52 protein-coding genes (2 of these 52 only partly in view) are annotated in these 55905 nt (G+C 67.2%); 23 read left to right on the top strand and 29 right to left on the bottom strand.

Annotated features, from left to right (window positions below):
- The 5 genes from ACIGJC_RS24105 to ACIGJC_RS24085 form a co-directional block, all read right to left on the bottom strand.
- Window positions 1-367: the 5' end (the start) of a branched-chain amino acid ABC transporter permease gene (locus tag ACIGJC_RS24105; RefSeq protein ID WP_483711919.1), read on the bottom strand. 518 nt of this gene lie to the left of the window's left edge; 367 of the gene's 885 nt are visible here — the first part of the coding sequence; it begins with the start codon at window positions 365-367; the stop codon falls past the left edge of the window.
- Between the two features lie 12 nt (window positions 368-379).
- On the bottom strand, window positions 380-1117 hold the full coding sequence (locus ACIGJC_RS24100; RefSeq protein ID WP_483711918.1) for an ABC transporter ATP-binding protein: 738 nt from the start codon (window positions 1115-1117) through the stop codon (window positions 380-382).
- A complete protein-coding gene (locus tag ACIGJC_RS24095; RefSeq protein WP_483711917.1) occupies window positions 1114-1905 on the bottom strand; it encodes an ABC transporter ATP-binding protein in 792 nt (263 codons plus the stop codon). Before ACIGJC_RS24095 ends, ACIGJC_RS24100 begins: the two co-directional genes overlap by 4 nt.
- A gap of 8 nt (window positions 1906-1913) precedes the next feature.
- Window positions 1914-3131: an ABC transporter substrate-binding protein gene (locus ACIGJC_RS24090; RefSeq protein ID WP_483711916.1), complete on the bottom strand. Its 1218-nt coding sequence runs from the start codon at window positions 3129-3131 to the stop codon at window positions 1914-1916.
- A gap of 166 nt (window positions 3132-3297) precedes the next feature.
- Window positions 3298-4902, bottom strand: a complete 1605-nt coding sequence (locus tag ACIGJC_RS24085; protein ID WP_483711915.1) for an MFS transporter — start codon at window positions 4900-4902, stop codon at window positions 3298-3300.
- A gap of 392 nt (window positions 4903-5294) precedes the next feature.
- Between ACIGJC_RS24085 and ACIGJC_RS24080 the strand changes: the two genes are divergently transcribed.
- The 8 genes from ACIGJC_RS24080 to ACIGJC_RS24045 all read left to right on the top strand — a co-directional run bounded on the left by ACIGJC_RS24080 (window position 5295) and on the right by ACIGJC_RS24045 (window position 14147).
- Window positions 5295-6257, top strand: coding sequence for an amidohydrolase family protein (locus ACIGJC_RS24080; RefSeq protein WP_483711914.1), 963 nt, complete (start codon window positions 5295-5297; stop codon window positions 6255-6257).
- A 48-nt stretch (window positions 6258-6305) separates the two neighbouring features.
- A complete protein-coding gene (locus tag ACIGJC_RS24075; protein ID WP_483710783.1) occupies window positions 6306-7058 on the top strand; it encodes a maleate cis-trans isomerase family protein in 753 nt (250 codons plus the stop codon).
- Window positions 7059-7068: 10 nt separating this feature from the next.
- Window positions 7069-7893: an alpha/beta fold hydrolase gene (locus ACIGJC_RS24070; protein WP_483711913.1), complete on the top strand. Its 825-nt coding sequence runs from the start codon at window positions 7069-7071 to the stop codon at window positions 7891-7893.
- A 39-nt stretch (window positions 7894-7932) separates the two neighbouring features.
- On the top strand, window positions 7933-8985 hold the full coding sequence (locus tag ACIGJC_RS24065) for a 2,5-dihydroxypyridine 5,6-dioxygenase NicX family protein (RefSeq protein WP_483711912.1): 1053 nt from the start codon (window positions 7933-7935) through the stop codon (window positions 8983-8985).
- 6 nt (window positions 8986-8991) lie between these two features.
- Window positions 8992-9618, top strand: a complete 627-nt coding sequence (locus ACIGJC_RS24060; protein ID WP_483711911.1) for an N-carbamoylsarcosine amidohydrolase — start codon at window positions 8992-8994, stop codon at window positions 9616-9618.
- A gap of 138 nt (window positions 9619-9756) precedes the next feature.
- A complete protein-coding gene (locus ACIGJC_RS24055; RefSeq protein WP_483711910.1) occupies window positions 9757-12138 on the top strand; it encodes a xanthine dehydrogenase family protein molybdopterin-binding subunit in 2382 nt (793 codons plus the stop codon).
- 3 nt (window positions 12139-12141) lie between these two features.
- Complete coding sequence (locus tag ACIGJC_RS24050) at window positions 12142-12969, top strand: FAD binding domain-containing protein (protein ID WP_483711909.1); 828 nt, start codon at window positions 12142-12144, stop codon at window positions 12967-12969.
- An 8-nt stretch (window positions 12970-12977) separates the two neighbouring features.
- Window positions 12978-14147 (top strand): xanthine dehydrogenase family Fe-S subunit, encoded by a 1170-nt coding sequence (locus ACIGJC_RS24045; protein WP_483711908.1) that lies wholly within the window; start codon window positions 12978-12980, stop codon window positions 14145-14147.
- Between the two features lie 16 nt (window positions 14148-14163).
- Here the strand turns inward: ACIGJC_RS24045 and ACIGJC_RS24040 are convergent, their stop codons facing one another.
- The 7 genes from ACIGJC_RS24040 to ACIGJC_RS24010 form a co-directional block, all read right to left on the bottom strand.
- Window positions 14164-14961, bottom strand: a complete 798-nt coding sequence (locus ACIGJC_RS24040; protein ID WP_483711907.1) for an anti-sigma factor family protein — start codon at window positions 14959-14961, stop codon at window positions 14164-14166.
- Entirely contained in the window at window positions 14958-15464 is a 507-nt protein-coding gene (locus tag ACIGJC_RS24035; protein ID WP_483714373.1) for an RNA polymerase sigma factor, read from the bottom strand. Before ACIGJC_RS24035 ends, ACIGJC_RS24040 begins: the two co-directional genes overlap by 4 nt.
- Window positions 15465-15534: 70 nt before the next feature.
- Entirely contained in the window at window positions 15535-17016 is a 1482-nt protein-coding gene (locus ACIGJC_RS24030) for a YncE family protein (RefSeq protein WP_483711906.1), read from the bottom strand.
- 15 nt (window positions 17017-17031) lie between these two features.
- On the bottom strand, window positions 17032-17484 hold the full coding sequence (locus tag ACIGJC_RS24025) for a DUF305 domain-containing protein (protein WP_483711905.1): 453 nt from the start codon (window positions 17482-17484) through the stop codon (window positions 17032-17034).
- A 142-nt stretch (window positions 17485-17626) separates the two neighbouring features.
- Complete coding sequence (locus tag ACIGJC_RS24020) at window positions 17627-18616, bottom strand: Bug family tripartite tricarboxylate transporter substrate binding protein (protein ID WP_483711904.1); 990 nt, start codon at window positions 18614-18616, stop codon at window positions 17627-17629.
- Window positions 18617-18672: 56 nt separating this feature from the next.
- Window positions 18673-19659: a tripartite tricarboxylate transporter substrate binding protein gene (locus ACIGJC_RS24015; protein ID WP_483711903.1), complete on the bottom strand. Its 987-nt coding sequence runs from the start codon at window positions 19657-19659 to the stop codon at window positions 18673-18675.
- A 38-nt stretch (window positions 19660-19697) separates the two neighbouring features.
- Complete coding sequence (locus ACIGJC_RS24010; protein WP_483711902.1) at window positions 19698-20453, bottom strand: GntR family transcriptional regulator; 756 nt, start codon at window positions 20451-20453, stop codon at window positions 19698-19700.
- Between the two features lie 100 nt (window positions 20454-20553).
- Here ACIGJC_RS24010 and ACIGJC_RS24005 point away from each other — a divergent pair, with 100 nt between their 5' ends.
- The 5 genes from ACIGJC_RS24005 (at window position 20554) to ACIGJC_RS23985 (ending at window position 27842) form a co-directional block, all read left to right on the top strand.
- Window positions 20554-21402 (top strand): amidohydrolase family protein, encoded by an 849-nt coding sequence (locus ACIGJC_RS24005; protein WP_483711901.1) that lies wholly within the window; start codon window positions 20554-20556, stop codon window positions 21400-21402.
- 173 nt (window positions 21403-21575) lie between these two features.
- Window positions 21576-22010, top strand: coding sequence for a cobalt-zinc-cadmium resistance protein (locus ACIGJC_RS24000; RefSeq protein WP_483711900.1), 435 nt, complete (start codon window positions 21576-21578; stop codon window positions 22008-22010).
- A 188-nt stretch (window positions 22011-22198) separates the two neighbouring features.
- Window positions 22199-23557, top strand: coding sequence for a TolC family protein (locus ACIGJC_RS23995; protein ID WP_483711899.1), 1359 nt, complete (start codon window positions 22199-22201; stop codon window positions 23555-23557).
- A gap of 2 nt (window positions 23558-23559) precedes the next feature.
- Window positions 23560-24720 carry an efflux RND transporter periplasmic adaptor subunit gene (locus ACIGJC_RS23990; RefSeq protein WP_483711898.1) on the top strand — a complete coding sequence of 387 codons (1161 nt, stop codon included), beginning with the start codon at window positions 23560-23562 and terminating at the stop codon, window positions 24718-24720.
- Window positions 24721-24725: 5 nt separating this feature from the next.
- On the top strand, window positions 24726-27842 hold the full coding sequence (locus ACIGJC_RS23985) for an efflux RND transporter permease subunit (RefSeq protein ID WP_483711897.1): 3117 nt from the start codon (window positions 24726-24728) through the stop codon (window positions 27840-27842).
- Window positions 27843-27935: 93 nt separating this feature from the next.
- On the opposite strand, the gene ACIGJC_RS23980 is transcribed toward ACIGJC_RS23985, so the two are convergent.
- The 3 genes from ACIGJC_RS23980 to ACIGJC_RS23970 form a co-directional block, all read right to left on the bottom strand.
- Complete coding sequence (locus tag ACIGJC_RS23980) at window positions 27936-28118, bottom strand: hypothetical protein (RefSeq protein ID WP_483711896.1); 183 nt, start codon at window positions 28116-28118, stop codon at window positions 27936-27938.
- 130 nt (window positions 28119-28248) lie between these two features.
- Entirely contained in the window at window positions 28249-29475 is a 1227-nt protein-coding gene (locus tag ACIGJC_RS23975; protein WP_483711895.1) for an MFS transporter, read from the bottom strand.
- 263 nt (window positions 29476-29738) lie between these two features.
- Entirely contained in the window at window positions 29739-30092 is a 354-nt protein-coding gene (locus ACIGJC_RS23970; protein WP_483711894.1) for a hypothetical protein, read from the bottom strand.
- Window positions 30093-30391: 299 nt separating this feature from the next.
- Here ACIGJC_RS23970 and ACIGJC_RS23965 point away from each other — a divergent pair, with 299 nt between their 5' ends.
- The 3 genes from ACIGJC_RS23965 (at window position 30392) to ACIGJC_RS23955 (ending at window position 33459) form a co-directional block, all read left to right on the top strand.
- Window positions 30392-32116 (top strand): methyl-accepting chemotaxis protein, encoded by a 1725-nt coding sequence (locus ACIGJC_RS23965; RefSeq protein WP_483711893.1) that lies wholly within the window; start codon window positions 30392-30394, stop codon window positions 32114-32116.
- Between the two features lie 319 nt (window positions 32117-32435).
- The gene (locus tag ACIGJC_RS23960) at window positions 32436-33017 is read left to right on the top strand and encodes an acyloxyacyl hydrolase (protein ID WP_483711892.1); all 582 of its coding nucleotides are present in this window, start codon (window positions 32436-32438) and stop codon (window positions 33015-33017) included.
- A gap of 85 nt (window positions 33018-33102) precedes the next feature.
- A complete protein-coding gene (locus ACIGJC_RS23955) occupies window positions 33103-33459 on the top strand; it encodes a DUF2880 domain-containing protein (RefSeq protein ID WP_483711891.1) in 357 nt (118 codons plus the stop codon).
- Between the two features lie 63 nt (window positions 33460-33522).
- Here ACIGJC_RS23955 and ACIGJC_RS23950 read toward each other — a convergent pair whose 3' ends face one another.
- Window positions 33523-36165: a bifunctional diguanylate cyclase/phosphodiesterase gene (locus tag ACIGJC_RS23950; RefSeq protein ID WP_483711890.1), complete on the bottom strand. Its 2643-nt coding sequence runs from the start codon at window positions 36163-36165 to the stop codon at window positions 33523-33525.
- Window positions 36166-36298: 133 nt separating this feature from the next.
- On the opposite strand from ACIGJC_RS23950, the gene ACIGJC_RS23945 reads away from it, so the two are divergent.
- Window positions 36299-36913 carry a nitrogen fixation protein NifQ gene (locus tag ACIGJC_RS23945; RefSeq protein WP_483711889.1) on the top strand — a complete coding sequence of 205 codons (615 nt, stop codon included), beginning with the start codon at window positions 36299-36301 and terminating at the stop codon, window positions 36911-36913.
- Between the two features lie 93 nt (window positions 36914-37006).
- Here ACIGJC_RS23945 and ACIGJC_RS23940 read toward each other — a convergent pair whose 3' ends face one another.
- Together ACIGJC_RS23940 and ACIGJC_RS23935 are read right to left on the bottom strand one after the other, a co-directional pair.
- On the bottom strand, window positions 37007-37345 hold the full coding sequence (locus ACIGJC_RS23940; RefSeq protein WP_483711888.1) for a hypothetical protein: 339 nt from the start codon (window positions 37343-37345) through the stop codon (window positions 37007-37009).
- A gap of 316 nt (window positions 37346-37661) precedes the next feature.
- Window positions 37662-37844, bottom strand: a complete 183-nt coding sequence (locus ACIGJC_RS23935) for a hypothetical protein (RefSeq protein ID WP_483711887.1) — start codon at window positions 37842-37844, stop codon at window positions 37662-37664.
- A gap of 363 nt (window positions 37845-38207) precedes the next feature.
- Here ACIGJC_RS23935 and ACIGJC_RS23930 point away from each other — a divergent pair, with 363 nt between their 5' ends.
- Window positions 38208-38351 carry an entericidin A/B family lipoprotein gene (locus tag ACIGJC_RS23930; RefSeq protein ID WP_483711886.1) on the top strand — a complete coding sequence of 48 codons (144 nt, stop codon included), beginning with the start codon at window positions 38208-38210 and terminating at the stop codon, window positions 38349-38351.
- 86 nt (window positions 38352-38437) lie between these two features.
- Here the strand turns inward: ACIGJC_RS23930 and ACIGJC_RS23925 are convergent, their stop codons facing one another.
- Window positions 38438-39448, bottom strand: coding sequence for an AraC family transcriptional regulator (locus ACIGJC_RS23925; protein WP_483711885.1), 1011 nt, complete (start codon window positions 39446-39448; stop codon window positions 38438-38440).
- A gap of 158 nt (window positions 39449-39606) precedes the next feature.
- Between ACIGJC_RS23925 and ACIGJC_RS23920 the strand changes: the two genes are divergently transcribed.
- Both ACIGJC_RS23920 and ACIGJC_RS23915 read left to right on the top strand, forming a co-directional pair.
- On the top strand, window positions 39607-40785 hold the full coding sequence (locus ACIGJC_RS23920; RefSeq protein WP_483711884.1) for an acyl-CoA dehydrogenase family protein: 1179 nt from the start codon (window positions 39607-39609) through the stop codon (window positions 40783-40785).
- Window positions 40782-41375 carry a flavin reductase family protein gene (locus tag ACIGJC_RS23915; RefSeq protein ID WP_483711883.1) on the top strand — a complete coding sequence of 198 codons (594 nt, stop codon included), beginning with the start codon at window positions 40782-40784 and terminating at the stop codon, window positions 41373-41375. The genes ACIGJC_RS23920 and ACIGJC_RS23915 overlap by 4 nt, the downstream gene beginning before the upstream one ends.
- Here the strand turns inward: ACIGJC_RS23915 and ACIGJC_RS23910 are convergent.
- From ACIGJC_RS23910 to ACIGJC_RS23865, 10 genes are all read right to left on the bottom strand, one after another.
- A complete protein-coding gene (locus ACIGJC_RS23910; RefSeq protein WP_483714372.1) occupies window positions 41353-42198 on the bottom strand; it encodes an EamA family transporter in 846 nt (281 codons plus the stop codon). The two genes, ACIGJC_RS23915 and ACIGJC_RS23910, sit on opposite strands and share 23 nt — an antisense overlap.
- 22 nt (window positions 42199-42220) lie before the next feature.
- Window positions 42221-43117 carry a 2-hydroxy-3-oxopropionate reductase gene (locus ACIGJC_RS23905; protein ID WP_483711882.1) on the bottom strand — a complete coding sequence of 299 codons (897 nt, stop codon included), beginning with the start codon at window positions 43115-43117 and terminating at the stop codon, window positions 42221-42223.
- Window positions 43118-43218: 101 nt separating this feature from the next.
- Window positions 43219-43494, bottom strand: a complete 276-nt coding sequence (locus ACIGJC_RS23900; RefSeq protein WP_483711881.1) for a CppA family protein — start codon at window positions 43492-43494, stop codon at window positions 43219-43221.
- Window positions 43495-43605: 111 nt separating this feature from the next.
- A complete protein-coding gene (locus ACIGJC_RS23895) occupies window positions 43606-45705 on the bottom strand; it encodes an acetate--CoA ligase family protein (RefSeq protein ID WP_483711880.1) in 2100 nt (699 codons plus the stop codon).
- A 26-nt stretch (window positions 45706-45731) separates the two neighbouring features.
- Window positions 45732-46670: a tripartite tricarboxylate transporter substrate binding protein gene (locus ACIGJC_RS23890; RefSeq protein ID WP_483711879.1), complete on the bottom strand. Its 939-nt coding sequence runs from the start codon at window positions 46668-46670 to the stop codon at window positions 45732-45734.
- Window positions 46671-46793: 123 nt separating this feature from the next.
- Window positions 46794-47147 (bottom strand): Zn-ribbon domain-containing OB-fold protein, encoded by a 354-nt coding sequence (locus ACIGJC_RS23885; RefSeq protein WP_483711878.1) that lies wholly within the window; start codon window positions 47145-47147, stop codon window positions 46794-46796.
- Entirely contained in the window at window positions 47144-48289 is a 1146-nt protein-coding gene (locus tag ACIGJC_RS23880) for a thiolase family protein (RefSeq protein WP_483711877.1), read from the bottom strand. The genes ACIGJC_RS23885 and ACIGJC_RS23880 overlap by 4 nt, the downstream gene beginning before the upstream one ends.
- A 1-nt stretch (window position 48290) precedes the next feature.
- Window positions 48291-49532, bottom strand: coding sequence for an ABC transporter substrate-binding protein (locus tag ACIGJC_RS23875; RefSeq protein WP_483711876.1), 1242 nt, complete (start codon window positions 49530-49532; stop codon window positions 48291-48293).
- A gap of 49 nt (window positions 49533-49581) precedes the next feature.
- Complete coding sequence (locus ACIGJC_RS23870; protein WP_483711875.1) at window positions 49582-50643, bottom strand: cyclase family protein; 1062 nt, start codon at window positions 50641-50643, stop codon at window positions 49582-49584.
- Window position 50644: 1 nt separating this feature from the next.
- A complete protein-coding gene (locus tag ACIGJC_RS23865; protein ID WP_483711874.1) occupies window positions 50645-51463 on the bottom strand; it encodes an IclR family transcriptional regulator in 819 nt (272 codons plus the stop codon).
- Window positions 51464-51726: 263 nt separating this feature from the next.
- Between ACIGJC_RS23865 and ACIGJC_RS23860 the strand changes: the two genes are divergently transcribed.
- The 3 genes from ACIGJC_RS23860 to ACIGJC_RS23850 all read left to right on the top strand — a co-directional run.
- Window positions 51727-53838: a 3-hydroxyacyl-CoA dehydrogenase NAD-binding domain-containing protein gene (locus ACIGJC_RS23860; RefSeq protein ID WP_483711873.1), complete on the top strand. Its 2112-nt coding sequence runs from the start codon at window positions 51727-51729 to the stop codon at window positions 53836-53838.
- Between the two features lie 72 nt (window positions 53839-53910).
- Complete coding sequence (locus ACIGJC_RS23855) at window positions 53911-55161, top strand: CaiB/BaiF CoA transferase family protein (protein WP_483711872.1); 1251 nt, start codon at window positions 53911-53913, stop codon at window positions 55159-55161.
- A gap of 122 nt (window positions 55162-55283) precedes the next feature.
- Window positions 55284-55905, top strand: partial view of a Bug family tripartite tricarboxylate transporter substrate binding protein gene (locus ACIGJC_RS23850; RefSeq protein WP_483711871.1) — the 5' portion only. It continues 356 nt past the right edge of the window; only the first 622 of its 978 coding nucleotides appear in the window; its start codon is at window positions 55284-55286; the stop codon falls past the right edge of the window.

The following is a 55905-nucleotide window of genomic DNA, read 5'->3' as shown; positions in this document are numbered from 1 at the left end:
CCCCATAGGCGGAGCGCAGCAAGCCTTCCAGCAGCAGGCAGATGCCGAGCGTCAGCAGCAGCCCGTAGAGATGGTCGAAACGGTACAGGTGGCGCAGCATGGTGCGTTCGAGCACCACGCCGATGGCGCCGGTCGCCAGCGGCGCCAGCAGCAGCATCAGCCAGTAGCCGATGCCCAGGTAGTTCAGGCCCATCCAGGCCAGCACCGCGCCGAGCATGAAGAGGGCACCGTGGGCAAAGTTGATCACGTTGAGCAGGCCGAAGATCACGGCCAGCCCGAGACTCAGGATCGCGTAGAACGATCCGTTCACCAGCCCCAGCAGCAGCTGGCTGAGCAGCGCCGGCAGGGGTACTCCGAACAATTCCATTGGAAACTCTCCTTACACGCCGAGCAGCGCGTTAAGCGTCGGCATCTTGCGTTCCAGGTCCGAAGACTCGAATGCCTCGACGATGGCGCCGTGCTCCATCACGTAGAAGCGGTCGGCCAGCGGTGCGGCGAAGCGGAAGTTCTGCTCCACCATCACCACGGTGTAGCCGCGCCGGCGCAGCATCGTGATCATCTTCGCCAGCCTCTGCACGATCACCGGCGCCAGCCCTTCCGAGATCTCGTCGAGCAGCAGCACGCTGGCGCCGGTGCGCAGGATGCGCGCGACCGCCAGCATCTGCTGTTCCCCGCCCGACATGCGTGTGCCCGGGCTCTTGCGCCGTTCGAGCAGGTTGGGGAACATCTCGTAGATCTCGGCGACCGTCATCGGCTCGCGCAGGCCCACCGCGCCGGGTGCGCGCGCGAACTCGGGCGGCAGCAGCAGGTTCTCCTCGCACGACAGGCTCGAGAAGATCGCGCGCTCCTCCGGGCAATAGCCAAGTCCGAGCGGCGCGATGCGGTGCGTCTTCATGGCGATGGTCTCCTGGCCATGCACGCGCACCGAGCCCTTGCGCTGGCCCACCAGGCCCATGATCGCGCGCAGCGTGGTGGTGCGCCCCGCGCCGTTGCGGCCGAGCAGCGTGACGACCTCGCCGGGGTTCACCGTCAGGTCCACGCCGTGCAGGATGTGCGATTCGCCATACCACGCGTGCAGGTCGCGGATCTCCAGTGCGGGGGTGGTCGCCCGTGTCATGCGGCCTCCGCGCGGACGTGGAGGTCCGCGGCCTCGTCTGTGGTTCCCATATAGGCTTCCTTCACTTGCGGATCGTTCGAGACTTCGTCGTAGCTGCCTTCGGCCAGGATCGCGCCGCGCTGGAGCACGGTGATGCGGTCGACGATCGAGGACACCACGCTCATGTTGTGCTCGACCATCAGCACGGTGCGCCCGGCGGACACACGCTTGATCAGCGCGGTCACCGTCTCCACGTCTTCATGGCCCATGCCCTGCGTGGGCTCGTCCAGCAGCATCAGCTCCGGGTCCATGGCAAGCGTGGTCGCGATCTCCAGCGCGCGCTTGCGGCCATAGGCCAGCTCGGCGGTCGGCAGGTGCGAGAAGCTCGCCAGGCCGACCGCATCGAGAAGTTCCATGGCGCGGCCATCCAGCTGCGACAGGGATTGCTTGCCCCGCCAGAAGTGGTAGGCCGTGCCAAGCTTGCGCTGCAGCGCCACGCGCACGTTCTCCAGCACGCTGAGTTGCGGAAACACCGCCGAGATCTGGAATGACCGGATCACGCCCATGCGCGCGATGTGCGCGGGCCGCAGCGCGGTGATGTCGGTGCCGTTGAAGTGGATGGAGCCGGACGACGGCGCATGAAACTTCGTCAGCAGGTTGAAGCACGTGGTCTTGCCCGCGCCGTTCGGGCCGATCAGCGCATGGATCGACCCGCGGCGCACGCGCAGGCTGACATCGTTCACGGCCGTGAAGCCCTTGAAGCTCTTGCTCAGGCCGCGGGTCTGCAGGATGACTTCAGCATCGGTCATGGGCGCGCTCACTTCTTCACCAGCGCGCAGTCGCTGGCGGACAGCGGGCGGAACGCCTCATCGCCAGGAATGGTGCCGAGGTACTTCACCAGGTCCCAAGGGCCTTTGGATTCCGCCGGCGTCTTGGCCTGGGCGAGGTACATGTCATGCACCATGCGGCCATCGGCGCGTACCTTGCCGTTGTGGACGAAGGCATCATTGACGGGCAGGGCGCGCATCTTGTCGGCCACGGCGGGGCCGTCGACGGTCTTCGCGGCCTCGACGGCCTTCAGGTAGTGCAGCACGCCGGAATAGACGCCGATCTGCCCGTGCGTCGGGTAGGCCTTGTGGCGCTTGTAGTAGCGCGCGACAAAGTCTTTCGATTTGTCGTCCAGGTCCAGTCGGAACGGATCGACGTAGGTCAGGCCCTGCGCGGTGTTCAGGCCCAGGCTCTTGATGTCGGTGATGAAGGTGGACGGCGTGATCACGGTCTGTCCGGCCTTCACCAGGCCGAACTCGCCGGCGGCTTTCACGCCGTTGATCATGTCGTTGCCCGCATTCGCCAGCACCACGACCTTGGCCTTCGATGCCGATGCGGCAACCACCGGGCTGCTGAAGTCGCTGGCGTTGAGCGGATGCTTGGTGCTGCCCACGTTCTTGCCGCCGCTGACCTCCACGGCCTTGCGGAAATCCGCTTCCAGCGACTGGCCGAAGGCGTAGTCCACGGTGATGTAGTACCAGCTGTTGCGGCCCTGTTCGATCATGCGCTTGACCAGCGGATACGACACCGAGTATGTATCCCACGCCCAATGGAAGCCCGTGGGCGAGCAGTTCTGGTTGGTCAGCGCCATCGCGCCGCCGGTCGAGACAATGTCGATCTTCTGCTTCTGCCGGGCGACCTCCTGCACCGCCAGCGCCGTCGACGAGTTGGGGAAATCGATCACCATGTCGACCCCGTCCGTGTCGAACCAGCGGCGCGCCAGCGAGGATGCGATATCCGCCTTGTTCTGGTGGTCCGCCGACAACACCGTGACCGGCTTGCCGAGCGCCTTGCCGCCGAACTCTTCCACGGCCATCTGCGCGGCAAGCACCGAGCCCTTGCCGGAGAGATCGGCATACGAGCCGGACATATCGGTGATGACGCCGATCTTCACGCCATTGGCATCCGCCCAGGCGGGGGCGGCAGCAGCAAGGCCCAGCAGGGCCGACGACAGGGCAAGCGTGCGGAGGGTGCGAGGTTTGGACATGGGGGCTCCCGGTTGTCTTCGTGGATAGTGAACAGGGTTGCGATGGTTGTAGCCTGCGGTGCCCCGGCTTCATCGCCGTGCCCGGGCACTCGGTCATGAACTCAGTATGCTGAGGATGGGGCGGTAAAGAGGCGGATCGCTCCGCCCATTGCCATGTTTGTGCGGCTCAGACCGACAGGTCACGCCCGCGAGTCTCGGGCACGAACAGCATGCCGATCACAAAGGCCGCACCGGCAATGACCACCGGATACCAGAGCCCGTAGTAGACGTCGCCGCTCGACACGTTCATCGCGGTGACGACGAACGACAGCATGCCGCCGACCCAGCCGGCGCCCAGGTGGAAGGGCAGCGACAGCGAGGTGTAGCGCACGCGCGCCGGGAACAGTTCCACCATGAAAGCCGCCATCGGCCCGTACACCATCGCCAGGAACAGGATGGGCACGAGCAGCAGCAGGAAAAGCATCGGCATATTGATGCGCGCGGGATCGGCGCGCTCGGGCCAGCCGGCGGTGATCAGCGCGCGCTTGATGGCATCGCGGTCGAAGCCCTGCAGCGTCCGCGTGCCGATGTGGACCTGGGCCTGCGCCGAATCCGCGGCCGGCACGAAGGTGTAGCCCACGCCAAGGTCGGTCAGGTAGCCCCGGATCTTGTCGCAGTCGGACACCGGATCGCCAAACAACCGGGCCTTGCAGTTGCCAGCGGTCACCTGGATGGTGCCTTGCTGCTGGAAATGCTCTAGTGCCGGGTTGGCGTAGTGCGTCAGGCCCTTGAAGATTGGCTGGATCGTGACGGCGGCCAGCAGGCATGCCGCCATCATGATGTACTTGCGGCCGATGCGGTCCGACAGCCAGCCGAAGAACAGGTAGCACGGCGTGGCGACGACGAGCGCGATGGCGATCAGCATGTGCACGGTTTCGATCGGCACGTGCAGCGTCTTGTTGACGAAGAACATCGTGTAGAAATGACCCGTGCCGAAGATAGCGCCGAGGCCTGCTGCCACGGCAAACAACAGCAGTACGGACTTCAGGTTATGCCATTGCGTGAAGCTCTCGCGGATCGGCGCTTTCGACGTTGCGTTGCTGGCCTTCATGCGCGCGAATACCGGCGACTCATGCAGCTTGCCGCGGATGTACACGGAGATCACCAGCATCACGAACGACACGATGAACGGAATGCGCCAGCCCCACGCGCGGAATTCCGCCTCGGTCAGGAAGGTCTTGAGCAGGTACACGACCAGCAGCGACGACAGCAGCCCGAGCGTCGCCGTGGTCTGCAGCGAGCTGGTGTACAGGCCGCGCTTGTGCACCGGTGAATGCTCGGCCACGTATGTCACCGCGCCGCCGACTTCGCCGCCCAGTGCCAGCCCTTGCAGCAGGCGCAGCAGCACCAGCAGCACGGTGGCGGCAATGCCGATCTGCTCGTACGTGGGCAGCACGCCGACGCCGACAGTGGCGATGCCCATCAGCAAAATGGTGACCAGGAAGGTGTACTTGCGCCCGATGATGTCGCCGAGCCGCCCGAACAGCAGCGCGCCGACGGGGCGGATCAGGAAGCCCGCGCCGAACGTCGCCAGGCTCGCAAGAAAGGCGGCGGTTTCATTGCCCTTGGGGAAGAACAGCGCGCCGAAGTACACGGCCAGCGCAGCGTAGATATAAAAGTCATACCACTCCATCAACGCGCCGAAGGAGGAGGCAAGGATGACCTTGCGCTCCTCCGCGGTCATGCCGGAAGCGGAGGCGCGCGCTTCATCGCGGGTCAGGCTCATAGTCATGGCGGGGGTCCTATGGTGAAGCCAGTTGTCTCATTTGTCTTTATTCTTCCCGGTCGTGCAGGCGCATGCCTGCTTCCGGTGCATCAGTCAGTATGCTGATGAGATGCGCAGTGTGCTGAGCAATATGCGGGCCAGGCAACAGAAGCCGGAATCCCTGCAATGCCCTGTTTTTAAGTAGCTGGCTAATATTGTCAGCATACTGAGCATGTGGGGCAGTGTACTGAGCGTGTTGGGTCATCGTTATAGGTGTTAACCCTCCGGAATCGCTGTCTGGACTTTTGCAATTCCGCTGACTAGAATCCGCAATTAGTCAGTGTACTGAACAATCGGCGCGAAACCCCCGCTGCGCCGTTGATGGTGCGCTGCAACCCGTCATCAGGAGCCCCCACAGCATGACAAGAGTGAAGAAGATCGCCCTGGAAGAGCATTTCATGACGCCAGGGTTCCAGGCCTACTCCAAGGCATTCACGCAATATATCGACCCCGCGGTGTTCGCCGACCTGGGCCGCCGCCTTGCCGATTTTGACGATCTCCGTCTCGCGGAGATGGACCGCGCGGGCATCGATATCACCGTGTTGTCGCAGACCGGTCCTGGTGTGCAGGGCGAAGCCAACCCGGAACTTGCCGTGGCGCGCGCAAGGCAGAGCAACGATTTCCTGGCCGAACAGATCGCGCGTCATCCGACGCGCTTTGCCGGCTTTGCCGCGCTTCCCATGCACGATCCCGAACAGGCGGGCAGGGAGCTGGAGCGCGCGGTGCGCGAACTGGGCTTCAAGGGCTCGCTGGTCAATGGCCACACGCACGGCCGCTATTACGACGATCCCGCGTATGACGCGTTCTGGGAGCGGATGCAAGCGCTCGACGTGCCGTTGTACCTGCACCCGACCGATGCCTATGTGAAGCCACAGGTGCTGGCCGGCCATCCGGAACTCGATGGCGCCGCCTGGGGCTGGGGCGTGGAAACGGCATCGCACGCGCTGCGCCTGCTGTTCGGCGGCGTGTTCGACCGCTTCCCGCGGCTCAAGATCATTCTCGGCCATATGGGCGAAGGCCTGCCGTTCCAGCGCTGGCGCTTCGACAGCCGCTTCGCGGTGTACTCGCACGGGGTACGGCTCGCGCGCGCACCGTCGGAGTACATCGGCACCAATATCGTGATCACCACGTCGGGCGTGTGCTCGCACGGCGCGCTGTCCGGTGCCATCGCCGAAATGGGGGCGGAAACCGTGATGTTCTCCGTCGACTACCCATACGAATCGACCGAGGTCGCGGCGAAGTTCATCGAGGAAGCGCCGCTCGACGACGCGACGCGCGCGCTGGTCTGCCACGGCAACGCCCAACGCCTTCTCAAGCTGTAACCGCTGTCACCGCTGACAGCGCTGACACCGCACTACGCAAGGACACCCATGCAAAAAGTCTTTCGCATCGGCCAGATCGTGCCGAGCTCCAACACCACGATGGAAACCGAGATCCCCGCCATGCTGAGCGCACGGCAGCAGATCCGCCCCGAACGTTTCACCTTCCATTCGAGCCGCATGCGCATGAAGAAGGTGGTCAAGGAAGAACTGGCGGCGATGGATGCCGAGTCTGACCGCTGCGCCGTCGAGCTATCCGACGCGCGCGTGGATGTGCTCGGCTACGCCTGCCTGGTCGCGATCATGGCGATGGGCCATGGTTATCACCGCAAGTCGGAACAGCGCCTGAAAGCCCACACCGTTGAGAACGGTGGCGATGCGCCGGTAATCACGAGTGCCGGCGCGCTGGTCGATGCACTCAAGGTGATCGGCGCGAAGCGCATCGCCGTGGTTGCCCCGTACATGAAGCCGCTGACGGAATTGGTGGTGGATTACATCCGCAACGAAGGCTACGAAGTCGTCGACTACCGCGCGCTGGAGATTCCCGACAACCTCGAAGTGGGCCGCCACGATCCGGCGAAGCTTCCGGCCATCGTCGCGCAGATGAACATTGCCGACGTCGATGCCATCGTGCTGTCCGCCTGCGTGCAGATGCCGTCGCTGCCGGCGGTAGCGAAGGTCGAGGCGATGACCGGCAAGCCGGTGATCACGGCGGCTATCGCCACCACCTATGCGATGCTGCGCGCGCTGGACCTGGAGCCGGTCGTGCCGGGCGCGGGCGCGCTGCTGTCCGGCGCCTACTGAGGGCCGCGCCATGAGCACCTTCCTCTACGGCGGCAATGTCCAGGCCAATGGCATCCGCCAGCACTACCTGCGCTACGGCGGCAACGATGGCGAACGCGCGTCGCGCGACGCCGTGATCATCGTGCCGGGCATCACGAGCCCGGCCATCACGTGGGGCTTCGTCGGCGAGCAGTTCGGCCAGCGCTTCGATACCTATGTGCTGGATGTGCGCGGCCGTGGCTTGTCGGAAGCGAGCGACACGCTGGACTACAGCCTCGATGCGCAAGCTGCCGACGTGATCGCGTTCGCGCAGGCGCTCGGCCTGCAGCGCTATGCCATCGTCGGCCATTCGATGGGCGGGCGCATTGGCGTTCGTGCCGCGCGGCAGCACCCCGCAGGCCTGACGCGGCTGGTGATGGTCGATCCGCCGGTCTCCGGCCCCGGCCGCCGCGCTTATCCCGCGCAGCTGCCGTGGTACATCGATTCAATCCGCCTCGCGCGCGCTGGTGTCGACGCGGAAGGCATGCGCCGCTTCTGTCCGACATGGACGGACGAGCAACTGCGCTTGCGCGCCGAGTGGCTGCACACCTGCGACGAGCGCGCAGTCCTGGCGAGCTTCAACGGCTTCCATGAAGACGACATCCACGCCGACCTGCCGCACGTGTCCGTGCCGACGCTGCTGATGCGCGCCGGCCGTGGCGACGTGGTGCGCGACGAAGACGAGCAGGAAATCCGCACGCTGCTGGCGGGCGTGCTGGTGAGCCACGTCGCCGATGCCGGCCACATGATCCCGTGGGACGACGAGGCCGGCTTCTATCGTGCCTTCGGCGATTTCCTAGGTGCCGCGCTGCCGTAATGAAAGCCTGTCACCCACCACGTCTCGCAAGGAGCCGACATGCCCGTCAGTGACCACCAGATGATCGATGCCTGGACCCAGGTGCTCAAGCTGTCCAAGCTCGAACGAGGGCAGAGCGTGACCATCCTCACCAGTGCCGCCACGCATCCGCAGACCCTCTCGACTGCGCTGATCGCCACGCAGGCGATGGGTGCGATCGTCAACCGGATCGACCTGCCGCCAGTCAATGGTGAGAAGGCGTTGAGCCGCGATGCGCTGGCCTATCTCGGCACAACACCGCTGACCGGCAACCGCGCCGCCATCGCCGCGCTGAAGGCGAGCGATCTCGTGCTCGACCTGATGACGCTGCTGTTCTCGCCCGAGCAGCATGACATCCTGAGCGGTGGCACGAAGATCCTGCTGGCCGTGGAGCCGCCCGAAGTGCTGGCGCGCATGGTCCCGACTGAAGCCGACCGCGAACGCGTGAAGGCGGCTACCGAGCGGCTGGGCCGCGCAAAGGAAATGCACGTGGTTTCGGCTGCCGGCACCAACCTGCGTTGCCCGCTGGGCGAGTTTCCCGCCATCAGCGAGTATGGCTTCGTCGACGAGCCCGGGCGCTGGGACCACTGGCCCAGCGGCTTCGTGCTGACGTGGCCTGACGAGGGCGGGGCGAGCGGCACCATCGTGCTCGATCGCGGCGATATCCTGCTGCCGCAGAAGACCTACGTCACCGAGCCGGTCACCCTGACCGTGGAGAACGGCTTTGCCACGCGCATCGAAGGCGGCCTGCACGCGGAGCTGCTGAGCGAATACATGGCCTCGTTTCGCGACCCGGAAGCCTATGCGATTTCGCACATCGGCTGGGGCCTGCAACCGCGCGCGCACTGGTCGACGCTGGGCCTGTACGACCGAGAAGCGACCATCGGCATGGATGCGCGCGCGTTCGAGGGCAACTTCCTGTTCTCGCTCGGCCCGAACAATGAGGCCGGCGGGCAGCGCACCACGACCTGCCATATCGACATCCCGCTGCGCCGCTGCACCGTGCGCCTCGACGGCACAGATGTGGTGACCGAGGGCAAGGTCATGGACGGCTTCCAGTACCCCAAGGAGTAGCACCCCATGCACAAGGAAATCGGCGCCTACCAGCGCCAGGGCTTCGGCAACCAGCTTGAACTGGCACCGCCGTTCGGCCTGCTGATTGTCGACTTCGTCAACGGTTTTGCCGATCCGGCGGTGTTCGGCGGCGGCAATATCCGCGATGCCATTGCCGCCACGGTGCCACTGCTCGCGGCGGCGCGACGCGAAGGCTGGGCCATTGCGCATAGCCGCATTGTCTATGCCGACGACGGCGGGGACCACAATGTCTTCTCGATGAAGGTGCCGAGCATGCTGACGCTGAAGGAGCATGAGCGGAACAGCGCCATCGTTGACGAGTTGATGCCAGCGCCGGGCGAACTGGTGGTGCGCAAGACCGTGCCGTCGGCCTTCTTCGGCACCTCGCTGGCCGCATGGCTCACGCAGCGCGCGGTGAAAACACTGGTCGTGGCAGGCGCCGTGACCAGCGGTTGCGTGCGCGCCAGCGTCGTGGATGCCATGCAGTACGGGTTCCGCCCGCTGGTGCTGTCAGATTGCGTTGGTGACCGCGCGCTCGGTCCGCACGAGGCCAACCTGTTTGACATGGAGCAGAAGTACGCCACCGTCATGCCCCGGGGGGCCGCGCTGGCCGCGATCGGCGTGCAGGAATGAGCCCAGGCATGGCGTTTGCGCCGCTTGCCATGCGGTGAAGCCGCAATTGACAGGCCGGGGCGCGGTTCTTTAGCATTTTTGCTCAGCATGCTGAGCAAGTCGGGACCCGCGGCGGCACATTCTGAAGACAGGATATCGATGGAACCGAATCATTCGTTGGAAGGGCAGGGCCAGGGGGTGGGCGCCCGCGTGGCGCGCAAGGAAGATGCCCGGCACCTGCATGGCAAAGGCAGGTTCGTGGCGGACATCGCCATGCCGGACCTGCAGGAGGTGGCATTCCTGCGCAGCCCCGTTGCGCACGCCCGGCTGCTGTCGGTCACCAAGCCGCAGTCGCTGGCCGCATCGGTGATCGTGCGCGAGGACATGCAGAGCGCGAAGGACATCGTCGCCGACTCGGCCTTTCCTTCATACAAGCCTTCCGCGCAGCCACCACTGGCGAGCGGCAAGGTACGCTTTGTCGGCGAGCCGGTGGCCATGGCCTTCGCGCCGACCCGCGCCGACGCCGAGGACATCGCCGAACAGGTCGCGCTTGAACTGGACGAGCTGACGGCGCTGACCGATGTCGCGCAAGCACGGCAGCTTGCAGGAGCAGTCCGTGTGCATGAGCACTGGGCCGACAACACCTTCCTGACGCTGACGGCCGACAAGAACTTCGAAGCACGGCAGCGCGAGGCGACGGTCGTTGTGAGCCGCAAGATCGACCTGGCCCGCCAGTGCATGGTGCCGATGGAAGGCAAGGCCGTGCTGGCCTACTGGGACCACCAGTTCGATCAGCTGGTCGTTTACAGCGCCACGCAGGTGCCGCATATGATCCGCACCATCCTGAGCCACTGCCTGGGGCTGGAGCAGGAACGCGTGCGCGTGATCTCGCCCGATGTGGGCGGGGCATTCGGCTACAAGTGCGTGCTGCAGCAGGAGGAGCTGTGCATCGCGTGGCTGGCCATGACGTACAAGCGTCCGTTCCGCTTTATCGAGGACCGGCGCGAGCACCTGACCGCCGGCGCCAATTCGCGCGAACACCACTACGAGCTGACCGCTTACGCCGATGCGCGTGGCAGGCTGCTGGCGCTGGACGCAAGGATCGCCATCGACGGCGGCGCCTATTCGGTGTGGCCGTTCACCATCGGCCTTGAACCGGGGCAGGCAATAGGCAACCTGCCGGGGCCGTATGCGTTCGATGGCTATCGCTGCGAGACGGTCTGCGTGGCGACCAACAAGCCCGGCTTCGTGCCGTACCGCGGCGTGGCCCGCACGGGTGTGTGCTTCGCAATGGAACTGCTGATGGACGCCATCGCACGCGAGGTCGGCCGCGAGCCGTGGGAAGTTCGCAGCGAAAACCTGGTGCCGCCGCAAGCCATGCCCTACGTCAACGTGACCAACAAGCACTTCGACGGCGGTGATTATCCGGCCAGCGTGCGCAAGGCGATGGAGATGATCAACGTGCCGGCGATCCGTGCGCGCCAGAAGGCTGGTCCCGAGGGAAGCCGCTACGTGGGCGTGGGTTTCGGCACCTACACCGAGCAATCGGCCCATGGCACGTCGGTGTTCGCGGCGTGGGGCACGCCGGTGATTCCTGGCTTCGACTCCGCCACCGTGCGCATCACGCCGGACGGCGGACTGGAGGTGCGCGTCGGCGTGCATTCCCACGGGCAAGGCATGGAAACCACGTTTGCGCAGATCGCAAACGAGATCCTCGGCATCGATGTTGCGCGAATCAAGGTCGTTCATGGCGACACGGGCCTGACGCCGTTCTCGACCGGCACGTATGCATCGCGTTCGCTGGTGATGTCGGGCGGCGCAGTTTCACGCGCGTGCAAGGCGCTTTTGCCGCGCTTGCTGAAAATCGGCGCGCACATGCTGGGCCAGCCGGAGCAATCCGCGCGCTTCGACGCGGGCTTCGTGCGCGCTGGCGAGGGCAGCATCGCCGTTGACCGCATTGCCGATGCCTGGTACATCAACCCCCACCTGTTGCCTGCCGACGTCGATGCGCAGGGGCTGGAAACCACCATGGGCTTCAAGCCGGCGGTCGACACGGGCAGCTTCACCTACGCCACGCATGCGGTCGCTGTGGAGGTCGATATCGATTCCGGGCATGTCGAGATCCTCGACTACGTCGTGGTCGAGGACTGCGGCACCATGATCAATCCGATGGTGGTGGAAGGGCAGACCTACGGCGGCGTGGCGCAGGGCATCGGCACTGCCATGTTCGAAGAGATGCGCTACGACGGCAATGGCCAGCCGCTCGCTTCGACGCTGGCGGACTACATGCTGCCGGGGCCGACCGAGATCCCGTCGATCCGCATCCATCATTTCGAGACGCCGTCGCCGCACACGGAGTTCGGCGCGAAGGGCATGGGCGAGGGCGGTGCCATCGCCCCACCGGCCGCCATCTTCAATGCGGTCAACGATGCGTTGCGCGACTTCGGCGTCGAACTCAGGGAAACCCCGCTGACCCCGAGAAAGGTGCTGGAGGCGCTGGACGCCGCCGCGGCGCAATCCGAAAGCAGGAAGGCTGCCTGAACCATGAAAGCCGTTGCCTTTACCTATCAAGCACCCGGCTCGCTGGCCGATGCGCTCACCCGCCTCGGCGCGGGCACCGATGTCGCCAAGACCATGGGCGGAGGCCAGTCGCTCGGCCCGATGCTGAACCTGCGCCTGACGCGCCCGGATGCGGTCGTCGATGTCTCGCGGCTGCCGGAACTGCGCGAGGTCACCGTCACGTCGGACTACGTTCGCATTGGCGCCTGCGTGACCCATGCGCAGATCGAGGACGGCGTGTTCGAACCGCTGCGCGGCACCATGCTGCAGGCGGTGGCGGGCGGCATCGCCTACCGCGCGATCCGCAACCGCGGCACCGTGGGCGGCAGCCTGGCCCATGCCGACCCTGCGGCGGACTGGGTGGTCACCATGACGACGTTGGGCGCGCAGATCGAGATCGCCTCGGCCGCGGGGACCCGCGTCGTGCCGATGGATGCCTTCATGCTTGGCGCCTACACCACGGTGCTGGAGGAAGGCGAGCTGATCGCCGCGGTGCGCGTGCCGCCGGCCAGCGACGATACGCGCTGGGGCTACCAGAAGCTGTGCCGCAAGACCGGCGAGTTCGCCGAGGCGAGCTGCGCGGCTTACTTCGACGCCAGCCGCCGTTTCGCGCGCATCGTGCTGGGCGCGCTCGACGGGCCGCCGGTGGTGCTGCGCGAGCTGACCCGAGCGGTCGCGGCGCAGGGTGCCGCGGCACTGACCGCGCAGGCCGTGGATGCGGCCATCGCCCGCGCCGCGCCGGACAAGGACGCGATCGACCGCAAGCTGTGCCGTACCGTCGTGACGCGCTGCGTCACGCAAATGCTGAACTGAGGAGCCCTGTGCAAACCATCGCATTCACCGTCAATGGCCGGCAGGTATCCGGCGCATGCGCGGACCGTACCCACCTGGGCGACTTCCTGCGCGATACCCATCGCCTCACCGGCACCCACCTTGGCTGCGAGCACGGCGTCTGCGGCGCGTGCACGGTGCTGGTCGATGACAGGCCTGTGCGTTCGTGCATCACCTTCGCGGCCGGTTGCCAGGGCGCGGACATCGTCACGGTCGAGGGCTACGAGGACGACGCCGTGATGGCCGATCTGCGTGTCGCCTTCAATCGCCATCATGCGCTGCAGTGCGGCTTCTGCACGCCGGGCATGCTTGCCACGGCGCGCGATATCGTGCTGCGCCTGCCGGATGCCGATGAGGCGACCATCCGCCATGAACTCTCGGGCAACCTGTGCCGCTGTACTGGCTATATGGGCATCGTTGCCGCGATCCGTTCGGTGCTGGTTGCGCGCCGGTCGGCAAACGCAGGTGCGGTACGCGCGCCCGCCCCGGCCATCGCCAAGGCGTTCACTGGCTTTGCCGTTTCGGACGAGGCGCTTGGCGCCGAGTCCGCGCAGGCTGGCCCCGCGGCCAATGAGGCGGGACGCGCGGCTGATCGCAAAGGGTGGTCGCGTATCGAAGGCGCCTTTACTGTGCCCTATGCAGTCGATGCGGTCTGGGCGTTCATGGCGGACCTGCCCGCCGTGGCAGGCTGCCTGCCGGGTGCCGTGCTGACCGAAGTGGAGGGCGAGAAGGTCAAGGGACACATCGCCATCAAGTTCGGCCCGATGTCCGCACGCTTCGAAGGCGCGGCACGCCTGCAGCGCGACGACAGCCAGAAGCGCGGCGTGCTCAAGGGGGCGGGGCAGGATTCGCTGAGCAACTCCAAGGCCGCCGGCGATATCGCGTACCAGCTCACCGCTCGCTCGGCCGGCGAAACGGACGTGGCGGTGGACTTGCAGTACTCGCTGCAAGGGCCGTTGGCGCAGTTCTCGCGATCGGGGCTGGTACGCGATTTCGTCCGGCGCATGATTGCCGACTTCGGCAAGTCGGTGGCGCGCAGGATGGACCCCACGCTCAGCGAAGCGGAGCGCATGAAAGTCGTGCAGCTCAATCCGGTGGCGCTGTTCTTTAGCGTGCTCTGGGAACGCGTGAAGGGACTCGTCGGCAAGCGCGAGCGCTAAGCGCGCCAGCCCGTCGCTATGCCGGCGCGGGCCGGCCTACGCGCTGGTCGATCTGCCGCCGCATTTCATCGGCAAGCGGATGCAGGTCATTGGTCGAATCCGCGGCAACCAGGCTGTAGCCGAGTCCCTGGTCCGCCCAGGAATACCCCGCCACGCCGGCCTGGCGATGCGCTTTCATCGGCGTGTTCCGTTCCACTTTCATCGGCCGCACCAGCATCGCCACGCGCATGCCGTGTCCGTCGTCATACATGAAGAGCCCGGCCGGCCCGTGCTCGGTTGCTACAAGGCGTCCGCCCATGTAGCGGTAGCCGGAGCGCGTCAGGTCCGGCACGGCAACGGGGCGCTGCAGCCGTGCCGACACCCACCTGACGAGATCGGCGTTGTCGTGCGCGCTGATTTCCACGGGCCGGTTCGGGTCGGAGGCAAAGACCTGGTAGCTCGCCGTGGCCTCGCGCGCCAGCGCGGCAATGCCTCCCGTCGCCGGCTCGGTGGCGCCGCGCCCCATCCAGCCGGCCATGCCCCCCACGCACAGCGCGATAAAGACCGACGCGGCCAGGCGCCACGGCGCGGTGCTGCGTGGGCGGCGTGCGGCGACCATGTGGCGCAGGTTCAGCTCGGGCGGAATCGGCTCGTCAGCCACGGGCGCGAAGGCAGCGCGCAACTGCTGGCGCTGCGCGATATAGCCCTCGACGCGATGCGCGACTTCCGGGTGATCGCGCAGGTAGGCTTCGATCTCCTTGCGGCGCGCCTCGTCCAGCGCGTTGTCCACGTAGGCCTGCAGGTCTTCTTCCTGCACGGGCCGGTTCTCGTTCATTTGACCCTCCGCAATGCCGTCTTCTGTGCCGATCCCGATGCTGCCGCGGCACTGCCATCCATGACCTTCAGCAACCGCTCCCGCGCGCGCGACAGGCGCGACATCACGGTGCCGATGGGAATGTCGAGCACCCGTGCGGCGTCCGCGTACGACATGTCTTCGACCGACACCAGCAGCAGCACGCTGCGCTGGTCCGCCGGCAAGGTATCGAGCGCGCTCATCAGGTCGCGGTAGTGCAGGCCGTCTTCCTGCGTGGCGCGCGCGCTCAGCGACTCCGCCACGTCTTCGATGGCGATATGCAGGTTGCGCGAGCCCGCCTGGCGGCGCAGCGCCGTCATCGCCTGGTTATGCAGGATGGCGAACACCCAGCTGCGGGTATCGCCCTGACCGCGACGGCTGTCCCAGTGCGTGATGATCTTCTCCAGGCAGTCCTGGACGAGATCGTCGGCGGCAGCCGGTTCGCGCATCAGCGCGCGCGCGTAGCGCCGCAACGCCGGAATCATCGGCTCGACGTGCTGCAGCAGGTCTTTCACGGCCAGTCCTCTCCGGTAAGCGCGGACAACGTGGCCACGCCTACATCGCCTGCACTTGCACGGGTGCCGCAGGCTTGCCATTGACGGCCGGCGCGATCACAAGATAGCGCCGCGCGTCGCTGCCGGCAATGCCCTGTACGAACTGACGGATCGGTCCGATCGCGTTGACGATGGCCCCGCCGGCGGGATTCGCCGTGAAGTTCGCCAACGGTTCCAGCGGCCCGGTGCCATCGGCCTGGCCAGCCAGTGCGAGCACATACGCCTGCTTCGGTTGCAACCCCGTTGCGGAGGCTTGCAGCACCTGCAGCAGGCCCTGGTCGAACAGTGTCACGGTGGTTGGGGCGCTGTCGCCGGCGACCGGCTTGCCATTGGCCAGCGCGACCATCTTCAGCTGCGTGGTCTGTCCCGCCGCGCCAAGCGGCTGCAGCCCTTGGGTGCCTGCGCCCTCCGGCACGGCACGGGGAACGTAGGCGATGGCCTGTGGGGCCTGGCCAACGGGCACGTTGGCCACGACCTGATTGGTGGCCGTATCGATGGCCGCGAGGCTGTCCGCGTTCTCCAGGCCCACGTAGATGCGGGTGCCGTCGCCGGACGGCCACAGGCCATGCGGCAAGGCGCCCACGGGGATGGTCGCGACCGGGCTGAAGTCGTCCGTGCGGAACACCTTGACCTGGTTCAGCCCGCCGATGGTGACGTAGGCGAACGTGCCTGCCGCGGTGTGCGCGAAGTTCACGTGGTTGGTGATCGCGCCGGTCTCAAGGGTCTTGAGCAGGCCGAAGGGCGGGCGGGCGTCGAACACCTGGGTCTTGCCGATATCCTTGAGCGTGAACCAGACCTGCTTGCCATCCGGCGTGGCGGCGATGTTCGGGCAGAACGGGCTGTCCTGCTTCACGCGCGCGACGACCTTGTGATCGGCCACGGTGACCACCGCGACTTCCGGGTTGAACGACGAGCAGATGTAGCCGTACTTGCCGTCCGGCGAGAAGATCTGCATGCCAGGGCCCGCCGCGACGGTGATGCGGGTCTTCTCCGCGAAAGTTTCGGCGTCGATGACCGAAATGTAGTTCTCGCCGCGCACCGTCACCCACACTTCTTTTCCGTTGGGGGTATAGAAGGCCTCATGCGGCGAACGTCCCACGTAGGTCACGTGCTTGACGGCATTGGTCGCCGTGTCGATGAACGACACCGAGTTGGAGCCGATCGACACCACCGCCAGCGTGCGCCCGTCTGGCGAGAAGCCCAGGCCATGCACGAGCAACTGGCCGCGGTAGAGCGGGCTGAGGTTGCCCGGTGTCGGATCGCCCAGGCGAATCACGCCGAGCAGCTTGTTGTCGGCCGGGTCGGTGACCGACACGGTGTTGGAGAACTGCTCCGCCGCGTAGATGCGGTCGCGATGGCTGACGGGCACGTCGGGCGCACTCAGCGGGCCGGGGGCCTGGCCGGCCAGTGTGACGCCTGGCAGGCCGAGCAGCAGCGTGAGGGAAAGGGCGGCTTTGACGATCTTGGCGGAGTTCCGTTTCATGGCTTGGTCTTCTTGTCAGTGGGCGTGCGTGGCGTGGCTGTGCCCGGCCGCTTGAGGCGGCGCGTCGGTGCTGGCGGGCTGGGTCGGTGCGGGGGCGGAGGGTGGCAGCGGCTGGCCGAGCGCGAGCCGCATCGCGGCGATCTCCTGCAACTGCTCGACGACGATTTCCTGCGCAATGCGGCGCAGCTGTTCATTGCGCCCGTAGCGCAGCTCGGCCATGGCCATGTCGATGGCGCCCTGGTGATGCGGGATCATCATCGCGGCAAAATCCTGGTCGATATTGCCGCTGGGCGGCACGGCCATGCCGTCCATCATCCGCGTCATGGCGGCCTCGTTTTCGGCGGCGAACTTCTGCTGGTCGGTGGTGGACTGGGCATTGGCGGCGGCAGGAAGCAGAAAGGCTGCCGTCAATGCCAGGATGGCCCAGGCAGGGGCGGGGGATCGCGGTAAGCGGGGCGGGAGTGCCATGGTTCCTCGTGGTTCAGGCGGTCCGGGAAGGGACTCATGCCTGAGTAGACGCAGGAGGGGGCGGGTTTATTCCGCCGCGAACCGGATTTTTTTCAGGGGGGGATTGGCGGAGCATCGCCGCATGCGATGTCCCCGCCCCGGTTCAATCCGGCTTAATCTGCGCCCGCGCAATAATCGGCTTCCACCGCTGCTGTTCCTGCGCGATGAAATGCGCGAATTCCTGCGGCGTGCTGCCCACCACCAGCGCGGCATCGGCGCTAAGACGCTGCATTGACGCCGGGCTCTTCACCGCCTTGGCCGCGGCGTCGGCGAGCTTGTCCGTGGCCGGCTGCGGCAGGCTTGCCGGGGCCAGAAGACCGTACCACTGCGTCATCTCGAAGCCTGGATAACCCTGCTCCGCGACGGTTCCGACATCAGGCAGCTGTGGAATGCGCTGCGTCGTGCCCGTGGCGATGCAGCGCAGCTTGCCCGCCTTGATGAACGGCAGGATGGCTGGCGCGCCCACGGCTGCCGCGTCAAGCCTGCCGGACAGCAGGTCGGTAATCTGCGGACCACTGCCGCGGTAGGGCACATGGGTAATGAAGGTGCCGCTGGCAGCCTTCAGGTACTCGAAGGCAAGATGCCCCGCGCTGCCATTGCCGGCCGAACCATAGTTGAGCTTGCCAGGCTTGCTCTTGGCCAGTGCAATGAACTCCTTCAGGTTCTTCGCCGGTACGTCTGGATGGATCACGTACAGGCTCGGCACCTTGGACAGCAGCGACACCGGACGGAAATCCTTGTTCGGGTCGTAGGGCAGCTTGGCGAAGATATAGGGATTTACCGCGAGAGTGCCGATATGGCCGAGGATCAGCGTGTGCTGATCGTCGGCGCGCGCCACTTCTCCCATGGCGACGTTGCCCGCGCCGCCGGGCTTGTTCTCCACGAACACCGACACGCCGAGCAGGCGGGTCAGTTCAGCGGCGGTCGAGCGGGCCACGATCTCCGAGCTGCCGCCCGGCGCGAACGGCACCACCAGGCGGATGGGCTTGGCGGGCCACGCCTGCGCCCGGACAAGCGAAGGCGCAAGGGCGCCGGCGCCCAGCGCGGCGGCAAGCTTCAGTACGTCGCGGCGGACAGGGTCAAACTGGGTCATACATTTCTCCGGGAATTCCTGATGACAGGGCGTGCAGCGGGTGAGCGGCGCTCACCTCATTCGGGCTTGACGTTGCCGTCCTTGATGACCTTGGCCCACAGGCGGGTCTGGTTGTCGATATAGCGGGCAGCTTCCGCGGGCGGCGCCGCCACGACCTCGCCGCCCAGCTCCGCGATGCGCTTGCGCACGTCAGGGCTGTTCATGACTTTCTGCAGCGCCTCGGACAGCTTGCCGGTAATGGGCTGGGGCGTACCGGCCGGGACGAACGCGGCATTCCACTCATAGACTTCGTAGCCGGCCACGCCGGCTTCCTCCATGGTCGGCACCGACGGCAGCGCCGCCGTGCGCGTGTGGCTGGTCACCGCAAGCGGCCTGAGCTTGCCAGCCTTGATGTGCTGCAGGCTCGATGCCACGTTGGCGAAGAACAGCGGCACCTGGCCGGCGATGACATCCGTCATGGCCGGGCCACCACCCTTGTAAGGGACGTGCAGCAGGTCCACGCCGGCGCGCTGCTCGAACAGCACGCCGGACAGGTGCTGGGCCGAGCCGTTGCCCGACGAGGCGAAGGCCACCGTGCCAGGCTTCTGTTTGGCCATGGCCAGGACATCCTTGACCGAGTACGCGGGGAATCCCGGCGTGGCAACCAGCACATTGGGATAGCGCGCCAGCACGCCAATCGCCGTGAAGGCCTTGGCGGGGTCATAGGGCAGGCGCGGATACAGGCTCGGGTTCACCGCGTAGGAAGACGCATCGACCATCAGCGTGTAGCCGTCGGGCGCGGCCTTGGCGACGTAGGACGCGCCGATCTGCCCGCCGGCGCCGGGCCGGTTTTCCACGATGACGGACTGGCCCAGTTCACGCCCGAGCCCGGGCGCGATCAGTCGTGCCATCAGGTCGGCGCCGCCGCCGGGCGGATAGGTCACGACTATGGTGATGGGCCGGGTCGGCCACTGCGCGGCCGATTCGGTGGCTTGCGCGAGGGCAGGACTCAGCAGCAGTCCGGCCGCCACGGCGGCTGCAATGCGTGTTGTCGAAGGCTTCAAACTGGTCTCCACATCAATGGAAGTGCTTTCTTCATGGGTCACCGGATGTCCGCCTGGTAGCGGAAGGCGTGGGCATCGCCCCTTGTCAGCCGGTACTCGGCACAGTTGCCCTGCAAGTCATAGGCGCGTCGCGTCACCAGCGCGCACGGATGGCCATGCGGCAAGTCCAGCAGGTCAGCCTCTCCGGTATCCAGCGTGCAGAAGGTCACCTCGTCGACGGCGCGATGGATGGTGACGCCGCATTGCGAGCCCAGCAGCGGATAGAGCAGGTCGCCCCATTCGGCTTTGGGCAGGCGCTGCAATGGCTCGCACCGCGGCAGCGGCAGCCATATCGATTCCAGCAGGCGCGGCTTGTCATCGAGCCAGCGCCGCCGCGAGATCGCCAGGCCGCGCGCGCCGGCATCGAGCCCGAACAGGGCGGCCATGCTCTTGTCCAGCCGCGCCGCGCGGCACGACAGGATTTCGGACCGGGGAATCGCCACGCCCGGCGCCCCCGTGTCTGCGCGGAAGCGGAAGAAGCGCATCATGCTTGCGCCAGTGAGCCCGTTGCGCACGAAGGTGCCTTTGCCCTGTACGCGTTCCAGCAGCCCTTCCTGCACCAGGACGGCAATGGCTTGCCGGATGGTGCCCAGCGCCGTGCCGAATTCGGCGGCAAGCGTGCTTTCCGCCGGAATCGCCGCGCCGGGCTGCCAGTCGCCGTCGACGATCTTGCGCTGCAGCTGCGCCGCAATCCGGCCATAGCGGCTGACCCCCGGGGCGGTCGCGGCACTGTGCAGCGAGTCGTTGTCTTGCATCTGGCGTCCGTGTTAGATTGATGTCCTCTAGAGGACTAGATTAGCCGTGGGTCGCCTGTTGCCATATAAGGGCTTACCCGCAGGCAAGGAATGGGTGACGATGATGCGTAATGCGATGCCGCTGGTGGATTGCCACTTTCACCTGTTCGATGCCGGGGCCGGCACGCCGTCCGCGCGCTATCGGCCCGCTTATGCCGCGCGCATCGAAGACTGGCAGCAACTGCTCGCCCCGATGGGAGATGCCTATGGCGTGGTCGTGCAGACCAGTTTCCTTGGCACGGACAACTCCGTACTGCTCGCGGCACTGCGCGCGCGCTTGGATCGGCTGCGCGGCGTGGCCGTGGTGGACCCGTCGGTCTCGGACGAAGCGCTGGCTGACATGCGCGCGGCAGGCGTACGTGGCATCCGGCTCAATCTTTTCGATGACCCGGACTGGGCACGCATCGGCACGGCGCCGTGGCGCGCGCTGTTCGCGCGGGTGGCGGCACTGGGCTGGCATGTGGAGTTGCATACCGCGAACGGGCAGGGCGGCGCGATGCTGGCCGAACTCGACGCCGCGCTCGGGGATTGCCGCGCACCGGTGGTGCTGGATCACTTCGGCAGGCCCGGTGAAGACGGTCTCCGCGACGGCGTTTTCGCTGTGACGACACAGGTGCTGGCGCGCCGGCAGGTATGGGTGAAGCTGAGCGCTCCGTACCGGCTGCCGCCTGGAACGGACTGGCGTTCGCTGGCGAAGGCATGGGGCGGGACGGTGGGGCATGACCGGCTGTTGCTGGGCAGTGACTGGCCGTGGACCAACCATGAATCCGCTGCGCGCGCGGAGGAATGCGCGGCGTTGTTCGACTGGCCGTCGGAGCCCGGTGCCGGCGGCGAGGCATCCAATGACTGCGGTGCCGCTGAAACGCTACGCTGGCGGAATGCAGCGGCGCTCTACGGTTTCGACCTTTAAGGCCTCCGTGTCTTCCATACGCTTTCGCCCCGGGGCCCTCGTCACCTGTTCCAAGGGAACGAACCGGCCCATTCCCGGTCCATCGTAATCGTTCAGTTACAATGTTGTACCGCAGCACGGCTGGCGCTTCCTCCGTGAAGTGCCGTATCAAGCCCTGCTGAACGCCCCCGACCATGCGATTTCTGTTCCTGCTGCTGACTGCCATGTGCCTGTCGCTGCTCTCTTTTGGAGCGGCGGCGCATGCGCACGCGGATTTGCAGGGGAATGTCGCGTCGGTAGCCGTCCAGGCTGCCGCCGTGCCCGACAAGGTCACCGAAGTTGCGGCCTTGCCATCCGTCGACGAGATGGGTCGGGTGATCGCCCCCGGCGATGACGGCCTGCACGACGAAGACGCCATCGACGACCCGCCACCGGGCTACTGCAATATCTGGTCGGCCGATCTGCTCGACCCGCTTGATCTGCTGGACGAGATCGAAGAGTCCAGCGCCTTGTTTGACCTGCCCACCGCGAAGCTTGTGCTGCCCGCGGAAGATTTCTGGCAGGCACCCTCCGGGCGCACCGCGCCGCCCGCCACGGCTTTCTTCAAGCCGCCGATTTCCCTCGCCTGATCCTGTTCGCCTCCGGCGCGCGGCATTGCCGCGTCCGGGGTGCGCCCCATTGCCTGGCCAGAACTCCCGGCGCGCCTTCGCGCTAGCCGGCTGAATCCGTTGCGGTCGTCCGCCTTTTTCGCATTGCGTGCGCGAGGGCGGGGTCGCGGCGTGGCGCGGGCAGCCGTATCGCTTGCTTTCCAGACTCAATGACAAACACCAAGCTGACCCTGATCGCGTCGCTGTCGCTGGTGGCGTTCGCCGCCGCGCCGGCGCAGGCCAGCGACGACCTGCGCCCGCCGGCCGCCGTCGTCCTCGCCGCCAGCAACCCCGCGCCCGCGCCGTCCGCCGTCCCCGCCGGCCCGTCCTACGGCCTGAACGATCTGCTGGGCATGGCGCAATCCACCAACAAGGGCGTCGAGGCCGCGCAGGCCAACGTCGATGCCGCCAATGCCGCCATCACCAGCGCACGCGCCTATCCGAACCCGCAGGTCGAGGTGATGTATGGCCGCCTGCAAGGCAAGCAGCCTGGCGTTACCAGCGGCAATGCGCCGACCTACGCCATCACCCAGAAGCTGGACTACCCGCACCAGCGCAGCCTGCGCGAGGACATGGCCTCGCGCGGCCTGGAAGCATCGCAGGCGCTGCGCCAGGGATTCCGCGCCGAGCTTGCCGCGCGCGTGAAGACGGCCTACTTCGAAGTGCTGCGCCGCGAGAGCGAGCTGCAGGCCGCTTCCGAAGACCTGGCCATGACGCGCCAGATCCATTCGCGCGCGCGCTTGCGCGTGGAGGTGGGCGAGGCGCCGCGCTATGAACTGATCAAGGCCGAAACCGAACTGCTGGCCGCGCAGAAGAGCCAGCAGACCGCCGAGCTGCGCGTGAACCAGGCCAAGGCCGCGCTGCGCCAGCAGGTTGGCGGCGCGATGCCCGCTCAGTTCGGGCTGGACGGCAACCTGGGCCACGCGCCCGAGGTGCCGCCCCTGCCGCAGCTGCGCGGCACCCTGAGCGCGAGCAATGCCGAACTGAACCAGCGCCGCATGGAACTGGAGCGCGCGCGCCTGGGCGTCGATTACCAGCGTTCGCTGCGCTGGCCGGAAGTGGCCGTGCGCGCGAGTACGGACCGTCAGCCGGACAACAACGTCTCGCAGATCGGCCTGGTGCTGACCATTCCTCTGTGGGACCGCCGCAGCGGTCCGGTGGGCGAGGCCACGGCCCAGGCCACGCAGGCCCGCAGCGCGCTGGAAGCGCGCGAATTCGAGCTGGCGCAGGAACTGGAGACCGCCTACCGCCAGTACGAGATCACCCAGTCGCAGGTGACCGCGCTGGAGTCCGGCATCGTGCGCGAGGCCGAGTCCGCGCTCAACGTGGCCGAGTCGGCGTACCGCTTCGGCGAGCGCGGCATTCTCGACTACCTGGACGCGCAGCGCGTGCTGCGCGGCGCGCGCAATGACCTGATCGCCGCCCAGTTCGACCTGCAGGTCGCCGCCATCCAGATCGAAAAGCTCATGTCGACGGCGCCGGGCACCACGCCCGCGGGCCAGCCGTCCTCCACCATCCAGAACCGATAACCATGCGTCCCAATTCCCTGCTTTCGCTGACGGCCGTCGCCGTCATGGTGTTTGCCCTGGCGGGCTGCTCGAAGGAGCCTGTGCAGGCCACCGAGGCGCCCAGGCTGCCACCCGGCGTGGTCAAGCCCGAAGCCAACCTGATGAAGACGCTGAAGGTGGCGCCCCTTGCCACGTCCCCGTTCAGCGAGATGCTGCGCGTGGCCGGCCGCATCGATTTCGACGAGCAGCGCGTGTCCCGCGTCGGCGCCAGCGTGACGGGGCGCGTGACCGACCTGTACGCAGCCCTGGGCGAGGAGGTCAAGGCCGGCCAGGTGCTGGCCCGCCTGCACAGCACCGAACTGGGCGCCGCGCAGATGGCCTTCCTGAAGAGCGAGGCGCAGCACGAACTGCAGGCCCGCAATGCCGAGCGCGCCCAGCAACTGTATGCCGCCGACGTGATTGGCCGCGGTGAACTGCAGCGCCGCCAGAGCGAGCTGTCGATTGCCTCGGCCGAGATGCGCGCTTACCGCGACCAGCTGCGCGTGCTGGGCATGTCGCCGGCGAGCATTGCCGAGCTGGCCAAGAACGGCAGCATCAACTCGCATTCCCCTGTGTATTCGAGCATCAGCGGCACGGTGGTGGAACGCAACGTGGCGCAGGGCCAGGTCGTGCAGCCGGCCGATGCGCTCTACACCGTGGCGGACCTGTCGCGCGTGTGGGTGGTGGCCGAAGTGCCCGAGCAGCAGGCCGCGCAGGTGGCCGAAGGGCAGAGCGTGGAGATCGAGGTGCCGTCACTGGCCAACGGCAAGGGCGCACAGACCATTACGGGCAAGCTGATCTATGTGGGCCGCACGGTGAATCCGCAATCGCGCACGGTGCTGGTCCGCACGGAACTCGACAATCGCGAGGGTCGTCTTAAGCCGGCCATGCTCGCCAGCATGCTGATCGCAAGCAAGCCGGTCGATCAACTGGTGGTGCCGGCGTCGGCGGTGGTACGCGAAGGCAATGACGAACTGGTCTACGTCGAGATGGCGGACGGACAGTTCCGCCAGACGCGCGTCAAGCTGGGCGCGGAGAGCGACGGCATGCGCGTGGTGCTCAATGGCGTCAAGGCCGGCGACCGTGTCGTGGTGGATGGCGCATTCCATCTCGACAACGAGCGCAAGCGTCTCGAACAGGGCTGAGCACCATGATGAAATCCCTAGTTGAAGCGGCCATCAAGCAGCGGCTGGTGGTATGCGTGCTGGCCGTGGTGCTGTTCTTTTTTGGCCTGCGCGCGGCCACCAGGCTGTCGGTCGACGCGTTCCCGGACGTGACCAACGTGCAGGTGCAGATCGCCACCGAAGCGACGGGGCGTTCGCCCGAAGAGGTGGAGCGCTTTGTCACAGTGCCGGTGGAGATGGCCATGACCGGCCTGCCCGGGCTGGAAGAGATGCGCTCGCTGAACAAGGCCGGCCTGTCGCTGATCACGCTCGTGTTTACCGATGCCACGGACGTCTACTTCGCGCGGCAGCTCGTCATGGAGCGCCTGATCGAGGTATCCGGGCGCATGCCCGAAGGCGTGACGCCGGTGCTCGGGCCGGTCTCGACCGGCCTTGGCGAGGTCTACCAGTACACGCTGGACCGGTCCGACGACGGCAACCGCGAGCTGACGCAGGAAGAACTGGCCGAGCGCCGCATCGCGCAGGACTGGGTGGTGCGCCCGCTGCTGCGGTCGATCCCCGGCGTGGCGGAGATCAACTCGCAGGGCGGCTACGTGCGCCAGTACCAGGCGCTGGTCAACCCGGAGCGCATGCGCCACTACGATGTCTCGATCCAGCAGGTCTACCAGGCTCTGGCTCGCAACAACGCGAACTCCGGTGGCGGCGTGCTGCCGCACTACGCCGAGCAGTACCTGATCCGCGGCGTGGGTTTGGCCAAGGGCGTGGACGATCTTGGCAGCATCGTGCTGAAGGAAGTCGCCGGCACGCCGGTCTACCTGCGCGACGTCGCCACCGTCACCATCGGCCATGAGGTGCGCCAGGGCGCGCTCGTGAAGAACGGCCAGACCGAGGCGGTCGGCGGCATCGTCATGATGATGCGTGGCGGCAATGCCAAGGAAGTGGTCAGCCGCGTGAAGGCGCGCGTCGCGGAGATCAACGCCAAGGGCATGCTGCCCGGCAAGCTGCAGATCGTGCCGTACTACGACCGCAGCGAACTGGTCGATGCCGCGCTGTGGACGGTGACCAAGGTGCTGCTGGAAGGCGTGGTGCTGGTCGTGATCGTGCTGTTCCTGTTCCTCGGGGACGTGCGGTCGTCGGTCATCGTGCTCGCCACGCTGGTGTTGACGCCGTTGCTGACCTTCATCGTCATGAACCGGATGGGGCTTTCGGCCAATTTGATGTCGCTGGGGGGGCTCGCCATCGCGATCGGCCTGATGGTGGACGGCTCGGTGGTGGTGGTCGAGAACGCGTTCGAGCGGCTGGGCCACAAGGAGCCGGGGCTGACCAAGACGCAGATCCTGGTGAAGGCCGTGCAGGAAGTGGCCACGCCCGTGATCGTCGGCGTGGGCATCATCATCCTGGTGTTCCTGCCGCTGATGACGCTGTCGGGCATGGAAGGCAAGATGTTCGCGCCGCTGGCGTTCACGATCTCGATCGCGCTGGCGATCTCGCTGTTCCTGTCGCTGACGTTGTCGCCGGTGCTGAGTTCGTACCTGCTCAAGGGCGGCGCGGAGCATGACACGAAGCTCATCGCCTTCATGAAGCGGCACTACCTGCGCATGCTGCACTGGGCGCTGAGCAACAGCCGCAAGACGGTGATTGGCGCAGTAGGTGCCTTTATGCTGACGCTGGCCATCGTGCCGCTGCTGGGCACGTCCTTCATCCCGGAAATGAAGGAAGGCTCGATCGTGCCGGCCATCGACCGCGTGCCGAATATCTCGCTGGAAGAGTCGATCAAGCTGGAGAAAGAGGCCAACAAGCTGGTGCTGAGCGTGCCCGGCGTGAAGTCGGTGGTGTCGGGCGTGGGCCGCGGCGAAAGCCCGGCCGACCCGCAGGGCCAGAACGAATCGACGCCGATCGCCAGCCTCAAGGACCGCGACGAGTGGCCCGATGGCTGGACGCAGGATGACATCGCCAACGCCATCCGCGAGAAGCTCAAGGCCATCCCTGGCGTGCAGATCGTGATGGCGCAGCCGATTTCGGACCGCGTCGACGAGATGGTCAGCGGCGTGCGTTCGGACGTGGCGGTGAAGGTGTTCGGCGACGACCTCGACAAGCTGCGCGAACTCGCGGGCGAGATCGCGCGGGTCGCCGGCGGCATTCAGGGATCGCAGGACATCCGCATCGAGCGCGTGTCGGGGCAGCAGTACCTGTCGATCGAGATCGACCGCCAGGCGATTGCGCGCTACGGGCTCAATGTGTCGGACATCCACGACATCATCGAGATCTCGATCGGCGGCAAGCGCGCCACGGACATCTTCGAAGGCGAACGCCGCTTTGCCGCGGCCGTGCGCCTGCCCGAGGAATTCCGTGGCAATGTGCAGGCGATCCGCCAGTTGCTGGTGTCGACGCCCAACGGCATCCAGGTGCCGCTGCAGAGCGTGGCGAAGATCGAGGTCAACGACGGCCCCGCGCAGATCAGCCGCGAAATGGCCAAGCGCCGCGTGGTGGTGATGATCAACGTGAAGGATCGCGACCTCGGCGGCTTCGTGGCCGAACTCCAGCAGGCCGCCGGCGCCAAGGTCAAGCTGCCGGAAGGCTATTACCTCGAGTGGGGCGGCCAGTTCCAGAACATGGAACGCGCCATGGGCCACCTGAAGATCATCGTGCCGGTGACCATCGCGGCGATCTTCTTCCTGCTGTTCCTGCTGTTCAACTCGCTGCGTTTTGCCACGCTGATCATTACGGTGCTGCCGTTCGCGTCGATCGGCGGCATCATCGGGCTGTTCGTCACCGGCGAATACCTGTCGGTGCCGGCGTCGGTGGGCTTTATCGCGCTGTGGGGCATGGCGGTGCTCAATGGCGTGGTGCTGGTGTCGTACATCCGCACGCTGCGCGATTCGGGACTGTCCTTGCATGAGGCGGTGGTGCAGGGCGCGACCCAGCGTTTCCGGCCGGTGATGATGACGGCGACCATTGCCATGCTCGGCCTGGTGCCGTTCCTGTTCTCGACCGGCCCCGGCTCGGAAGTGCAGCGCCCGCTGGCGGTGGTGGTGATCGGCGGATTGATCACGTCGACGTTGCTGACGCTGGTGATGGTGCCGACGTTGTACCGCTGGTTCGACGACCGCAAGACGGACCCGACCCGGGATGTGCCGGTCTGACGCGGTCATGCCGTGATGCGGTCGCGATGATCGGAAAAAAGGCGCTTCGCAGGTTACGCGAAGCGCCTTTTTCTTTGGCTGCTTGCCCGTGTGTTACGACACCGAAATCACCTTGATGTCTTCCCATTGCGGATGCAGCAGCCGCAGCGTGGCCAGGATGGCCTTCGGGTCCTCCGCATGGCGCTCGGACAACGCGACGGCTTCCGTGGTGGTGATGACCGGCTTGCGGCCCTTCTGGCGATATTCGATCTCGACGCTCTTGGTGACAAATGACATGGCTGGCTTTCCGGGAAGTGGTTGCCTGGCCCGGGGACGACGGTCAGGCAGGAACAATAACGGCAGGCCGGCGCGAGACTTTTGATTCGGGCAAATACGGAGTGTCAGGTCATTCCCGGAAGGCGCCCGTTCAGGGCCGTTCGGTGGCGAAGTACAGCAAGGCCAGGATCGGCAGCGCGACACCGATGCCACTGGCCAGCGGCCAGCCGCCGTGCGCATACGCCCAGCCGCCAATTGCCGAGCCCAGCGCGCCGCCGACGAAGAACATGGCCATGAACACGCCGTTCAGCCGGCCGCGGTGCTCGGCGCTTAGCGAGAAAATTGCCCGTTGGCTGACCACCAGGCTGGCCGAGACACCAAAGTCCAGCACGATGGCGGCGACGGTCAGCATGGCCAGTGCAAACATCGATCCAGGCGTGCCGGCCAGCCCGAGCAGGAACGATCCCGCGCCAAGCAGCAAGGCAAGGGCCGTCATGCGCCGCCCGCGACCGCGGTCCGCCAGCCGCCCGGCGATGGGGGCGGCGATGGCACCCGCCACGCCGGCCAGTGCGAACAGCGCAATGCCGCGCTGCGTCAGGCCGAAGCCTGGCCCGGAAAGGTAGAGCGGCACCGTGGTCCAGAACAGGCTGAAAGCGCCAAACATGCTGGCCTGGTACGCGGCGCGCCGGCGCAGGACTGGTTGCGTGCGCAGCAGTTGCCACATGGAAGCCAGCAATTCGGTGTAGTGCACGCCCGGCGGCGGCGCGCGCTGGGGCAGGCGGCGCGACAGGATGAACGACAACAGCGCCATGACCGCGGCCGACAAGGCAAAGATGGCATGCCAGCCCCAGAGGTCGGCCACGATGCTGGCGATCGGGCGGGCCAGCATGATGCCCAGCAGCAGGCCGCTCGTGACATTGCCCACCGCGCGTCCGCGCGCATGGTCGGGCGCAAGGTGGGCGGCAAACGGCACCAGCACCTGCACGGCCACGGAGCAAAGCCCGATCAGCCAGGCCGCCAGCAGGAAGGTAAGCGCATGCGAAGCATAGGCCGCAGCGGCTAGCGCCACGGCATTGCCGGCCAGCAGCCGGCATACCAGGCGGCGGTTTTCCACCAGGTCGGCCAACGGCACCAGCAACAGCAGCCCGAGGCAGTAGCCGGCCTGGACCAGCGTGACGATCAGTCCGGCCGAGCCGGGCGACAGCCGAAGCGCAGTCGCAATCGGCCCCACCAGCGGCTGGGCGAAGTACAGGTTGGCGACGGTGATGCCGCAGGCGGCGGCGAGCAGCGGTATCACCCAGGCGGGGACGGACTGCGGCGGCTCGATCGGGCGCGTGCCCGATGCGGTGGCCCCGCCGGTTTCGGATTGGACGGTCATGGCGATCTTCAGCTGGGCGGCAGCGGGTGCCGGTTCTGGTGTGTCCGGCGCCCGTTCGACATGGCGCCGGCGCCACCTTTACATCCGGGGCTGGATGCAGGCGGCTTGTAGTGGGCGGCAGGTTAGCACTGATGCGGCCGCCGTGCAGGCGGCCAATCGCCACGGTTCCAAAGGGGGATGGGAACAGGGGGATGCGTGGGACGGCCTGGTACGCGCACGATGCGGACCATCCGGAGCGCCGGATGATCCCGCGTGGCTCCCCGTCAGCGCCGCTTCAGCTCGCCCAGGTAGTAGTTGACCTCGGCCAGCAGCGTGGTGTGGAAGGTCTCGGGCAACTGGCGGTCGTCGGTCATGCACAGCAGGTCGTCGACGCGCCTGCGGAAGGCGCTTTCCACGCCGTCGCGGCGTTCCGCCGGCATGCCCGCGCACAGTGCGGCCAGGAACTCGCGCAGCACCAGCAGGCGCGCGCCGTACTGCACCATGGCATCGCCCTGGGTCTTCAGGCTGCGCGAAAACTGGTCGGGAACGGCGTCCGGCGCCGCTGACTCGTGGGTCGGCTCCGCGGCGTGTTCCGTGCAAGCCTGCAGCTTGCCGGTCAGCATGGATTTCCTGAACATGGCGGGCCTCCGTGAGAGCCACTAACGCCCGGCGCGCGCCAGACGACGGTAACGTGAATCTTGATGCCCGCGACAATGCCAGACTGTTCGCTAGCCGACACTCGAATCTTGGGGGCGGAAGGTTGTCCTTTGCGGTGCATCAACGATCCTGGCGCCAGGCATTACATCGGGCGACCCGCTGCCGTTAAGGCCCGAAAGACCGCGCCGCGCAATGTCCGCCAAGGCGCGCACCGTGCCCGCGCACGCAGGCGGGCCGGGAGTATCGGGGGTTCAACCAGCCGGCAATTCAAGTATCCGCCATGAGTCAGTTTATCCATACGATCAAGTTCAGGATCCTCCTGGTGTTCGGCGTCTGTATTGCGCTGATGCTGGGCATCGGGCTGTTCGCGCTGCAGACCATCGCCAGCCTGAACCGGAACATGCAAAACGCCTACGAGCAGAACACCGTGGCCATCGGTCAGCTGGCGGAGGTGCGCGTGGCGCAACTCCATATCCGTCGCTTGCTGTGGAAAATCCGCGCGACATCCGAGGGCGCCACCAGCGAAGACATGGCGTCGGTCCAGGCGCATCGCACGAAGATGCAGAAGGGCTGGCAGGATTACTATCCCGCCCGGGTCACGTCCGGGGACGAGCGACACGTCGCCGACGCGCTCGACGCCGCGCTGGGCCGTTTCGCGGATCTGGTCGCGCAGGAGGTGCGCCTGCGCGAAAGCGGCGACGCCGCCGCGGCGGCCCGCCTGCAGGACAACGAACTCGGCGCGGCCGGCGACAAGGTCGGCGAGCTGATCACGCGCAGCGTGGGGGTCAATCTCGAACAGGCCGCGGACTATAACCGCAGCAGTCTTGCCCAATCGCATACGGCGCTTTGGACCACGGGCGTGTTGATCGCGCTCGGCCTGCTGGTAACGGTGGCGGCGTCCTACCTGCTCCAGCGAACGATCACGCGGCAACTGCGCCGTTCCGTGGAAATCGCCGACGAGATTGCCGCGGGACACCTCGACCAGCGGATCGAGATCCGTTCGCGCGACGAGTTCGGACTGTTGCTGGATGCGATGGCGCGCATGAGCCGCCAGCTCGCGCAAACCGTGCGCGGCATCCAGGTGTCGAGCGAAGCCGTGCGCGTGGCCTCGCGCGAAATCTCCAGCGGCAATATGGACCTGTCGGCGCGCACGGAGCAGCAAGCGGCTTCGCTGCAGGAAACCGCGGCCAGCATGATGGAAATTTCGCAGACGGTCCGCATGAACGCCGACAACGCGGCCCAGGCCAATACGCTGGCCGGCAATGCCCGGGACCTGGCGCATGCCGGCAATACGGCGGTGCAGGCCATGGTGCAGACCATGGCTCGCATCAGCGGCAGTTCCGACCGGATTTCGGACATCACCACGCTGATCGAAGGCATCGCGTTCCAGACCAATATCCTGGCGCTGAATGCCGCGGTGGAAGCCGCGCGAGCGGGCGAGCAGGGGCGCGGTTTCGCCGTGGTGGCGGGCGAGGTGCGCGCGCTGGCACAGCGCTCGTCGGCCGCGGCCAAGGAGATCAAGGAGCTGATCGAATCCTCTGCCGGCATGGTCCAGGACGGATCGCGGCAGGCCGCAGAAGTCGGCCACACCGTGGGGCAGGTGATCCGCGCCATCCAGCAGGTCTCGGACATCATGGGCGAGATTTCCGTGGCATCCGGCGAGCAGAGCCAGGGCGTGGAGCAGGTGCACGTGGCCATCAGCCAGATCGACACGGGTACCCAGCAGAACGCCGCGCTGGTGGAGCAGTCGGCGGCCGCCGCGCAATCGCTGGAAGAGCAGGCCAATGCCATGGCCGATGCCGTTTCCGTGTTCCGGCTTGCCGGGGCGGGCGGGGGCGGGGCCATGGCAGGCCATGTGCCGCGCGTGCCGCCAGCCACCGCCAGGGGCGCGGCAGAGGCCAGCCGGAGCCATGCGCCGGCGCTTGCGCGCCAGGCGGCTGCTGCACCACGAGCGGCCCGAGCCGAAGGTGCCGTCCAGGATGACGATGACTGGCAGACCTTCTGAAGGGGCACAATCGCCTAAATACGGCAGGACAGCGACAACTATTCGAGGCTTTGCAGCGATGGCACATCCCTAGAATCTCTGGCGTGGCATCTTGCTACACCCCCCGATTTCCAGCCCTCCTCGCGAGGGCTTTTTTTCGTCCTTCATGGTCCAGGGCGGTACATGAAGCCGGCACGTTGTTCCAAAAATGGAACACAGTGTGCAGCCGGCGAGGCTTCTGGGGGCGTGGTGAAAACCGCATAATGCCGCGTCACGGCCATTGCATCCGCTTCGCCGCGATGCGGCCGCAGATCCCCCGTCCCAATCCCGCCACACTGCCATGGTTAGCCCCCTTGCATCGCCTTGCCTGCCCAGCCGCCGTTTCGCGCTGGTTGCCGTCGCCCTGACCGCCGCGTTGTCGAGCGGCTTGTCCCATGCCGGGTCGTGGTTCGAGCCCGTGCGGCTGGGCGCGGCCGCGGGGGCTGGCAATGACGCGGCCATGGCGCGGGTGGAAGCCCGCTGGAACCTGAAGCAAGACCTCTGGGCCACGTCGTCGCAGTCGTTGCGCTTGCGGCTCGGTGTGGAAGCGTCGGCGGGCGTCTGGAATCCGCATGGCGGCGGCGGCCATGCTTTAGGCGATCTTGGCGTGACCCCGATCCTTCGCCTGCAGGGCGCAGGATCCAGTGGCGTCTTTGTCGAGGCCGGCGTTGGCATGCATGTCCTGTCGCGCACGCACCTTTCCGATGAAAAGGTCTTCTCCACGGCATTCCAGTTCGGCGACCGCGTGGCCGTCGGCTACCGCTTTGGCGACGCGCTGGACTCGGAGCTGGCGCTGCGCCTACAGCATTATTCGAACGCCGGCATCAAGGAGCCCAACCCGGGCATCAACTTCTTCCTGCTCCAGTACTCGGCGCGCTTCTGAGCCCGCCGGCATGGTTTTCCTGATGGCAGCAGGGCGGGGCGCCGGCGCGTAGAATGTCGCGCTGCCACCTGTCCAGGAAATCCACATGACTTTCGTCTTGTCCCACCGAATCCGTGCGGCGCTTTCGGCGGCAGCCCTGTTGCTGGCTGCCGGTACGGCGCTGGCAGCCGATCTCGAAATGCCGCGGCCGCGCGGCAAGGACGAAGCCCCGGGGGCGCCGGTGGCCTGCAGGAAAGCAGTGCGGGAAAAGCTGCCGAATCCCGACCACTTCAAGTGGGATGGCAGTACCTATCGCAAGGTCGCCGAAGACGCCTACAGCGTGGTGGCCGATGTCGAGTACATAGGCACCGACGGCGCCCAGCGCAAGGCCAAGGTCCAGTGCGACGTGATCCGGGCGCCGGGCGATCAGTTCGTCGTGACCAAGGTCCGCCTGCCCGAATAGGGTTGCGAAGCCTTGTCCCGGGCCAACTGAGTCACAGTACAGCGTCACCAGAAGCCGCTGGCCTCAAGCCATGGCGCTTACGAAGGCCTCGAACGCGCTGGCGTCCACCGCCGGACAGAAGAAGTGGCCTTGCCCATAGTCGCAGCCGGCCGCCAGCAGGATGTCACGCTGCGACTCGGTCTCGATACCCTCCGCAATCACGCGGATGCGCAAGGCATGCGCCATGCTGATGATGGCGCGGCACAAGGCCACGTCGTCCGGACCCCGCGTCAGCGAGCGGATAAAGGACCGGTCGATCTTGATGTAGTCGATGTCCAGGTGCCGCAGGTAGGACAAGGACGAGTAGCCGGTGCCGAAGTCGTCGAGCGCGATCTCGATGCCGGCCGCCTGGAAGCGCGAGAGCTGGTCCATGACATCGGCGTTCTGCTCCATCAGCGAGCTTTCGGTGATCTCGATGATCAGGCTGCCCACCGGCACGTTCCTGCGCTCGATCATGCTGGACCAGGACTCGGGCCCGTTCGCCGGCGCGCAGAACTCCATGGGCGATTTGTTGACCGAGAGCTGGAAGTCCTTGCCCAGCAGCAGCTGCCAGCGCGCCAGCTGGTCCAGCGCTTCGGTCAGCACCCAGCGGCCGATGTCGATAATGAGGCCGGATTCCTCAGCAACGGCAATGAAATCGGCCGGGTGGATCGGCCCGCGCGTCGGATGGTTCCAGCGAATCAGGGCCTCGGCCTTGCAGACCTTGCCCGTGCGCAGTTCGACAACGGGCTGGTAGTGCAGCGCGAACTGCCCGGCCACCAGCGCCGTGCGCAGGTCCTGCGTGATGCGCAGGCGCTCCTTTTCCGCCTGCAGCAGCGCCGGGGTGAAGACCTTCCAGCGATTGCGCCCCTCTTGCTTGGCGGCGAGCATCGCCTGGTCGGCGCACACCTGCAGGGCCTCGGCGTTGTCCGCGTCCTTGGGGCAGGTGGCCACCCCGATGCTGGCCGACACCACCACCAGCTCGCCGGCCAGGTGGTATGGCGCGGCAATTCGCTCCAGGATCGCCTGGGCAATGTCCTCGGCAACGCCGGCATCGCCCACCGCGGGCAGGATCACGGTGAATTCGTCGCCAGCCAGCCGCGCCACCGTATCTGACGCGCGCACCGATGCCGCAATGCGCCGCGCTGCCTCCAGCAGCAACAGGTCGCCCTGGTCGTGGCCGAGGGTATCGTTCACCTCCTTGAAGCGATCCAGATCGATGAACAGCAGCGCCAGCACATCGTGCGTGCCGCGCGAACGCTCGATCTCCTGCTCCAGCCGTTCGAAGAACAGGCGGCGGTTGGGCAGATCCGTGAGCGCGTCGAAATTCGCCTGGTGCAGGATGACTTCCTGCGCCTGGCGCTTCTCGGTCATGTCATGGATCAGCGCGACGCGGCGGCGCTCGCCATACGCATGGGCCAGGTAGGTATCGACGGTCAGGTAGGCAGGAAACTCGCTGCCGTCCTTGCGGCGGATTGAGAGCTCGCCGCTCCATCTGCCCCTGGCCTCCACGGTTGCACGCAGGCGTTCGACCAGCCCCGCCGCATTGCCTTCGCCGCTGATGCTATAGCCCGAGCGTCCCTTGATCTCGTCGACCGAATAGCCGGTCGCGGCGGCAAAGGCCGGATTCACGTCGATGATGGTGCCATCGAGCGACGTCACCACCATGGCTTCGCTGCTGGACGAATAGACCAGCGAAGCCAGCCGCATCTCTTCCATATGGCGCCGTCGCTCGGCCATGGAGCGGCGCAGGCTGTAGTACAGCAGGCCCAGCAGCAGCGTGGAAGCCATGGCACCGGCCAGGGCAATGCGGCGATAGACCTCGTAGGGCGCCAGCACCAGGCCGACTGACTCGCCCACCACGAAATTGAGCCCGAATTCCGGCATGCGGTAATAGCCGAAGACCCGCTCCATGCCTTCGGAGCCCGATACCGCCCGATAGCTGCCGGACAGCGGCGAGTCGCTGGCGAGGTACGGCCTGTTGCTGACTGCCCTGGCCAGCGAACCCTCCAGGGCTGGCACACGCGCGATGACCTGGCCGGAATTCTTGATGACCGACGCCACTTCGCCGTCGCGGTTCGTGAACGTCTGCGCAAAGCTGGCGAACTGCTCCGGACTGACCGAGACCACGATCACGCCGTCGAAGCTGCCCTCGCGCAGGATGGGGCGCGTGAACTGGATCGACCACTTGCGCGAGACCTTGCCCTTCACCGGGTCGCTGATGAAAAGCATGTCGCTCCCGCCCGCCTGCTGATGGACCCGGAAATGCTCGCGCCCGCTCAGGTCGACTTTCTCGCCGGGCGCGGGCGGGGCGATGGACGAGTAGACGAGCAGGCCATGCTTGTCGATCACCGCCACCTGGAACGAGAGGTCCACCACCAGGTTCTCCCGCTCACGCACCATGTCGGTGAACCCCCGCGGGCCGGCCAGCCAACTGGCCCGCAGGTCGAGGAGAAACTCGGACAGCCGCAGGATGCCGGATTTCGAGTACGCGCTGAACGCCTGAGCCTCGGCCTGGGTGCGCTGTGCGGCGTCATGCAGCAAGCGGTCCCGCTCGCTGACGAGTTGAAACGCCACGAACGCCCAGGTGGCAATGAGCCACGCCGCTGCACCCAGGTTCAAGGGGGAAAAGACCTGCCGCAGGCGCCGTTGCGCCTTGCCATATCGGGTGGTCGAGGGTTCTGGCATCAAATGGGGTTCGCCGCACAGCGAGGAATCGACATCGATAGCAGGCTAGTCGAGGTCAGCGAACCCGACAAGAGCCCGCGGCGGTTCCGGGCTCGGTTTGACCATCGTTATATAGACGTCTATATTACGCTGCATGAACCATTCGCTGCTTCTGCTGGATGCCTTCGCCGTGCATCCGGGCCATCCGGTATCGCGAGCCTTGTCCGGCGTGCTGGAAAGCGCCGCCGCAGGATGTTTGCCGCGCTTTGCCCAGTGGCTGGGGCTGTCGCCTGCAGAGTTCCGTGGCATGCTCGACACCTGGTTCCCCGGTGCCGCTTCGGCCGGATGGGAGCCCGACGCGCTGCCGGTGGACCTCGCCATGCTGCCGTGCGAGTTCGGCGACATCGTGGAAATGCTGTGGGACGGCCGCTCGCAAGGGGCGGATGGCGTCCATGTCCGCTGGGCCGCGCACGCGCTTGCCTGCGGCTGCTTCGGCCGCACCCATCTCTGGCGGGACATGGGCCTCTCAGGCAGGGACGATGTATCCCGCCTGCTGCGGCAGACGTTCGAGCCAGTCTTTCTTGCCAACACCGCGGACATGAAGTGGAAGAAGTTCTTCTACCATCGCGTCTGCCAACGGCTGGACCTTCATCCTTGTCCCGAGCCCTCCTGCGCGGGCTGCGACCAGTTCGCGAATTGCCACGGCGCCGAGATCCGCGTGGCCGTGCCAGCGGTGGCGGCCGTGCCGATGGCCGGCAAGGTGGGCTGAGCCGCCTGCCCGGCGTTGCACCGGGCGGCAGGCCGGACCCTGCGCGGGGTCTGGCGGTCTGTTCGTCAGTTCAATTGAGGCTTGCCGTAGCCATCATGGGGGATGGCTGCCCCGGCGCTGGCTGGGCCGTGCGATGCCCCAGGCGTCCAGCAGAGGCTGGAAGCTCGGACCGCCTTCGGCGTCGCGCGGGGGCACGCGACGCGCCGGAGGCAAGGCCCGGCCGGTCAGGCCGAACAGGCGCTCGGCCTGCGTCATGTCGTCAGCGGCCGGAAGCTGTTCGACGATGCCCATCTGCCGGGCGGATTTCAGTGCGCGCGTGAGTTCGGAAGCGGAGAGGCGGCACGCGCTGGCGAGTTGGTCGCGGCGCAGGGGGCCAGCATCCCGCAGGCAGGCCATCAGCGCGAGTACACAATCCCGGGTTGGTCGTTTCATGGTGGCTACGTCGGAAGAGCTTGCCCCGCGGCCCAATCCTTCGCTGGCCACGCCGCATCGAGCTACCCATTCTTCCGTAGCCCCAGCGCCTTGCCAATCGCATATCACAGTTGTTCACAATTGGCGCGCGCGTCTGGCGACGATCGTCGCCGTGGCTGCCGCGTTCAGGCCGCGGCGGCCAGAGCCGCCAATGGCTCGTCACGGCGGGCGCGCATCTCGCGCACCAACGCCTGTGGCGGCATCGTTGCCGCCGGTCTCGGCCGGCACGCCGACCTGGCGCGCGTGGAGGCCATCAGCATGCCGAAAACACGCGCGCTCAGTGACGGGTGGGCGGAATGTCCTGGGACGCAGCGCCCTGCGGCAGCAGAGTGCCATGCTTGCGCCAGCGGCGCTCCTGGGCGCGCTGCACTGCGGCGGCGATTTCATGGAGTTCCGCCAGGCGCGCTTCAAGTGCGTCGGGGTAGATGTCGTGCGGGCTGAACCTGAGACGGAAGGGCATGGTGTTGTCTGTCGTATTGGATAGATGGTTCGGCTGCGACGCCGCCCGGCATTGACCATTATCCCGGGGCATCGGGCGCGCTCGCCTGGCTGTTTCCAGTATGGACAGCACACAGGGCCGCACGCCAGGCCATCGTTGGCCGATTGACCTGACTCAACGCATTTCGCGCAATGACCTGTTGCGCGGGTTCCGTCCGCGGCGCGCCGTTCCAGCGGCATTCGATTTCCGCCGCCCTCTGACACCGTTGTAGGACGAATGCGGACTGCCCGCACGGTTTGCTGCTTGCTACGCTCAACTTAGCTGTCCGAACCCTTCATTTCGTTGCGGGCATGCCCACATCCACACGAAGCAAGGAGAATCGTCATGAGAAAGCTGTGCGCACTATTCGCCCTCGCCGGCATGCTGGTGATCACGGGCTGCAATACTATCCACGGTGCCGGCAAGGACATCGAACGCGGTGGCGAGAAGGTGCAGGGCGCCGCGGACAACACCAAGCAGAAAATGTAGCGCGGCCAGTCGTCAACCATCCTCAGGGGGCCCTTTGCGGTCCCCTGATTTATTTGCGAGTCGCGCTTGCGCAAGCGACGAACGGGTCACTGTGCCGTTGTGGCTTCCGGCGCTTGCGGCGCAGGGTCGATGCGATGGCGGCGCCAGCTTGCCGGCGGCAAGCCAAATTCGCGCTTGAACGCCCGGCAGAATGCCGCTTCGGAGTCATAGCCGACAATGCCTGCGACTTCGCCGATCGACTGGCTGCCATTGCGCAACGCCGTGGCGGCAATACGCAGCCGCCAGTGCGCCAGGTACTGCATCGGCGGCTGGCCGAGCAGGTCGGTGAAACGCTGCGCGAGCGCCGAGCGCGACAGGCCCACGCTACCCGCCAGTTCATCGACGGTCCACGGATACGCCGGGCGCGCGTGCATGCGTGACAGCGCGCGGCCGACGTAGCGGTCGCGCAGCGCCGCCAGCCAGCCGCGTTCACTTTCCGGCATGCCGTCGATGCAACGCCGCACCGCCTGCACGAACAGCAGTTCCGACAATTTCGCCAGGACCGTGGCACTGCCGGCCCGGGGCTCGGCCGCTTCCGACGTGGCGAACGCCAGCGCCGAGACCAGCCATGCGGATTCCACGCCGCGGTCCAGCCCCACCTTGAACAGGCGGGGCAAGGACGAGAGCAGCGGGTTGCCCAACATATCGTCGAAGGCAAGGAAGCCGCACACCATGCGCGTGGGGGTGCCTGCGCCGCCATAACTCACTCGCATGACCTCGCCGGGATTGCTCTCCATCATCCCGGCAACCAGGGGTCCGGCCGGGATCGGACTCAGGTGGAGATCGCTGCCGAGCACATGGGGTTCTCCTTGGGGCACGACCAGCAGTTCGCCGGCATCGACGCGCAGGCCTTGTCCGTCGCCGTCGGCCAGGCGGGCCCAGCAACTGCCTTCGGTGATGAGATGGTAGGACACGACCGGCCCCGTGCCAGGCAGGAAGGCGGCGCGCAGGCTGCTGTCGGCTTCGGAGATCAGGCACCACGGCGCCTTGAAGTCGCCGTTGAGAAAGACGGCACCGCTCAGTTGCACCGCGCGCAGGAGATCGGACAAGGCATCCACGGTCACTCCTTTCGCAAATCCGGCCAAATCCGGCGTTTTGCGCAAGAAAGCCGGAGGCCCGGTCAATGAAGCGGGCTGGCCGGGCTCCGATACTAGCACCGTGCCTGTCGCCAAACAACGGCGCGGGTACCCCGGCAATTCCGCAGGAGACCTATGCCATGGAAACGATCACCGCCCCCGATGCCAGCGCAGGTGCGCAGTCTGACTGGCTCGCGCTTGCCGCCTCGCTCGGCCGCACCTTCGACGAACGCGCCCCGGCCATCGATGCCCGAGACGCCTTCGTCAGCGCCAACTACGACGATCTCAGGGCGCAGCGTTTTCTGGCCGCGGCTGTGCCGCAGGAGTTCGGCGGCGCGGGCCTTTCCCATCAGGAACTGGGAGAGGTGCTGCGCGAGCTGGGCAAGTATTGCGGCTCGACTGCACTGGCCTTCGCCATGCACACGCATCCGGTGGCCACCGCGGCCTGGCGCTGGCGCAACCAGAAAGCGCCGGTGGAAGGGCTGCTCAAGCGTGTGGGCGGCGAGCAGATCGTGCTGCTTGGCAGCGGCGGGTCCGACTGGCTGCAGGGCAGTGGCACGGCGACACGCGTGGACGGCGGCTTCCGCATCGACGCGCACAAGGTGTTCGCCAGCGGTGCGCCGGTGGCGGACCTGTTCATGACCTGCGCCGTCCATGATGATCCGCAGGCCGGCCCTACCGTGCTGCATTTTCCGCTGCCGATGAAGACGCCGGGCGTGCGCATCGTGCCCACCTGGCGCGCCATGGGCATGCGCGGCACTGGCTCGCATGATGTGGTACTCGAAAACGTGCTGGTGCCGGACAGCTCCATTGCCGCGCGGCGCCCGCAAGGCGTGTGGCACCCGATGATGCATACCGTGGCGATGATCGCCTTGCCGCTGATCTATGCGGTCTACGTCGGCATTGCCGAGGCCGCGCGCGATATCGCGCTGCGTTTGGCGAAGCAGCGCCGCCTCTCGCCGCATGTGGTCGAACTGGCCGGCCGCATTGGCAATGAATGGGATGTCGCACGACTGGCGCTGGACGACATGTTCGCCGCCGCGGCCAGCCAGGCGCCGGGTGCCGTGACCACGAACCGGATCATGTGCGGACGCGCGCTGGCGGCGCGCGCGGTGCTGGCGACCGCCGACCTGGCCATGGAGCTGGCCGGTGGCGCGGGCTTCTATCGCGATGCCGGACTGGAACGGCGCTTCCGCGATGCCCAGGGCGCGCGCTTCCACCCGCTGCAGGCGGGCGCGCAACACGAGTACGCGGGCCGCATGGCGCTTGGTCTCGATATCGACGCGCCGCCCGGAGACGTGCGGGCGGCCGCGCAATGATGCCCGCGCTTGCGCCGCTGCCGTATGCCACCGAGGCCAGCAACGACAGTGGAGAGGAAGACGAGGACGATGCCAGGCAGGGCGCGCACTCGGCGGACGCGGTGCACTCGGTGCGCCGCGCCCTGCGCCGCGCGCTGGGGCAGTTCGCCACCGGCGTGGCGGTGGTGACGGCAACCGGGTCCGATGGCCGGCCCGTTGGCGTCACCATCAATTCGCTGGCCCCGGTGTCGCTGTCGCCGCCGCTGCTGCTCTGGAGCCTGGCGCTTGGCTCCGGCAGCCTGGCCGCGTTCCGCGCCGCGCCTTGCTACGCGGTGAACGTGCTGTCGCACACGCAGCAGGCCTTGTGCGAACGGTTTGCCACCAGCGGCATCGATCGCTTCCAGGGGGTGGCGCTATCGCCCGGGCCGTGCGGCACGGCGCTGATCGACAACGCGCTGGCGTGCTTTGTGTGCCGTCCGCGCAGCGCGCGCAAGGTCGGCGACCATGTGCTGTTCATCGCGGAGATCGTGTCCTACCGCATGAACCGGGGCGAGCCACTGGTCTTTCACGACGGTGGCTTTGCGGGCCTCAACGCTGCTTGCCCGCGATGACCAGTGCGATGCCGCCGAGCACGGCGGCGGCGCTGACCGCGAGCCGCAGCGACATGGTTTCGCCGAGCAGCGCCAGGCCGCCTGCCGCCGCGATCACCGGCACGCTGAGCTGGACGGTCGCGGCGGTGGCGGCCCTCAACCGCGGCATGACTGCATACCAGACCACATAGCCCAACCCGGAAGTCAATGCGCCGGACACCAGCGCACACGCCAGCCCGGCGCCATCCAGGCTGCGCTGCGCGTGCATCAGCAACGCCAGCGCAAGCGCCGGCGGCACGGCGCGCACGAAATTGCCGGCGGTGGTGGCAATGGCATCCGCCGCGCCGCGCCCGCGCAGCGAATAGATGCCCCAGGCGATGCCGGCCACGATCATCAGCAGCGAAGAGCCCGGCGGCGGTGCGGCCAGCCCTGGCAGCACCAGCCATGCCAACCCCCCCAGCGCCAGGGTCAGTCCCAGCCATTGCCCCGCGCGCAGCCGTTCGCCGACATAGAGCCCGTAGCCGGTCATGGTCGCCTGCACGGCCCCGAACAGCAGCAAGGCGCCAGTCCCCGCGGAAAGGTGCAGGTACGCGTAAGAGAATGCCGCCGCGTAGGCGAACAGCGCCAGCGCCGATGGCCAGTTGCCGCCGCCGGCCAGCCGGCCCGGGCCATGGCGGAATAGCAGGATCAGCCACAACGCTGCCGCTGCGCTGACGACCCGGACCAGCGTGAAGCTGGCCGCGTCGATGGCCGTGCCCTTGAGCGCCAGCCGGCACAGGATCGAATTGCCGGCAAAAGCCAGCATGGTCACGGCCGTCAGCAGGGCGACGCGGCCCTGCGGCATGGCGGGCGCCGCGGCGACCGGCTTAGCCTGCATGCGCGTCGTCCAGCGAGAACGAGGCGAGGTGTTCGATCGCCCGCACCAGCGCGGCATGGTCCCAGCCCGCGCCGCCCATGCCGACGCAGACATTGAACAGCTGCTGGCAAGAGGCCGTGGACGGCAGCCCGACCCCCAGCGTGCGCGCCGTGGACAGCGCAAGCGCCAGGTCCTTCTGGTGCAAGGCGATGCGGAAGCCCGGCTCGAACTTGCGCTGCAGCATGCGTTCGCCGTGGACTTCCAGGATGCGCGAACTGGCGAAGCCGCCCATCAGCGCTTCACGCACGCGCGCCGGGTCGGCGCCGGCGCGCGCTGCCAGCACGAGCGCTTCGCTGACAGCCTCGATAGTCAGCGCGACGATGACCTGGTTCGCAACCTTCGCTACCTGGCCGTCGCCCGCCTCGCCAACCCGCGTGATGTTCTTGCCCATAAGCTGCAGCAGCGGCAGCACGCGGTCGAAGGCGTGCTGCCGCCCGCCCGCCATGATCGACAGCGTGGCGGCACGCGCGCCCACCTCGCCGCCCGATACCGGAGCATCGACATAGTCGGCGCCGAGCGCTTCGACCTTCCTCGCAAATTCGCGCGTGGCAATGGGCGAGATCGAACTCATGTCGACCACCGTCGCACCGCGGGACAGGCCGGCAGCCACGCCGTTCTGCCCGAACAGCACGCGTTCCACGTCGGGCGTGTCGGGCAGCATCAGGATCACGACTTCCGACTGGCGCGCGACGTCGGTGCCATTGGCGCAGGCGTGCATGCCCGCAGCCTGCAGCGCCTGCGGCACGCCGCTGCGGCTGTGCGCGAACACGGTGTGGCTGCCTTGCAGCAGGTGCTGCGCCATGGGCGTTCCCATCACGCCCAGGCCGATAAAGCCGATCTTGCTCATGTTCTTGTCCGGTGGGTTGCCATGGCCCGGCTGCGCGGCCCGCGCCGCATGCAGCGTCGTGATTGATCATAGTCACTGCAGAGCCACCACAAACAGCCGGATCAGCGGGCGGCGCCAGCCGGTGTCGCAAGGATGGCGCGAATGCGCGCCAGGTACTGGTCGCCGACCGCGCGGTGCGTGCGCGCCGCTTCCTGTGCGAACTCCCGGCGCGAGGGCGGCCGGATGCCGAGGCTGCGGCAGATGGTGGACAGGTAAGGCTTGCGGGCGCCTGCCAGCCGGCCCGCCGCGGACTGGAGCGCGGCATCGCCGATGCGCGCGCGCAGCCACGCGAGCACCTGACGGTCATAGTCGTTCTGGACGCGGATCAGATGTTCCATGGGGCCTCCTCATACTGTTCATCCATACAGGTACTGTAAATATATACAGTAATCCGTTGGAGGCAAGGAGAATGTTCGGATGCCGCCTGGGAACGCCGGATCCACAGATCCTTAAAGTGCGGAGGGTTCCACCTCGATCAACGCGTCCACGACCACCACGCCATCGGCGTTCACCATCACCGGATTGAGGTCAACCGACCGGATCGCGCCGCCAGCCTTTTGAACCAGCTCTCCGACCTGCACTGCCAACCGGCACAGCGCGGCGATATCCACCGCCGGTTCGCCGCGCACGCCGTGCAGCAGCGGCGCGATGCGCAGCGTAGCCAGCGCCCGGGCCACGTCCGCCTGCTGGCAGGGCGCGAGCAGCACGGCGGTGTCGCGCAGCACCTCGACGTACTTGCCGCCGTCGCCCACCACCAGCACCGCGCCGAATACCGGGTCCCAGTGCGCGCCGATCATGCATTCGCGCTGGCCGCGCGACATGCGCGCGACCACCACGCCCTCGCAGGTGGCGCCCATGGCCTGCAGCGTGCGAGTCTGGGCCGTGAAGGCGCTGGCCACCGATTCCGGGTCGTTGCAGTGCAGGGCCACCAGCCCGTGCTCGCTCTTGTGCGGCACCTGCGGGGAACTGGCCTTGACCGCCACCGGGCCGCCGATGCGTTGCCAGGCCGCGACCGCGGCATCCACGTCGTGGCAGACGTAGTGTTCGACCACCGGCATGCCGGCGGCTGCCAGCCGGGCGAGGCTGCCGGCCTCGCTCAGCGTCCCGCCGGCTCCGGCGCTTGCCTGCCGCGCGGGAACCGCCGGCAGCCGGGGCTCGCCCTCGGCGGCGATCTGGCGCAGGCGCTGCTGGTGCGATACCAGTTGCGAGAAGGCGGCTAGCGCTTCGGTGGTGTTGGCGTAGGTCGGCAAGCCGGCTTCGCGGAAGACATCGGCCACGGGCTGCTGCCAGACCGCGACTGCGATGGGCTTGCCGGCGGTGTCGGCAAACGCGGCGGCGTCGCGTGCAAAGCGCGGCACATCGTAGCCCATGCCGGAGACGGGAATGTCGAGCAGGAACAGGTCGGCAGCTGGATCGCTTGCCACTACGGGCAGCACTTCGCCGAACAGTGCGCTGTTGGAGAGCAGCGCCGCGGTGACATCGACCGGGTTTGTGGTCGTGGCAAAGCCGGGCAGGCGTTGGGCGAGCGCGGCCCGCGTGGCCTCGGACAGCGGCGCGAGCGTCAGTCCGAAAGTCTGTGCCGCGTCGGCGGCCATGACGCAGCTCGCGCCCGAGTTGCTCACCACCACCAGCCGCTGCCCGCCGGTATCCCAGCCACGCAGGTACAGCGGCGCGCAGCGCGCCAGTGCGTGCGCATCATTCACGCGCCAGATGCCGTGGCGGTCCAGGAAGGCGTCGACCGCGCGGTCTTCGTTGGCGATGGCGCCCGTGTGCGACGCCGCGGCGCGCTGGCCGTCCCGCGAGCGGCCGGCCTTGACCGCCACGATGGGCACGTTGCGGGCCCGCGCCACGCGCGCGGCTTCGGCCAGCACCTCGGGATCGGCCAGGCTTTCCAGGTACAGCAGCACCAGCCGCACGCCGGGATCCTGTGCGACGGACAGCGCCAGTTCGCTGACCGTGACGTCGGCCTGGTTGCCGGTGGCGTGCATATGGCGCACGCCGATGCCCTGGCCGCGCAGCAGCCCGTAGACCATGGCCGCCACGCCGCCGCTCTGGCTGACGACCGCTACCGGCCCGTCTTGCGGCGCCACCTCGATGAACATGGTGGAGAAACTCGCGATGGCGCCGCTGCCAAAGTTGGCCAGCCCCTGGCTGTTCGGACCCACCAGCCGCAGGCCGCTGGCGCGCGCGGCGCGCACCATCTCGTCCTGCTGGCGGCGGCCTTCGGCGCCGGCCTCGCCAAAGCCGGATGCGATCACGATGGCCGCCGCCACGCCGAGCCGCGCGCAGTCACGCACGGCCTGCACCGCGGCCTCGCCGGCGACGATGATGATGGCCAGTTCGGGAACTTCCGGCAGCGCGTCGAGCGACGGGTAGGCACGCAGGCCCTGGAGGGAGTCGCGCTGCGGATTGACGGGGTAGAGCGTGCCGGCGTAGCCGTGCGTCTTCATGTAATGGATGGGCCGGCCGCCGATCTTGTGGATATTGTCGGAGGCGCCGATCACCGCAATCGAGCGTGGGGAGAGCAGGGACTGGAGTGGGGCGGTCATGAGCAAGGCGTGCGAGTTGAGAGAGATCAGTCGATCGTGGCGCCCGAGGTCTTCACGACCCTGGCCCACTTGTCGATTTCCTGCCCGATAAAGCGGACGGTGGCCGGGGAATCGGTCCATTCGGCGGCGAAGCCCTGCGTGGCGAAGCGCGCGCGCACGTCCGGGTCCTGCAGGACGGCCTTGAGCGCGCCGTTGAGCGCGCCCAGGACAGCGGGCGGCGTGCCGGCCGGGGCCAGCAGCGCGTTCCATGCGCTGGCCTCGTAGCCGGGCAGGCCGGCCTGCGCGATGGTCGGCGTGTCGGGCGCGGCCGGCGAGCGCGTGGCGCCCGTGATGGCGAGCGCCTTGAGCTTGCCGTCGCGCACGAACGGCATGGCCGACAGCATGGTGTCGAACATCACGGTGGCCTGGCCACCCATCACGTCGGTCAGCGCGGGGGCGCTGCCCTTGTAAGGCACGTGCGTCATGTGGATGCCCGCCATGCTGTTGAACAATTCCGCGGCGAGATGGGTGGACTGGCCGTTGCCGGAACTGGCAAACGTGACCTGTCCCGGCCGGGCTTTGGCCAGCGCGATCAGCTCGGCCACGCTGGTGGCGGGGGTGGCCGGTGCGGTCACCAGCACCAGCGGGCCCTGCGTGAGCAGGCTGACCGGCGCGAAGTCCTTGCGCGTGTCGTAGCCGGGCTTGCTGAACAGCGTCATGTTGATGGCGTGCGCGGTCGTGGCGACCAGCAGCGTGTAGCCGTCAGGCGCGGCCTTGGCCACGGCTTCGGCGCCGATATTGCCGCCGGCGCCGGGGCGGTTCTCCACCACCAGCGGCTGGCCCAGCTTCTCGGACAGCTTCTGTCCGACCACGCGGGCGACGATATCGGTCGGCCCGCCCGGCGGATAGGGCACCACCAGCCGGATCGGCTTGTTGGGGAACGACTGTGCCTGCGCGGCCGGCAAGGCCGTGGCGGACAGGGCCATACAGGAAATCAGGGCGAGCGTGTGCCGCCGGGATCGATTCGGTGCCAAAGGTCACTCCGGTTGTGGATGCCGGCCGGGACGGACAGGCGCTGCCGGCAAGGCGCCAGAGGCGGCGCTGGTTCGCTATTCGCGCCGGAAACGCAGCAGCGTGCCTTCGCCGAAGCGCAGGAAGCCGGCCCGCACCCGCTCGCCGATCGCTACGCCGGGCTCGGCATGGCCCATCACGCGCGGGCCTTCGTCGAGCGTGGCCAGCACCAGCGTGTAAGGCGCTAGCGCACGGAACGCTTCGTCTGGCGCACGGCTGATCTCGGTCACGGCGTGGACTGTCGCCAGTCCCCCGGCATCGCGCCAGCGCAGGTGCAGCCCGCCGCAGGCACGGCATGCATGGCGCTCCAGCGGCTGCCATGCGCCGCAGTCGTCGCAGCACTGGTAGCGCACCACGCCGGCATCGAGGCCCGCTGTGTAGGGATGGGTCATGGCAAGGCCTCCAGTACCAAGCTGACGTGGGATGACAGCACACCGCCATCGGCATGGAACAATGCGCGCCGGCGCGTGCCGGCCTGGTGCTCGCCGGCACGGCCGGCGAGCTGCCGCGCGGCTTCGGCCAGGTGCATCAGGCCACCGGCCACGCCCGAGTGCCCGAAGGCCAGCAAGCCGCCGTGCGTATTGAGCGCCAGCGGGCCGCCGCCACCGAAATCGCCCGCACGCAGCCGCGCCTGCGCTTGCCCGCGTTCGGCCAGGCCAAGTTCTTCCAGCAACATGACCAGCGTGATGGTGAACGAGTCGTAGATCGCGAGGTAGTCGATGCTCTCCACGCCGCCGCCTGCCTCGGCAAACGCGCGCCGCGCAGCGTCGGCGGCGCCGGTCAGCATGACATCGTCGATGGCGCTCAGATGCTGGTGCCGATGCGCTTGCCCCGCGCCCGCGATGCGCACCGGCGTGCCGGGTCCAGGCTCGGCGGACACGACCACGGCGACCGCGCCGTCGGAGATCGGGCAGCAATCCGACAGGCGCAGCGGCGTGGCGATCGCGCGCGCTGCACGCGCGTCAGCCAGCGACAGCGGTTCGCGCAAGTGCGCATCGGGGTGGCTTGCGGCGTGTTCGCGCATCAGCACGGCAAAGCCCGACAGCGCATCGGCATCCATGCCAGCTTCATGCAGGTAGCGCGAGGCCAGCAACGCGTAGTAGGCCGGCACCGAAGCGCCGTTGGGCACCTCGACGTGCGGTTCGCCGACCTGCGCCAGCGTCTGGATCGACTGGTCGCGGCTCTGGCCGCTGAGGCGGTTTTCGCCGGCCACGACGAGCACGTGGCGGCAGCGGCCGGCGCGCACCAGCTCATGCGCGAGCATCGCCATCACGCCGCCGGTGGCCCCGCCCGCGGCCACGCCGTGCGCGTAGGCGGGCGTGAGCGAGGCGAACTCGCAGAAGCGGTCGGCCAGCATCAGGTGCGGCAGCGTGGTGGCGTAACCGCACAGCACGCCGTCGATGTCCGCGCGTGCCAGCCCGCTGTCGGCCAGCGCGACATCGGCGGCCTGCGCCATCAGCGTCAGTGGAGTGCTGCCCTCAATGCGGCCGAAGCGCGTATTGCCGGTGCCGCGTATGAAGCCTTTGCGCGCCATATCAACGCTTGAGCAGCGGGCATTGCGACTTCGACACCGGCATGAAGGCCTGGTCGCCCGGCACCGTCGCCAGCACCTTGTAGTAGTCCCACGGATACTTGGACTCGGCCGGACTCTTCACCTCGAACAGGTACATGTCATGGATCATGCGGCCGTCTTCGCGGATGCGGCCGTTCTTCGCAAAGAAGTCGTTGATCGGCATCGACTTCATCTTCTTCATGACTGCGGCGGTTTCGTCGGTGCCGGCGGCCTGCACGGCTTTCAGGTAGTGCATGACCGACGAATAGGCGCCGGCCTGGCTCATGTTCGGCATCTTCTTCAACTTCTCGAAGTAGCGCCGCGACCAGGCCCGTGTGGCGTCGTTCATGTCCCAGTAGAAGGCCTCGGTCAGCACCAGCCCGGCCGCCGTCTTCAGGCCGATCGCATGGATGTCGTTGATGTACAGCAGCAGGCCGGCCATGCGCTGCGCGCCGTTGCGGGTCAGGCCGAATTCCGAGGCGGCCTTGATCGCGTTGACGGTGTCGCCGCCCGCATTGGCCAGGCCTACCACCTGCGCCTTGCTGGCCTGCGCCTGCAGCAGGTAGGACGCAAAGTCGCTCGCGCCGATGGGGTGGCGCGCGGCGCCCAGCACCTTGCCGCCGGTTTCGTTGATCACGGCGGTGGCCGATTCCTGCAGCGTGTGGCCAAAGGCGTAATCGGCCGTGAGGAAGAACCAGGTCTTGCCGCCACGCTGCACCATGGCGCGCGCGGTGGTGTTGGCAAGCGCATAGGTGTCGTAGGCGTAATGCACCGACACCGGCGTGCACAGGTCGTTGGTGATGCGCTCGCTGCCCGGGCCGGAGAACACCACGATATGGTTCTTCTGCTTGGCCACGTCCAGCACGGCCAGCGCCGGCGCGGAGGCCGCCACGTCGAGGATGGCATCGACATGGCCGGTGTCGAACCATTCGCGCGCCTTGTTGGCGGCGATGTCGGCCTTGTTCTGGTGATCGACCACCACCAGTTCGATCTTCTTGCCCAGCACGTTGCCGCCGAAGTCGTCAATGGCCATCTGCGCCGCAGTGGCGCTGCCGCGGCCGGTGACATCGGCGTACAGGCCGCTCATGTCGAGCAGCATGCCGATCTTGACCACGTCGTCGGAGATCGCGGCCTTTGGCTGGGCCTGCGCGCCGGCGCAGGCAAGCGCGGCGGCCACGGCGAGCGTGCCGGCGGCCTTGCGGAACATCGAATGGCGTTGCTTCATGGGGTCTCCCTGGCTTGTCGTGCGTGTCGTACGATGTCGTGTGATGCGGTCAAACCGTGGCGATGGGCGTTACCGGCGAACCTACCGCGCCGGGCAAGCGTAGCGGCGGGGCGGTGAGCTGGAAGCGCGTGCGGCCATTGGCGCGCAGCCAGTCGGCCAGTTCGCGCAGGTACCACAGCTCGCCCAGCGGCAGGCCCAGCTTGAACAGGCAGTGGTGGTGCAGCGGCAGCAGCGGGTGATGCTTGTCGCCATCGGGCGCGGGGCGGGCAGGGTAGCGCTCGACGGCATAGTTGTCGGCGACCAGCGCCGCGATGCCGCTATCGGTGATCCATCGCAGCAGCTTCTCGTCGCGCCCGTCCAGCGCGCAGCAGCTGTGGTGCAGCACCGCTTCGTCGGGCTCGCGCTGCATCGACAGCACGATTTCGGCAAAGCCGGTGCGCAGCAGCAGCATGTCGCCGGGCTCGACCCCGGCCTTGGTTGCGTCCATGGCACGCATCAGGTCGTCGTAACCGACGTTGCGGAAATCCATGCCGAAGATGTGCGCCAGGTCCACCAGCACGCCGCGGCCCTGCATGCCGCTGACCGCGAAGTTCTCGATGCCCAGCGCCTGCGCCGCGCTGTGGTCGTGGCCGTGGCCGCACGGGTGGGCCGCGAAGTGGTCGTCCTCGGCATAGTCCATCGGGCCGACGATATGCTCGTTGGCGCGGTAGCCGTTGTAGTAGACGCGTTCGGGCCGGCCGTCGCCATCGGCATCGAACAGCGCGCCCACGTGCGCGAGCGAATCCCATTGCGTGCTGTACTGCAGGCACATCAGCACCTGGTCGTCGCTGAGCACGTCGATGGCGGCCGGATCGACCTTTGCCAGCGGAAAGTTCACGTAAGGAATATCGTCGCGGAACGTTGGCCGCAGCACCGGCGCGTGGCGGCGCGGGTTGAGCTTGTTGCCGCCCGGGTAGTCGAGCGGCAGCGACAGGCAGAAGCTGCGGCCAGCCTGCACCTCGCGCGCCCCCTTCACGACTTGCTCGGGGCCGATCAGGTTGATGCGGCCCAACTGATCGTCGGGCCCGAAATCCCCCCAGTTGGAACCTTGCGGACGTTGCTTCCAGCGCATGTCATGCCTCCTCTCGGGCGCGTGGCCGGGCGGCCGGCCGTTGTTGTTCGGTAGCGGGGACGGCGCTCGTGAGCGGGCGCCAGTTCTGCCGGATGGCTTCGGCCTCGCGCCGCAGCGCGCGCGCCATGGCGGCTTCGCGGTCGCTGATGCGTTCATTGAGCGCGGCGATGCTGATGGCGCCAAGCGGATAGCCGTCGGGGCCGGGTAGCGCGATGGCGATCCCGCCCATGCGCTCGACCACCACGTCCAGCAGCACCGCGTAGCCGCGTTCGCGCGTGGCCTCGATATGGCCGAGCAGCATCGGACGGCTGAAACGCGGATAGCGGCGCATGGCCGGCGCGATGCCGTCGAGCACGGCCTCGACCTCCGCGTCGGGCAGGGCAGCCAGCAGCGCCAGGCTGCCGGCGCCGATGCCCAGGGGCCGGCGGCTGCCGATCTCCAGGTAATTCGCGCGGATCGGGAAGGTGCCCAGCCGCAGTTCGATGCAGACCGACTCGCAGCCGCTGGGCACGGACAGGATGGCAGTATCCTGGAATGCGTTCGCCAGCCGGATCAGCGCTGGCCGGACCAGCGGGCGCAGGTCGGTGCGCTGCACGGTGGTGGCATGCATCGTCAGCCATTCCGGGCCCGGTGTGAATGCCTTGGTGGCAGGGTCGCGTTCCACCAGGCCTTCTGCCACCAGTGTCTCCAGCAGGCGCAATGCCGATGCCTTGTCGACGCCGGCGGCGTTGGCAAGGTCGGTCAGGCGGCTGTTACGGGCATCGGTCAGCGCGCGCAAAAGGCGGCAGGCCTTCTGCAGTGAAGTGCTGGGAGTGCTCACGCCGGGTTGTCTCCTGTCAGGTTTTCGTGAAATGAAACCTGTGGGAGCGGTTATAGGCCAAGCCGCAAGGCCCGTCATTCTGCGTCGCGGAAAAATTTTGCCCGTTGAAACTCCGGGCCAGTCGTTGAGGCGAGGCGGGGGCGCCACTCCATGGGCAAAACTCGTGACGTCAAATTGTATTTGACATTTTGTCAATGACCATTGGGATTGTATAGCCAGTTTATCGAGGCAAAATGCCGGGTTGACCTCAACCGGAGACAACCATGACCAACGAAGCTTCCGTCGTCCGCGCGGTTCGCCACGGCGACGTGCAGGTGATCAGCCTGTGCAATCCGCCGGTCAACGCGCTGGGCGTGGCGGTGCGCCAGGGCCTGAAGCAGGCCATAGAGCAGGCGCAAGCCGATGCCGGCGTGCGTGCCGTGCTGGTCGTGGGCGAAGGCAAGGCCTTCATCGCCGGGGCGGATATCCGCGAATTCGGCAAGCCGCCGATGCCGCCGTCGCTGCCCGAGGTCTGCAATCAGATCGAAGCGAGCGGCAAGCTGGTGGTTGCCGCCATCCATGGCCCGGCGCTCGGCGGCGGGCTGGAAGTCGCCATGTCGGCGCACTATCGCCTGGCGTTGCCGGGTGCCAAGCTCGGGCTGCCCGAAGTCAACCTGGGCCTGCTGCCCGGTGCCGGCGGCACGCAGCGCGCGCCGCGGCTGATGGGCGCCAAGGCCGCCGCCGAACTGATGCTCAGCGGCAAGCACCTGTCGGCCAAGGCCGCGCAGGCCGCCGGCCTGGTCGATCGCCTTGCTGAAGGAGATGATCCCGTGGCCGCCGGCCTGGCCTATGCCAACGAACTTCTCGAGCAGGGCGCCGCGCCGCGCCGCACGCGCGACCTGGCCGTTGCCGACAAGGCCGCCGCGCTGGCTGACCTTGACGCCCTGCAGGCCGAGACCGCGAAGAAGAGCCGCGGCCTGTTCTCGCCGCTGAAGATCATCGAATGCGTGCGCGCCGCCGTGGAACTGCCGTTCGACGAGGGCGTGGCGCGCGAGCGTGCGCTGTTTGTCGAATGCCTGAACAGCCCGCAGCGCGCGGGCCTGGTCCACGCGTTCTTTGCCGAACGCGAAACCGCCAAGGTGCCCGAAGCGCGAAGCGCCGCGCCGCGCGCGCTTAACCGCGTCGCCGTGATCGGTGGCGGCACCATGGGTGCTGGCATCACCGTGGCCGCGCTTGACGCCGGCCTGCCGGTGGTGATGATCGAGCGCGACGCGGAATCCATCGCGCGCGGCCAGGCCAATGTCGAGAAGGTCTACAACGGCCTGATCGCCAAGGGCCGCATGACCGAGGAAGGCAAGGCCGCGATCCTGTCGCGCTACACGCCCAGCACGTCGTATGAAGCGATTGCCGACGTTGACCTGGTGATCGAGGCTGTGTTCGAGGACATCGAAGTCAAGAAGGCCGTGTTCCAGGAGCTGGACCGCGTGTGCAAGCCGGGCGCTGTGCTGGCCACCAATACCTCGTATCTCGATATCGACGCGATTGCGGGCAGCATCTCGCGCCCGCAGGACGTGATCGGCCTGCACTTCTTCAGCCCGGCCAACATCATGAAGCTGCTGGAGATCGTGGTGCCGGCCAAGGTCAGCCCCGACGTGGTGGTGACCGCGTTCGAACTGGCCAAGCGCATGAAGAAGATCCCGGTGCGCGCGGGCGTGTGCGACGGCTTTATCGGCAACCGCATCCTGGCGGTCTACAAGCAGGCCGCCGACTACATCATGGAAGACGGGGCGAGCCCCTACGAGATCGACGAGGCCGTGCGCGGCTTCGGCTATCCGATGGGCCCGTTCCAGGTGACCGACCTGGCCGGCGGCGATATCGGCTGGGCCACGCGCAAGCGCCGCGCCGCCACGCGCGACCCGAAGGCGCGCTACGTCGAGGTTGCCGACCGCATCTGCGAGCGCGGCTGGTTCGGCCAGAAGACCGGCCGCGGTTTCTACCTCTACCCGCAAGGCGCGCGCGTCGGCCAGCCCGATCCGGAAGTGCTCGCCATCGTCGATGCCGAGCGCCAGAAGAAGGGCATCGTGCCGCGCAAGTTCACGGCCGAAGAAATCATGCGCCGCTATATGGCAGCGATGGTCAACGAAGGCGCCAAGGTGGTGGAAGAGGGCATCGCGCTGCGTCCGCTCGACGTCGACGTGACGTTCCTGTCCGGCTACGGCTTCCCGCGTTTCCGCGGCGGCCCGATGCAGTACGCCGACATGGTCGGCCTGCCGAAGATCCTGGAAGATATCCGGACCTTCGCCAAGGAAGACCCGCTGTTCTGGAAGCCCGCGCCGCTGCTGGAAAAGCTGGTGTCGGAAGGCAAGGATTTCGCCAGCCTGAACCAGGCGCGCTGAGCCCCGGGCTGGCCACTGTAGTTCATTGCGACGCGGCCAACCCTGCCACGTCGCAGCCCATGGAGACGAGCAATGCAAACTACGACGGAACAATCCCAGGGCATCGACTTCCCGCTGGAAGGGGTCCGTGTGCTGGACCTGTCGCGCGTATTCGCGGGGCCGCTGTGCGGCCAGGTCCTGGCCGACTTCGGCGCCGAGGTAGTCAAGGTCGAACACCCGGGCCGCGGCGACGACACGCGCGACTGGGGCATGCGCATCGGCAAGACCGAGACCACGTACTTCAACAGCATGAACCGCAACAAGCGGTCCATCACGCTGGACCTGCAGAGCAAGGAAGGCGTGCAGATCGTCTACGACCTGCTGCCGCAGTTCGACGTGGTCATCCACAACTTCAAGACCGGCGGCGCCGAGAAGCTGGGCCTGGGCTATGAGCAGCTCAAGGCAATCAAGCCCGAGCTGATCTATTGCGCGGTGTCCGGCTACAACAGCAGCGGCCCCGAGGCCAAGCGCCCCGGCTACGACCTGGTGATCCAGGGCGAGGCCGGCCTGATGGCGCTCAACGGAGAAGCCGACACGCCGCCGCTGAAGTTCGGCGTGGCCGTGGTGGACCTCATGACCGGCATGTACGCCGCCCAGGCCGTGCTGGCGGCGCTCTTCCGCCGCGAGCGCAAGGGCAAGGGCCAGCTCATCGAGATGGCGCTGTATGACTGTGGCCTGATGGTCACCGGCTACTACGGCCTGGATGCCATGCTGCTTGGGCGCGACCCGGCGCGCTACGGCAATGCCCATCCGTCCATCGTGCCATACGGCATGTTCGAGTCCGCCGACGGCCCGCTGATCATCGCCGTAGGCAACAACAGCCAGTTCGACAAGTTCTGCCGCCAGGTGATCGATCGCCCGGACATCGTCGAGGATCCGCGCTACGCGACCAATGTCGAGCGGGCGAGGAACCGCGAGACGCTGACCCCGTTGATCACCGGCCTGATCCGCAGCTTTGCGCGCGACCTGCTGCTCGAACGCATGACGGCCTGCGGCATCCCGTGCGGCAAGGTGGCCGGCCTGCACGAGGCGCTGACCAGCGAGCGGACCCGCCAGGGCGGCCTGCTGCGCGACATGCCGCATCCGGTGGCGGGCAGCACGCATGTGTTCGCGCCGCCGTACCGCATCGACGGCCAGCGCTTGCCGATCCGCAGCGCGCCGCCCACGCTGGGCGAAGGCACGCGCGCCGTGCTGCAGAACCTGCTGCAGCTGAGCGACGCGCAACTGCAGGACTTGCAGGCGCGCGGCGTGCTGACGCTGCCGGAAGCACCGGGCAACGCCTGATCACTCGGGCCGCGTGGACGTCATGAGCGTCGGCGCGATCCAGGCCTGGCAAGGGGGCCCAATGGAGACCTTGCACTGACTCAAACTGGAAGAACAAAGTGCGCATTCAACATCTCACCCGTATGGTCCATTCCCGCCGTCGTGTCATCCTGGCACTGGCCGCAGCGCCGCTGCTGATCAGCAGCGCGTTCGCGCAGGCGTGGCCGGCCAAGCCGATCAAGCTCGTCGTGCCGTTCCCGCCGGGCGGCCCGACGGACACCGCGTCGCGCATCGTCGGCCTGAAGCTGGGCGAGGCCCTGAAGCAGCCCGTGATCGTGGAGAACCGCGCCGGCGCATCGGGATCCATCGCGGCCGCGCAGGTGGCCAAGAGCCCTGCCGATGGCTACACGTTCATGATGCTGGCCACGCCGACGCTGCTGGCCCCGTACCTGTACAAGAAGGCCGGCTACGACACCACCAAGGACTTCACGCCGGTGGCCACGGTCTATGACCTGCCCATCGTGGTCGTGGTGAATCCCACGCTGCTGCCCAACGTGACCGACCTGTCGAAGCTGATCGCGCAAGCCAAGGCCCAGCCCGGCAAGCTCAACTACACCAGCTCGGGCGCCGGCAGCTTCGGCCACCTGAGCATGGAACTGCTCAAGCAGATGGGCGGCTTCGAGATGCAGCACGTGCCGTACAAGGGCGGCGTGCCCGCGATCAGCGACACCATCGGCGGCCAGGTGCCGATCATGTACGCCGACC

It is taken from the genome of Cupriavidus sp. C3SS-1 (genome assembly GCF_057073755.1).
This window is presented reverse-complemented; position numbering and strand designations above follow the sequence as displayed.

Excerpts from the sequence above, each read along its gene's own strand:
- ACIGJC_RS24100 (WP_483711918.1), bottom strand. The coding sequence starts at position 1,117 with ATGACACGGGCGACCACCCCCGCACTGGAGATCCGCGACCTGCACGCG.
- ACIGJC_RS24095 (WP_483711917.1), bottom strand. The coding sequence starts at position 1,905 with ATGACCGATGCTGAAGTCATCCTGCAGACCCGCGGCCTGAGCAAGAGC.
- ACIGJC_RS24090 (WP_483711916.1), bottom strand. The coding sequence starts at position 3,131 with ATGTCCAAACCTCGCACCCTCCGCACGCTTGCCCTGTCGTCGGCCCTG.
- ACIGJC_RS24085 (WP_483711915.1), bottom strand. The coding sequence starts at position 4,902 with ATGACTATGAGCCTGACCCGCGATGAAGCGCGCGCCTCCGCTTCCGGC.
- ACIGJC_RS24080 (WP_483711914.1), top strand. The coding sequence starts at position 5,295 with ATGACAAGAGTGAAGAAGATCGCCCTGGAAGAGCATTTCATGACGCCA.
- ACIGJC_RS24075 (WP_483710783.1), top strand. The coding sequence starts at position 6,306 with ATGCAAAAAGTCTTTCGCATCGGCCAGATCGTGCCGAGCTCCAACACC.
- ACIGJC_RS24070 (WP_483711913.1), top strand. The coding sequence starts at position 7,069 with ATGAGCACCTTCCTCTACGGCGGCAATGTCCAGGCCAATGGCATCCGC.
- ACIGJC_RS24065 (WP_483711912.1), top strand. The coding sequence starts at position 7,933 with ATGCCCGTCAGTGACCACCAGATGATCGATGCCTGGACCCAGGTGCTC.
- ACIGJC_RS24060 (WP_483711911.1), top strand. The coding sequence starts at position 8,992 with ATGCACAAGGAAATCGGCGCCTACCAGCGCCAGGGCTTCGGCAACCAG.
- ACIGJC_RS24055 (WP_483711910.1), top strand. The coding sequence starts at position 9,757 with ATGGAACCGAATCATTCGTTGGAAGGGCAGGGCCAGGGGGTGGGCGCC.
- ACIGJC_RS24050 (WP_483711909.1), top strand. The coding sequence starts at position 12,142 with ATGAAAGCCGTTGCCTTTACCTATCAAGCACCCGGCTCGCTGGCCGAT.
- ACIGJC_RS24040 (WP_483711907.1), bottom strand. The coding sequence starts at position 14,961 with ATGAACGAGAACCGGCCCGTGCAGGAAGAAGACCTGCAGGCCTACGTG.
- ACIGJC_RS24035 (WP_483714373.1), bottom strand. The coding sequence starts at position 15,464 with ATGATTCCGGCGTTGCGGCGCTACGCGCGCGCGCTGATGCGCGAACCG.
- ACIGJC_RS24030 (WP_483711906.1), bottom strand. The coding sequence starts at position 17,016 with ATGAAACGGAACTCCGCCAAGATCGTCAAAGCCGCCCTTTCCCTCACG.
- ACIGJC_RS24025 (WP_483711905.1), bottom strand. The coding sequence starts at position 17,484 with ATGGCACTCCCGCCCCGCTTACCGCGATCCCCCGCCCCTGCCTGGGCC.
- ACIGJC_RS24020 (WP_483711904.1), bottom strand. The coding sequence starts at position 18,616 with ATGACCCAGTTTGACCCTGTCCGCCGCGACGTACTGAAGCTTGCCGCC.
- ACIGJC_RS24010 (WP_483711902.1), bottom strand. The coding sequence starts at position 20,453 with ATGCAAGACAACGACTCGCTGCACAGTGCCGCGACCGCCCCGGGGGTC.
- ACIGJC_RS24005 (WP_483711901.1), top strand. The coding sequence starts at position 20,554 with ATGATGCGTAATGCGATGCCGCTGGTGGATTGCCACTTTCACCTGTTC.
- ACIGJC_RS24000 (WP_483711900.1), top strand. The coding sequence starts at position 21,576 with ATGCGATTTCTGTTCCTGCTGCTGACTGCCATGTGCCTGTCGCTGCTC.
- ACIGJC_RS23995 (WP_483711899.1), top strand. The coding sequence starts at position 22,199 with ATGACAAACACCAAGCTGACCCTGATCGCGTCGCTGTCGCTGGTGGCG.
- ACIGJC_RS23990 (WP_483711898.1), top strand. The coding sequence starts at position 23,560 with ATGCGTCCCAATTCCCTGCTTTCGCTGACGGCCGTCGCCGTCATGGTG.
- ACIGJC_RS23985 (WP_483711897.1), top strand. The coding sequence starts at position 24,726 with ATGATGAAATCCCTAGTTGAAGCGGCCATCAAGCAGCGGCTGGTGGTA.
- ACIGJC_RS23980 (WP_483711896.1), bottom strand. The coding sequence starts at position 28,118 with ATGTCATTTGTCACCAAGAGCGTCGAGATCGAATATCGCCAGAAGGGC.
- ACIGJC_RS23975 (WP_483711895.1), bottom strand. The coding sequence starts at position 29,475 with ATGACCGTCCAATCCGAAACCGGCGGGGCCACCGCATCGGGCACGCGC.
- ACIGJC_RS23970 (WP_483711894.1), bottom strand. The coding sequence starts at position 30,092 with ATGTTCAGGAAATCCATGCTGACCGGCAAGCTGCAGGCTTGCACGGAA.
- ACIGJC_RS23965 (WP_483711893.1), top strand. The coding sequence starts at position 30,392 with ATGAGTCAGTTTATCCATACGATCAAGTTCAGGATCCTCCTGGTGTTC.
- ACIGJC_RS23960 (WP_483711892.1), top strand. The coding sequence starts at position 32,436 with ATGGTTAGCCCCCTTGCATCGCCTTGCCTGCCCAGCCGCCGTTTCGCG.
- ACIGJC_RS23955 (WP_483711891.1), top strand. The coding sequence starts at position 33,103 with ATGACTTTCGTCTTGTCCCACCGAATCCGTGCGGCGCTTTCGGCGGCA.
- ACIGJC_RS23950 (WP_483711890.1), bottom strand. The coding sequence starts at position 36,165 with ATGCCAGAACCCTCGACCACCCGATATGGCAAGGCGCAACGGCGCCTG.
- ACIGJC_RS23945 (WP_483711889.1), top strand. The coding sequence starts at position 36,299 with ATGAACCATTCGCTGCTTCTGCTGGATGCCTTCGCCGTGCATCCGGGC.
- ACIGJC_RS23940 (WP_483711888.1), bottom strand. The coding sequence starts at position 37,345 with ATGAAACGACCAACCCGGGATTGTGTACTCGCGCTGATGGCCTGCCTG.
- ACIGJC_RS23935 (WP_483711887.1), bottom strand. The coding sequence starts at position 37,844 with ATGCCCTTCCGTCTCAGGTTCAGCCCGCACGACATCTACCCCGACGCA.
- ACIGJC_RS23930 (WP_483711886.1), top strand. The coding sequence starts at position 38,208 with ATGAGAAAGCTGTGCGCACTATTCGCCCTCGCCGGCATGCTGGTGATC.
- ACIGJC_RS23920 (WP_483711884.1), top strand. The coding sequence starts at position 39,607 with ATGGAAACGATCACCGCCCCCGATGCCAGCGCAGGTGCGCAGTCTGAC.
- ACIGJC_RS23915 (WP_483711883.1), top strand. The coding sequence starts at position 40,782 with ATGATGCCCGCGCTTGCGCCGCTGCCGTATGCCACCGAGGCCAGCAAC.
- ACIGJC_RS23910 (WP_483714372.1), bottom strand. The coding sequence starts at position 42,198 with ATGCCGCAGGGCCGCGTCGCCCTGCTGACGGCCGTGACCATGCTGGCT.
- ACIGJC_RS23905 (WP_483711882.1), bottom strand. The coding sequence starts at position 43,117 with ATGAGCAAGATCGGCTTTATCGGCCTGGGCGTGATGGGAACGCCCATG.
- ACIGJC_RS23900 (WP_483711881.1), bottom strand. The coding sequence starts at position 43,494 with ATGGAACATCTGATCCGCGTCCAGAACGACTATGACCGTCAGGTGCTC.
- ACIGJC_RS23895 (WP_483711880.1), bottom strand. The coding sequence starts at position 45,705 with ATGACCGCCCCACTCCAGTCCCTGCTCTCCCCACGCTCGATTGCGGTG.
- ACIGJC_RS23890 (WP_483711879.1), bottom strand. The coding sequence starts at position 46,670 with ATGGCCCTGTCCGCCACGGCCTTGCCGGCCGCGCAGGCACAGTCGTTC.
- ACIGJC_RS23885 (WP_483711878.1), bottom strand. The coding sequence starts at position 47,147 with ATGACCCATCCCTACACAGCGGGCCTCGATGCCGGCGTGGTGCGCTAC.
- ACIGJC_RS23880 (WP_483711877.1), bottom strand. The coding sequence starts at position 48,289 with ATGGCGCGCAAAGGCTTCATACGCGGCACCGGCAATACGCGCTTCGGC.
- ACIGJC_RS23875 (WP_483711876.1), bottom strand. The coding sequence starts at position 49,532 with ATGAAGCAACGCCATTCGATGTTCCGCAAGGCCGCCGGCACGCTCGCC.
- ACIGJC_RS23870 (WP_483711875.1), bottom strand. The coding sequence starts at position 50,643 with ATGCGCTGGAAGCAACGTCCGCAAGGTTCCAACTGGGGGGATTTCGGG.
- ACIGJC_RS23860 (WP_483711873.1), top strand. The coding sequence starts at position 51,727 with ATGACCAACGAAGCTTCCGTCGTCCGCGCGGTTCGCCACGGCGACGTG.
- ACIGJC_RS23855 (WP_483711872.1), top strand. The coding sequence starts at position 53,911 with ATGCAAACTACGACGGAACAATCCCAGGGCATCGACTTCCCGCTGGAA.